The sequence below is a fragment of the Bacillus sp. FSL M7-1345 genome (genome assembly GCF_038006985.1).
GTDB lineage: Bacteria > Bacillota > Bacilli > Bacillales > Bacillaceae_G > Bacillus_A > Bacillus_A cereus_U.
The window spans coordinates 4628725-4686395 of sequence record NZ_JBBOWG010000001.1; the positions used below are offsets into that span (position 1 = coordinate 4628725).

A 57671-nucleotide genomic window follows, 5' to 3' on the forward strand; every position below is an offset into this window, starting at 1 on the left:
CCTCAGAGCCTTCGATTCCAAATGCAGCTTCTAATTCTTGTATCGTTAACGGTTTATACGCTTCTTCCCTCATAAATAATAACAACTTATCAATATGTTCTTGCATGATTTCTTCCAAGCAGAAATACCTCCTTTAAACCCTTATATTATTTAGTGTATCCGAAAGATGGGGGATGTATAAAGTGAAACTTTAATCATCTCCCAATGATTTTTTACAGCTTTCATAAAGTGTAACTTTAATCAGTGGGGTTTTGTCCCTTCCCACTGATTATTAGCCCACACCAATTGGGATAATAAATTCCCTTATGAAAAAAAGAGGCAACTAGATCTTACCAATCCAGTTGCTCCAAGAAGTTATATACATCCTCATGTAGCACATCACGTTCTTTATCAAGTGTAATGACATGCGTAGAGTCTTCATACCATTTAATGTCTTTTAACGTAGATTCTACACCGTTATAAATAATGTTAGCACTATCTGTATTAATCATCTCATCATGACGGGCTTGTACAACGAATGTTGGAGCATAAATCATATCAACATTATTGCGTACGTCACGAATCAACTCCTGTAATGCTTTTAATGTATTCATTGGTGTCTGTTTAAATTCAAACATTTCCTGCTCAATTCGTTCTGGTGATTTTTGCTCACGCTTTTTATATTCGCGGGCATATGCCAATATACCTTGGTACATAATTTCTTCACTTTTAATGTACATCGGTGCACACATTGGTACAACACCTAAAATCGGTAATGTATAAGCAAGTTTTAATGAGAATACTCCGCCTAATGATAATCCAACCGCAGCTATTTTCTCGTAACCTTGATCTTTTAAATGCTGGTAGGCATTCATTACATCTTTCCACCAGTCTTCAGGGCCTGTATGAACAAGCTCTTGTGGTGGTACGCCGTGTCCTTTATAAATTGGCGCATGACAAGTATAGCCTTTCTTCTCTAAGAAACGCCCTAGCATGCGTACGTCAGCTGAGTTCCCTGTGAATCCATGTAATAATAAAACAGCGCGGTCTCCACCTTCAAATGTAAATGGTTTCGGAGATGCTAATTTCATCATGTACTTCTCCTCTTTCTCTTCTGTAATCTAGTCGTATTCTTTCTATTCTTAGTGTACCATATTTATAATTCTATAATCTAATTAGAAACTTTTTTTGAATAACAAATCAAAAAAAGAAGAACCATTAGCATAATCCGCTAACGCTTCTTCTTTTACTTTTATAAGTTTAAGTACGTAACAGCAATTGTTAGTACAAAGAACAACACAGCTAAAACAACTGTAACACGGTTTAATACCGCTTCAATTCCACGTGCTTTTTGCTTACCAAATAATTGCTCTGCACCGCCTGAAATTGCACCTGAAAGGCCTGAGCTATTACTAGACTGCATAAGTACCATAACAATCATTAAAATCGATACAATAATAAGTAAAACAGATAATAACGTATGCACTTGGCGTACCTCCTACAAAGATTCAGTTATTTTAAATGTAGCATAAATCCTATAGAAAAGCGAGAGCTATAGAATCGCTCTCGCTTTTCTTCTATTACATAAACACCATTGCGAATAACGGTCCAAGCAAACATGTCAAAATTGCTGTTAATGTCATTGTTACCGATCCAATAACACCTTCATGCTCATTATTTTTCATCGCTCTCATAACACCCATAATATGAGATGCACATCCAAAGCCAATCCCTTTACCAACTGAGTTTGTAACACGGCTCCATTTTAATAAAATTGGTCCTGAAATCGTTCCAGTAATCCCTGCGATAACGACGAAGGCCGCTGTTAAGGACGGGACACCACCAACTTGTTCAGATACACTCATCGCAACTGGCATTGTCACTGATTTTGGTAAAGAAGATAAAATTAAGCTTTTATCTGTTCCCATAAGTGTGGCGATAGCCAAATCACTTGCAATAGCAACTGTTGTACCTACTAATACCCCACCAGCAATTGGTACAACATATTTTTGCAGAACATGACGTTGTTTATAAAGCGGGATTGCAAATGCTACAACACCTGGTCCGAGTAACTTCGCAATCCAGCCACCACCACTTTCCATATAATTTTGATATGGTATATCAAGCATTATAAATAAGAAAGCCATTAATCCTGTTGCAACAAGCATTGGAATGGTAAATGGTGTTGGAAATAATTTGTAGATTTTTTTAGATAATTGATATAATAGCACCGTAAAAAGAACCCAACCGATTCCGATTAATATTTGGCTCATTGTGTCTCTTTTTCCTTTCTATTCGCAAGATATTGTCCTGTATGTCCTGCGACAATAATAATTAAAAACGTACTCGCTACAACTGTAATGAAAAGAGAAATTCCTTTACTCATAAAAAAAGCACCGTAATTCATTAAGCCAAGCGTTGGCGGAATTAATAAAAACGGCATAATAGCAACGAGTGTTTCTGCTCCTAAATCAAACCATTTCACTGGAAGTACTTTTAGGCTAAGAAAAACAAGCAGGAGGAACATCCCAATCAAACTTCCTGGAATCGGAATATTCAACATTTCTTGCACCCAATTTCCAACCATATAAAATACATAAAGAGCAGCAATTTGGACAAGAATCTTTGTAAGTTTCATGTTCATCATCCCTCATGTTTATACGATCTTCTGTTAATATCCTTATCATAGTATAAATTGTAAAAACCTGCAATTTATCAAATCAACAACGAAAATCCACTATATTATACGCTTACACCCTTGATATGACTGCGTTTCCGCATATAATTTATGTCAAAAACCTTGACCTAATATACAAAGTTTATATATTCTGAATTTTGATGGGTATTATTTCAATAAAATAAAATCCTTCACTCCATTTTTCTTCTGCCTTCTCTCTAGCACACATATATATAGATAGGTGGTGAACATATGTCTAAAAAAATTCTTATTTTTTGTGATCCAATCGCGGCTAACATTGTATTACAATCCGCATCCAACATGTACATATACCCGTTAAATGTAACTCAGTATTCCATCGTTACACCTGACATGGCTGAATACATCGAGGCCAAAGGAAAGGCCTCTCTCGTCAAACCTCTATTCGATCATTACTACTATAGGATATTACGAAAAAATTTTACCACAATTAAAAGGCTGCCCTTTTCATGACACGATACCGATATTAGCTTTACTTGATAATTCTATGTTTACCTACTACAAATCACCAATTACCGTCATGACCGAATCTTACGCTCAAGGAGCAAGCATCGGTGATTTCCGCTCTTTAGTAGGATCAAGCCCATTCACCAATCGGCCCTCGCAGCAAATTGCTATCGATTTTGATTATAATCTCTTCTTCAAATACTTCATGTCACTTATGACGGACGAACAATTTTAGCATAAAAAAACAGACCGTGATTTCTCACGGTCTGTCGTTATTTTCTACAATTATCGTTTGATATTGTAGAAAGATTGTAAACCAGCGTAAACAGCGATTTCGCCTAGCTCGTCTTCGATACGTAATAATTGGTTGTACTTAGCAATACGGTCAGTACGGCTCATAGAACCAGTTTTGATTTGGCCAGCGTTAGTTGCAACTGCGATGTCAGCGATTGTAGCATCTTCAGTTTCACCAGAACGGTGAGATACAACTGCTGTGTAACCAGCACGTTTAGCCATTTCGATTGCTTCGAAAGTCTCAGTTAAAGTACCGATTTGGTTAACTTTAATTAAGATTGAGTTAGAGATACCTTTTTCGATACCTTCAGCAAGTTTTTGAGTGTTAGTTACGAATAAATCGTCACCAACTAATTGTACTTTATCACCGATACGCTCAGTTAATAATTTGTGACCATCCCAGTCGTTTTCGTCTAGACCATCTTCAATAGAGATGATTGGGAAGTCTTTGCAAAGCTCTTCGTAGAAATCAACCATTTCTGCAGAAGTTAAGCCAGTACGGCCTTCGCCTGCAAGGTCATATTTACCAGTTTCTTTGTTGTAGAACTCAGAAGAAGCAACGTCCATTCCTAAGAATACGTTCTCTCCAGCTTTGTAACCAGCTTTTTCGATAGCTTCGATGATTACTTCTAATGCTTCACGGTTAGAACCAAGGTTTGGAGCGAATCCACCTTCGTCACCTACTGCAGTGTTAAGACCTTTGTCATGTAATACAGCTTTAAGTGCATGGAATACTTCAGCACCCATACGGATTGATTCTTTGAATGTTGGAGCACCAACTGGTAAGATCATGAACTCTTGGAAGTCAACGTTGTTATCAGCGTGAGAACCACCGTTGATGATGTTCATCATTGGAGTTGGTAATTGTTTTGCATTGAATCCACCAAGGTAACGGTATAATGGAAGACCTACGAAGTCAGCTGCTGCGTGAGCTACTGCCATAGATACACCAAGGATAGCGTTAGCACCTAGTTTACCTTTGTTTGGAGTGCCATCTAATTCGATCATAGCACGGTCGATACCAGCTTGGTCAGTTACGTCGAAACCAACGATTTCTGGAGCGATTGCTTCGTTAACGTTGTTTACTGCGTTCATAACACCTTTACCAAGGTAACGAGATTTGTCACCGTCACGTAATTCTACTGCTTCGTGCTCACCAGTAGATGCACCACTTGGTACGATAGCGCGTCCGAATGCGCCGCTTTCTGTGTAAACTTCTACTTCTACAGTTGGGTTACCACGAGAGTCAAGGACTTCGCGAGCATAAACATCAATAATTGTTGACATAATAAATTCTCTCCTTTTTATATAAGCAAATTATTTAATAATTGTTTTACCTGTCATTTCTTTCGGTTGTTCCACATTTAAAAGTGTAAGCATTGTTGGGGCGATATCTCCTAAAATACCACCTTCACGAAGCTCTACATCATTTTTTGTAACGATGAAAGGAACCGGGTTAGTTGTATGAGCTGTCATTGGGCCACCATCAGCAGTTAACTCCTGATCAGCATTACCATGGTCAGCAGTAATAAGTGCTACACCATCTTTTGCAAGAATCGCTTCTACAACTTTTCCTAAACATTCGTCAGTTGCTTCTACTGCTTTAATTGTTGGTTCCATCATCCCAGAATGGCCAACCATATCACAGTTTGCAAAGTTAAGAATGATAACATCATGTTTATCATTTTCGATGTCATTTACTAAAGCGTCCGTTACTTCATAAATGCTCATTTCAGGTTTCAAGTCATACGTTGCAACCTTCGGTGAGTTAATTAAAATACGCTCTTCTCCTGGGAATTCAGCCTCACGACCACCGCTAAAGAAGAATGTAACGTGCGGATACTTTTCAGTTTCCGCGATGCGAAGTTGCTTTAATCCCGCTTGCGCAACAACTTCACCTAATGTGTTATCAAGGTTCATTGGCTTGAATGCCACGTAACCATCTACAGTTTCACTGAAATGTGTCATACAAACGAATTCAGGAATGTGAGGTACTTTTTCACCACGATCGAACTCACGGAAGTCTTCGTTTGTAAATACACGAGCAATTTGAATTGCACGGTCTGGACGGAAGTTATAGAAGATAACTGCATCATCATTATTGATTGTTGCAACTGGCGTGTCATCTTCGTTAACAATTACAGACGGCAATACGAATTCATCATGAATACCATTTGCATAAGAGTCTTCTACACACTCTTCTGCTGATTTATAAGTAGGGCCTTCACCATTCACCATAGCACGGTAACATTTTTCTACGCGATCCCAACGCTTGTCACGGTCCATGGAGTAATAACGACCAGAGATAGTCGCGAATTGTCCTACTCCTGTTTCTTTAATTACTTCATTTGTTGCATCGATATAACCTTTTGCTGTTTGTGGTCCAACATCGCGGCCATCTAAGAATGCATGGATATATACTTTCTCCACGCCTTCTTTTGCTGCTAAGCGAAGAAGAGCAAACATATGGTTCATGTGACTATGCACACCACCATCAGAAAGTAAACCGAATAAATGAAGAGCAGTACCTTTTTCTTTCACGCTTTTAATTGCATTTTGGAAAGTTTCGTTCTGGTCGAACTCACCCTCACGAATTGCAACGTTTACGCGTGTTAAACTTTGATATACGATGCGGCCAGCACCGATATTTAAGTGACCAACCTCTGAGTTACCCATTTGACCTGCTGGAAGACCTACTTCCTCACCACAAGCTGTAAGCGTTGTGTGAGGGAATTTGTTCCAGTAACCATCAAAATTAGGTTTCTTAGCTTGTGCTACAGCATTCCCGTAAGTTTCTTCACGTAGTCCGAAACCATCAAGAATGATTAAAGCTGTTGGCTTTCTCATTTTACCGCCCCCAGAAGACCTAAGAACGAAGCAGGCTCTAAGCTAGCACCGCCAACTAAAGCGCCGTCGATGTCAGATTGTGCCATATACTCTTTAATGTTTTCTGGTTTTACGCTACCGCCGTATTGAATACGAACAGCTTCTGCAGCTTCTGGAGAAACAGCTTCTGCAACAACTTTACGGATGTGCGCACATACTTCATTTGCATCTGCAGAAGAAGAAGATTTACCTGTACCGATAGCCCAGATTGGCTCATAAGCGATAACAGTTACTTTAACTTGCTCTTCTGTTAAACCTGCAAGTGCTTTTGTCACTTGACCTGCTACTAGATCAAATGTTTTTCCGCTTTCGCGCTCTTCTAAAGTCTCACCACAACAAACGATTGGTGTTAAACCATGTTCAAATGCTGCAAGAGTCTTTTTGTTTACTGACTCGTCTGTTTCAGCAAACATTTCACGACGCTCAGAGTGGCCAAGTACTACGTAGCCTACTTTTAAGTCGCTAAGTGCTACTGGGCTAATTTCGCCAGTGAATGCACCATTTTTTTCGAAGTGCATGTTTTGTGCACCTACTTGTAAGTCAGTTCCTTCAGCCTTTGCTACTAAGCGCTCTAAGAATAGAGCTGGCGAACAAACTACTGCATCAACAGCTGAAGCTGCTGGGATTTGACCTTTAACTTCCTCTACGAAGCTAACTGCTTCAGCTAGAGTTTTATTCATTTTCCAGTTACCTGCGATAATTGGTTTACGCATGCTTTGCACCGTCCTTTTTCTTTGGCTGCTACTTATTTGTCGTTAAGACAAACTACACCTGGAAGTTCTTTACCTTCCATGAATTCTAATGACGCACCGCCGCCAGTAGAAATGTGGCTCATTTTATCAGCCATACCGAATTTTTCAACAGCTGCTGCAGAGTCACCACCGCCGATAACAGAGTATGTACCTTCTGCATCTGCTAATGCTTGTCCTACTGCTTTTGTACCTTCTGCGAATGGAGTCATTTCGAATACACCCATTGGTCCATTCCATACAACAAGCTTAGAGTTTTTAATTACATCTGCATAAATTTCACGTGTTTTAGGACCGATGTCCACGCCTTCCCAAGTAGAAGGAATAGAGTCGATACCAACGATTTGAGTTGTTGCAGTTTCAGAGAATTCCTCAGTGATTACAACATCAACTGGCATGTAGAAGTTTACGCCTTTTTCTTTTGCAAGTTGCATAAATTCTTTAGCTAGTTCAATTTTGTCGTTTTCACATAGAGATAGACCAATTTCATGACCTAAAGCTTTAACGAATGTATAAGCAAGTCCGCCACCGATGATTAAGTTATCTACTTTGTCTAATAGATGACGAATTACACCGATTTTATCTTTTACTTTCGCACCACCAATGATAGCTGTGAATGGACGTTCTGGGTTAGAAAGTGCTTTACCTAATACATCTAACTCTTTTTCCATTAATAATCCAGATACTGCTGGTAGGTAGTCTGCGATTCCTGCTGTAGAAGCGTGAGCACGGTGAGCTGCACCGAATGCATCGTTTACGAAAATATCAGCAAGAGCTGCAAATTCTTTCGCAAGTTCTGCATCGTTCTTTTCTTCGCCCGCATAGAAACGTACGTTTTCAAGAACTACTACGTCGCCTTCGTTCATTGCTGCAACCATTTCTTGTGCAACTGGTCCGAATGCTTCGTCCGCTTTTTTAACATCTTTACCAAGAAGCTCGCCTAAACGTGCTGCCACTGGAGTAAGACGTAATTCTTCTACTGCTTGACCTTTTGGACGGCCTAAATGACTTGCTAAAATTACTTTCGCACCTTGCTCTACTAAATATTGAATTGTAGGAAGAGCTGCACGGATACGAGTTTCATCTGTAATTTTGCCTTCTTTCATAGGTACGTTGAAATCAACGCGGCAAAATACACGCTTACCTTTTAAATCTACGTCACGAATTGATTTTTTGTTCATTGGATTTCCCTCCGACTACTAGTTAGGATTGACAAAACCCATTCAAAAGCTTATCACATTTGCTTCTAAAACGAAAGAAGAGAGAGAGGGAACAAGCCCTCTCCCTCGTTTTGTCATTGATTGCTTATATACTTAAGAATTAAAGACCTTTAGAAGTCATGTATGCAGCTAGGTCTACTACGCGGTTAGAGTAACCAGTTTCGTTATCGTACCAAGAAAGTACTTTAACCATGTTACCTTCCATTACCATTGTAGATAATGCATCGATTGTAGAAGAATCTGTGCAACCGTTATAGTCGATAGATACTAATGGCTCTTCGCTGTATCCAAGGATACCTTTTAATTCGCCTTCAGAAGCTGCTTTGAATGCTGCATTTACTTCTTCAACTGTTACTTCTTTGTCAAGTTCAACAACTAAGTCAACTAGAGAAACGTTAGCAGTTGGAACACGTACAGCGCCGCCGTTTAATTTACCTTTAAGTTCTGGTAATACTAATGCTACAGCTTTAGCAGCACCAGTAGATGTTGGGATCATGTTTTCAGCTGCTGCACGAGCACGACGTAAATCTTTGTGTGGTAAGTCTAAGATTTGTTGGTCGTTAGTGTAAGAGTGAATTGTTGTCATCATTCCGCGTTTTACGCCGAATTTTTCGTTTAATACTTTAGCGAATGGAGCTAGACAGTTTGTAGTACAAGAAGCATTAGATACTACGTTGTGGTTAGCTGCATCGTATTCTTCGTGGTTAACACCCATAACTACAGTGATATCTTCGTCAGAAGCTGGAGCTGAGATGATAACTTTCTTAACTGATCCACCTAAGTGTTTCTCAGCGTCTGATTTTTTAGTGAAACGGCCAGTAGATTCTACTACTACTTCTACTCCGTAGTCGTTCCATGGTAATTGAGCTGGGTCACGCTCAGCGATAACTTTAATTTCTTTACCGTTAACAATGATGCTGTTTTCGTTAGCAGATACTTCTGCATTTAAAGTTCCGTGAACTGTATCATATTTTAAAAGGTGAGCTAATGTTTTAGCATCTGTTAAGTCGTTGATTGCTACTACTTCTACCTCAGAGTTGTTAAGAGCTGCGCGGAATACGTTACGTCCGATACGTCCAAATCCATTAATACCAATTTTAGTCATTTAAATTTCCTCCTTGGGGGATTATATTAAAGGGTAATACCCTTTGTTAATTGTTTTGCTGCACCTTCATCTGTAATTAGAATTGAAGTGTGCCCTTGCTTTATTACAGCCTGTATTGCTTTTGCTTTTGAAGAACCTCCAGCGACTGCGACAACGTGAGATACATGTTGTAAATCTTCAAGTTGCATACCAACTGTTCTTACTTTATGAACAACATTTCCTTGTTCATTAAAGTAGTAACCGAAAGCTTCACCAACTGCTTCGCTTGCCTGAATCTTTAACCAATCTGCTTCTGAAGTATTTCTGCGACGTGCCATTGTTAACGCATCACCGATTCCATGAATGACGATATTGGAAGATCGAATCAACTCAAGAACTTCTTTCACGGAGGGCTCTGTTACAATAGATGCATATGCTTCGCTACTAACGTGATCTGGAACATACAATAAGCGATAATTACTCATCGTATTTTGTGCCATTTTGGCGCAAATGGTATTGGCTTCTAACTCAACACCTTCTCCAATTCCACCACGTGCTGGGACAAATAGCATATGTAAATCCTTGCAATCAAGTTGCATCATGTCCGCAGCAGCAGCTAGCGTACTTCCTCCAGCCACAGCAACGATATTATTCACTGTCAGACGGTCTTTTATACAAGTCACACAAGCACGGCCCATCTCCAGTTTGACCCAAGGTGATTCATCACTATCACCAGGGACAACGAAAACTTCATCCAAGTCTAATGTTTCCTTAAGTTGTTTTTCTAAAACCTTTAACCCGGAAATTTCTTTCATAAAGTCTTCCAAAGCAAGAACTAAAGCTGTTCCTTCTTCTGTCAAAGTCATTCCAGAAGAAGCGACGTGAACTAAGTTTTGTTCTTTCAAAACTTGAACTTCACTTCGCAATACTCGTTCTGTCATACCGAGACTTGCAGATAAGTTTCTTCTTCCAATCGGCTGCATAAGCCTAATGTACTGAAGCACTTGCATTCTCGTTTGCATAACAGGTAGCAGATCAGGTAATAATTTTTTTGTGTTCTGAATCCATGAGCGCATATCTTTTCTCCTCACTACATCGGTTCATTTTCCTTTGTGGTCACTTTATGTCCCGTAGTGACATTTTGCGTCCCACTTAGGTAAAAAAAATAATCCCTGCTACGTGTATTATTGTAACAGGAGACAGAAACTTATTCAACTCTTAACTGCATTGTTTATATAGTTTATTATGACACCTTTGTGAATGTTACCATATTCTACCTGTCTTCCGCCTATTTCTACAACAGGAATCATTAGATGGTATTTCTCTAAAAGGTCATTATCTTCATATATATCTATTTCCTCAATTTGAAAAGAATATTCATATTGTACTTCCTTTAAAACTTGTTTCGCCTTCACGCAAAGACCACAATCTTTTTTTGTATATAGTACAACTTTCATCTTCTTCACCTATCCAATTGTTTTTCTTAGAGACGAAGCAGGAATATGCATTTGTTCTCTATATTTCGCAACCGTTCTGCGAGAAATAACGATTTCATGCTCTTCTTCTAATAATTTTGAAATCTTTTGATCCGAAAGTGGCTTTTTCTTATTTTCTGCTCCAACAAGCGTTTGAATGAATTGTTTCACACGCTTTGTAGAAACCGCCTCATCTTCCGTCGTAGAAATAGAATTACTAAAGAACGATTTCATCTCAAATAAACCATGCGGCGTTTGCACATATTTATTACGCGTTGCACGACTAATTGTAGACTCATGCACACCTAACTCTTCCGCCACCTCTTTTAAAGCAAGTGGTTTTAAATACTCTGGACCTTTCCAGAAGAAATCATGCTGTTTTTCCATAATAATATTCATCACTTGTAAGAGTGTTTGTTTTCTCTGTTTCAAACTGCGCATAATCCATTGCACATGTTGATACTTTTCAGATACATATGAAGCAACTTCACTTTCACTATTATTTAGTAACGCACTATACTCAGAGTGAATCTCAATTCTCGGCATATTCCGTTCGTTCATTTGTAAAACGAGACGATCGCCATCTTTTTTTACCGCCATATCAGGCACAATATAAAGTGGTTTATCAGAAGAAAATGCAAGACCTGGTTTCGGCTGTAATGATGTAATACAGTTCACCGCATCCTGTAATTCCTCGTTAGTACACTTCAACACTTGAACGAGCTTTCGCCAATCTTTCTTAACGAAATAATTAAAATAATCATCTATAATTTCTTCCGCTAAACCATTTCTTCTTTGTAAGCGCTTCAATTGGATTGATAGACATTCCTGAATATTACGCGCACCTACCCCTGCTGGCTCTAACGATTGAACAAGCTCCACAGAACGGTCCACTACATCAATTGGCGCAGAAAGAAGCTCTGATAACTCTTCATTTGTTTCTTGTAAATAGCCATTTCCATCCATGTTCATAATAATGAAAGAAGCTGCTTTTCGCTCTTCTTCATCTATTTTATAATACTGTAGTTGATTTAATAAATGTTGCTGAATCGTTGTAGAATCCACACTGTAGATTTCCATTTGATTCTCGACTTGTTTGCCGGTACTTTTACTTGTGTTAGAGCTCTTTTTCTTCTCCCTCTCGAAACCACCTAACTCAATAAGGGGATTCTCTAACGATTGCTCATATAAAAACTCCGATAATTCTTGTACATTATACTGGAGCATTGTAATCGCTTGCCTTAACTCTTGTGTCATTGCCAAACGTAAGCTTTGTTCTTGTAAAAGACTTGCCTTCAAACTAATCTCCCCCTTGTTTCTATTGTACAATAAGTTTGGTAAAAGGAGAATCCTATCGCAGACACCCATTCCAAAATATTATTAATTTATATGTATTAATGAGATTTACATCTTACAACCGAAAAATGAATAATATTGAAAGAAAATAATAACGCGTAAAAATTATTACCACATACTAATAGTAATTCTTATAACCAGATATAACAAGAGAGAAATAAAAAAAGTCCTAACCTACAAAACGTAAGTTAGGACTTTTTGACGCGCCCAGAGGGATTCGAACCCCCGGCAGACGTGGTACCGGAAACCACCGCTCTATCCGACTGAGCTATGGGCGCATGGTAAAGTTTTATAAACGGTTTATTATCAAGGTTTTAAGCCTTCTTCTATTCCGCTTTTCCACATTTAATTGCTTGCGAAAAACCTCTAATAGAAGTGAAATATAACAAGTAAAGACCTGCTTATTTTCTTCTCATAATAATAGCAATAAAATCCATCTAAATCAATAAAAATATCCCCTTAATCCTTTATATACCTTAGCTAGGAGCCTATAAAACATGTCCTTCCCCTAAATTTTCCAATCATAAATTCACCCCAATTCACAAATTATAATCTTTGAATTGATATTCCAAAGGGGGCTTCATTCAATGACTGTAATTACAAAACTAAAGCAAACTGTTTCTGGATTAAAAAGTGCACAAGCTAGCTTAGAGGGATTCGCTCTTGATACGGATAACCAACAAGCAAAGCAACTTTTCCAAACAGCTGCGCAGCAAACACAAACAATTATCGATTCTTTAAACCCACGTGTTGAAGAAGTCCAGCAAGAAGAACCACAATACACACAGCAATAACCAAAAGTGCCATTTCATCTAATGGTACACAATGTGAGAAAAAGGATGATATGCAGTCATCCTTTTTCTCTCAAATTACATACTGCAATAGAAATGGAATGATTATAATGCGAAAACTCGGCCTCATAACCGCGTTATTTGTTCTTCTATTCGGTTCACTTACCGGATGCGATAATAGCCCGTTAGATAAAAAAGTAAAGAAAGAAGAAGCTAAGCGAACAGATGAAAAAAAGGGCCCTAAGTTAACAAAAATGAGTACAGAATCCTTTAATCAATCTATATCGCAAGACGCTAAGAAAAAAGCCCTAGCTATAGATGGCATTATAAAAGCTACCGCAGTTAATACCAATTTAGATCTTTACATAGCCGTCAAACCTGAACATCATGAAAGATTTGGTTTAAAGCCTTTACGAAGTAAATTAAAAAAGAAATTAAGTGATGAAAATCCTACTTTCGATATTCGTGTAAGTACAGACAAAAAGATTTTTATGCTCCTAGAAGAACTTGAAAACAAAATTAAGAACAAGAAAGTAAGTAAGGATGGCATTAAAGAACAATTGAAACTCATTCAATCAGAAATGGGATCTAATATTTAAGCTTTCTAAAAGAAAAGGAAGGATTGTCATGTCTAGTAAAGATAAAAACTTAACTCCTGTACAACAGGAATATAAAAAATTCGCGCAAGAACGAGAACCGAAGCGTCCTGTCTTAAAAAATTGTATAAAAGCTTTTTTCGTTGGTGGTTTCATTTGCTTCATCGGGCAACTTATTTCTACTTTTTACATCACGTATTTTGATTTCACTGAACGCTCAGCAGGGAATCCGACAGTAGCAACTCTAATTTTCATTTCCATGTTACTAACTGGATTCGGTATATACGATCGCTTTGGACAATTTGCTGGGGCAGGCACAGCGGTACCAGTTACCGGTTTTGGTAATTCTGTTATCGCAGCATGCATTGAACACCGAACGGAAGGGTTCGTCCTAGGTGTTGGCGGTAACATGTTTAAATTGGCTGGCTCTGTTATTTTGTTTGGTGTATTTTCCGCTTTCGTCATCGCACTTATTAAAACGATTCTCGTTCAATGGGGAGGGCTATAAATGTTACAAGGACACCGAACATGGGTATTTGAAAACAAACCAGTCATTATCTCAACCGGGGTAGTCGGTGGACCATTTGAAGCGAAAGGTAATATCCCTGAAGACTTCGACACCCTCCATGAAGATTTATGGCTTGGACAAGATTCTTACGAAAAGGCTCACAAAATTTTATTTGAAGAAGCTTGTAGCCGTGCTACAGAGAAAGCAAAACTTCGAAAAGACGATATTCAATTCGTACTCGCAGGAGATTTAATTAATCAAATAACCCCAACGAGCTTTGCATGTCGTACACTCGGAACACCTTATCTTGGATTATTTGGAGCTTGCTCTACTTCTATGGAAGGATTAGCGCTCGGCGCAAGTATTGTAAATGCAAAAGGCGCAAAATATTTATTAACTGGAGCATCAAGCCATAACGCTGCCGTGGAAAAACAATTCCGTTACCCAACTGAATATGGTGGACAAAAGCCCCCTACTGCACAGTGGACAGTGACCGGTGCAGGTGCAGCAATTTTAAGTGATACAGGAAATGGTCCAAGAGTAACTTCCGCCACAATTGGGCGAGTTGTTGACATGGGTTTAACAGATCCGTTTAATATGGGCGGTGCGATGGCCCCAGCTGCTGTCGATACGATTGAAGCCCATTTACGCGAACGACAAATCGACGCCTCTTATTACGACTTAATCGTAACAGGTGACCTTGGACATGTAGGACGCGAAATCGCTTACGACCTACTACATAAACACGGTACAAAAGTAAAGAGCGAACAATTCCAAGATTGCGGAATCATCATTTATAGAGAAGGTCAACCTGTCATAGCTGGCGGAAGTGGTCCAGGATGTTCTGCAACAGTCGTGTACGGACATTTATTAAATAGAATGAAAAAGGGAGAATTCAAAAAAATGCTAGTTGTTGCAACAGGTGCTTTACTATCTCCACTTACATTCCAACAAGAAGAAACAATTCCATGTATCGCTCATGCTGTATCGATCGAATTTGGAGGTGCAACACAATGATTTTTTTCTGGGCTTTTGTTATTGGTGGACTTATATGTGTAATTGGTCAACTTATGTTTGATGTGGGTAAACTTACTCCTGCCCATACAATGGCAACACTCGTTGTTGTTGGGGCTATATTAGATGGATTCAATCTATATGAACCATTAATTGATTTTGCGGGTGCAGGAGCAACTGTACCAATTACAAGTTTCGGTAACGCCCTCGTTCACGGCGCTATGGAAGAAGCTGCAAAACATGGAATTGTCGGCGTTATTACCGGTATGTTTAAAGTAACAAGCGCTGGTATTTCTGCTGCTATCATTTTTGGATTCATTGGAGCATTGCTATTTAAACCGAAAGGATAAGAGGTGTTTTCATGACTGTTATCGCTAGTGTAAAAACATGCCTCGCTAGTTTAAGGGGGGCTCAAGCAAGCTTAAGTTCCCTTTCGCTAAATTCAGAAGACGAAGAAACAAAACGCGTCTTTCACGAATGCATGTTAGAAATGGACAGCGTCATCGCTGATTTAAAGGATAGAGTTTCATTATTAGAACGTGAAGAACCTCAATATAAAGGGTTTTAAGCAGACTGGAGGAAATTACTATGTCTCATCTACCTGAATGGTCACTTGTCATTCTCCGTTCTGTATTCATATTAATTCTTTTATTCGCTATTACAAAATGGCTTGGAAAAAGACAAATCTCCCAACTTTCCTTTTTCGAATACATAGCTGGAATGACGATTGGTGACATTGCTGCCCAAGTATCTACAGGGCTAGATCAAAAGTTTTTCCATGGTGTATTTGCTATACTTATTTTCGCTTCGGTACCTTTTTTCGTAGGAATTCTTTCCTTAAAAAATAAAGCCGCGAGAGATTTTTTTGAAGGAAAGTCTACAGTCTTAATAAAGGATGGCAAAATACTTGAGGATAATTTAAAGAAAGAAAAATATACAAGTGATGAGTTACTTGAACTTCTTAGAGGAAATGGTGCATTCAGTATAGCTGAAGTCGAATTTGCTGTCTTAGAACCGAGCGGAGAATTAAATGTATTATTAAAGAAAGATTCTCAGCCACTTACAGCAAAAGACATCGGTTTAAAAGTACCGAACGAGAAGGAACCACAAACTGTTATTATGGATGGAAATGTACTAGATGAACCTCTTTCTGCAAGCGGGCACAACCGCGCTTGGTTACATTCTGAATTAGAAAAACTCGGCGTTGTCATTGAAAATGTGTTTCTCGGTCAAGTTGATTCATACGGACAACTTACTATCGACATTTATAATGATAAACTCCAAATGCCTTCTCCTCAAAACAAACCTTTACTATTGGCATCTTTAAAAAAATGCCATGCTGATCTTGAACTATTTTCTTTAGAAACAAAATCGAAATCAGCAAGTGAAATGTATAGTAAAAACGCGAAACAAGTCGAAACAATTTTAAATAAAGTAACCTATCTTTTAAAAGAATAAATACCGAAAGAACGCTTCAGTAAAAAGGCGTTCTTTTGCCCTTTCTACACCTTTAATCACGTTTAAATTTATGTAATTCGGTTATGATGTTGAAGATACATAAGCAGGGAATTTTAAAAACATAGCGAATAAATCATGATACAACTACATATTTTTTTGATTTAAAGTGGTTTCGTTTGACCTTTATTGACCATAATTGTATTATAAACTAATAAAGCTTTCAAAGGAGGAAATAACAGATGAATTTAATTCCTACAGTAATTGAACAAACAAATCGTGGAGAACGCGCTTACGATATTTACTCTCGACTATTAAAGGACCGCATCATTATGCTTGGTAGCGCAATTGATGACAACGTAGCAAACTCAATCGTTTCCCAGCTTTTATTCTTGGAATCTCAAGATCCAGAAAAAGATATTCACATCTATATCAACAGCCCTGGTGGTTCTATCACAGCTGGTATGGCAATTTACGATACAATGCAGTTTATTAAACCACAAGTATCAACAATCTGTATCGGTATGGCTGCATCTATGGGTGCATTCTTACTTGCAGCAGGTGAAAAAGGAAAACGTTTCGCTCTTCCTAACAGTGAAGTAATGATTCACCAACCACTTGGCGGTGCACAAGGTCAAGCGACTGAAATCGAAATCGCTGCAAAACGCATCCTATTCTTACGCGAAAAATTAAACCAAATTCTTGCTGACCGCACAGGTCAACCACTTGAAGTTCTACAACGCGACACAGACCGCGACAACTTCATGACAGCAGAAAGAGCTCTAGAATACGGCTTAATCGATAAGATCTTTACAAATCGTTAATAACTACTAAAAGCGGAAGCGGCTCGTTTAGAATCGCAGGGCGTTGGAGCCCCTGATTCCGAGGCGCTTTTTGCCTCGAATGAAGGGGCGAAACGACCGGAGATTCTAGCCGCTGGAGCTGGATATAACTAAAAGCAGAGGCGGCTCGTTTAGAATCGCAGGGCGTTGGAGCCCCTGATTCCGAGGCGCTTTTTGCCTTGAATGAAGGGGCGAAACGACCGGAGATTCTAGCCGCTGGAGCTGGATATAACTAAAAGCAGAGGCGGCTCGTTCAGAATCGCAGGGCGTTGGAGCCCCTGATTCCGAGGCGCTTTTTGCCTCGAATGAAGGGGCGAAACGACCGGAGATTCTAGCCGCTGGAGCTGGATATAACTAAAAGCAGAGGCGGCTCGTTTAGAATCGCAGGGCGTTGGAGCCCCTGATTCCGAGGCGCTTTTTGCCTTGAATGAAGGGGCGAAACGACCGGAGATTCTAGCCGCTGGAGCTGGATATAACTAAAAGCAGAGGCGGCTCGTTCAGAATCGCAGGGCGTTGGAGCCCCTGATTCCGAGGCGCTTTTTGCCTCGAATGAAGGGGCGAAACGACCGGAGATTCTAGCCACTGGAACTGGATACAACTAAAAGCGGAAGCGCCCTGTCAACAGGGCGCTTTTTTTATTATGTACAAGGGCAGCGCATAACCCACTCAGTATCCAATCAAATATATCGGCGATTTTTTAATTTTATCGGCGTTTCGACACAACTTGTCGACTTACCGACAATTTCCGACAAGCGCGAACTAGCTACATACCCCACCGATCATTCGTTACCCCACACCAGCCAAGCTGCTCACAAATAGCAGAATAAAAAAAGCTATCGCACATTCGCGATAGCCTTTTATTGTACATATGCAGCTAATGCTTCCAAAGCCTCTTCTGCATCTGAACCTTCTGTTGTGATTGTAATCATGCTACCAGTTCCGATTGCTAAGCTCATAATCCCCATTATGCTCTTTGCATTAACTGTCTTTCCATCTTTCTCAATGAAAATATCAGAATGAAAGCGATTTGCCTCTTGTACAAACAACGCAGCCGGACGTGCTTGTAAGCCGTTTTTTAATGCAACTTTAACCACTTTTTGAACCACAGCTCCATTTCCCCTTTAACCTCTTATTTTTTTGCTACCGTTTCCCCCGCGCGTAATTTCTCTGCAATTCCATCGATTTTACGCAAACGATGATTAATACCCGATTTACTAATTTTCCCCCCGGATACCATCTCACCTAACTCTTTCAATGTTACATCTTGATAATCTCTTCGTAACTGTGCAATTTCTCTTAATTTATCTGGCAAAATATCAAGCCCAACGGTCTCATCAATATAGCGGATATTCTCAATTTGCCTTAGCGCTGCACCAATTGTTTTATTTAAATTAGCTGTTTCGCAGTTAACTAAACGATTTACCGAATTACGCATATCGCGAACAATTCGAATATCTTCAAATCTTAAAAGTGCATTATGAGCACCTATAATATTTAAAAATTCTGTAATTTTCTCAGCTTCTTTCAAATACGTAATGTACCCTTTTCTTCTTTCCAACGTCTTACTATTTAAATCAAATCCGTTCATCAGTTCACATATAGAATCATTATGTTCCTTATATAACGAAAAGATCTCTAAATGATAAGATGATGTTTCTGGGTTATTTACCGAACCACCTGCTAAAAATGCACCGCGTAAATACGATCGTTTACAACATTTCTTCTCGATTAATTCCTGCGATATATTTCGAATAAACGAAAAGTCATCTCGAACAATGTGAAGATCTGCTAATATTTCGCGAGACTTCTCAACAAGCCGCACGATATATACATTATTTTTCTTCAATCGCATTTTTTTACGAACAAGTAATTCTACCGTCACATCATATCCTTTTTTCAAGAGCGTATAAATCCTTCTTGCAATTGCTGCATTTTCCGTTTGAATATCGATAGATAGGCGACGGTTTGAAAAAGAAAGCGATCCGTTCATTCGAAGCAACGCCGATAATTCTGATTTCTCACAGCATTCCTTCATTTCAAGGTTGGTCAACTCTTTCTTTGTTTCTGATGCAAATGACACAGTCAACACCTCCTTATACTATTACTTGGGAACAAAAATCTTGTCCTATATGAATGAGGAGCGTTACCTCAAACGAGGCAACGCACATTTATAACAATGAATATAAAATAGAAGCTAACTTTAATGTATCATGTCTTACAACACGCTCATCATATTTCGCTAATCGCTCTTGAATGATTTCGATATTATGTTCAGCAAAACGATCTGTATCCAGTGCAACTGGTTCCGACATTTCTTCCTCATATAACTTACGTAATTCACGAGGAATATCACGATTATTTACAATCGCAGTGTCGATAAATGGTTTACCTAAATGATCATGTAACGCCTGCACATGATCAAACGCAGTATAACCCTTCGTTTCGCCCGCTTGCGTCATAACATTACATACATATACCTTCTTCGCTTTTGCAGCAAGAACAGCATCTCCAATTTTGTTAACAACTAAATTCGGTAATATACTTGTGTACAGACTTCCTGGACCGAAAACAAGCAAATCAGCTCGTTTAATTTCCGTCAACGTTTCACATAACGGTTCTACATCTTCTGGAGTTAAAAAGACACGATTAATCTTCTTCCCGAAATAAGGAATCTTTGATTCACCTGTTACAATTTCTCCATCTTCTAATTCTGCATGAAGTACCGCACTTTGATTCGCTGCTGGTAATACACGTCCTCTGACATTTAATACTTTACTCGTTTCCGTAATCGCGTGGTAAAAGTCTCCTGTAATCGAAGTCATACCTGCCAATAGTAAATTTCCTAAAGCATGCCCTTTCAGTCCGTCTCCAGTTGTAAAACGGTGCTGAAATAAAGCTTCCACTAATGGTTCTACATCCGATAACGCAACAAGTACGTTACGAATATCACCTGGAGGTGGAATTGCTAGCTCATCACGTAGTCTACCTGAACTGCCTCCATCGTCGGCTACTGTTACAACCGCTGTAATATCAACAGGGTATTGTTTTAAACCTCTTAATAAAACAGAAAGTCCAGTTCCACCTCCCATGATAACAATTTTAGGTTTTCTCTCTTTTTTCATCCCTTAATGGCCCTTTCTCTTCTCCACATCACGATGAAATACATGAACGCTATACTCTGGTTTCAAATATTTCCCAAGGTACTCTGTAAGCGTAACAGAACGATGTTGCCCACCTGTACATCCAATCGCAATTACAAGTTGACTCTTACCTTCTCTTTTATAATGAGGCAGCATGAAAGTGATAAGATCCGTCAATTTCTCTAAAAACTTATGTGTTTCATTAAATTTCAACACATACGACGAAACTTCTTCATCCAGTCCTGTTAATGGCTTCATATGTGGAATATAATATGGATTTGGTAAAAAACGAACATCAAATACTAAATCAGCATCAATTGGAATTCCGTACTTAAATCCAAATGACATAACATTTACACGAAATGCTTGCTCAGTTTCTGTTGAGAATAAGTGAACAATTTTCTCTCGTAATTCTTTCGGTTTCAAATCAGATGTATCAAGCACAATATTCGCTCGCGCCTTCATATCAGTTAATAGACCACGCTCAGCTTCAATTCCCTTTAACGGCAAGCCAGTTGGCGCAAGTGGATGTGAACGTCTCGTTTCTTTATAACGAGTTACAAGTGTGCTATCTTTCGCATCTAAAAATAAAATATGAGGAATAATCCATGTACGTTCTGATAAATCATCAAGTGCTCCCCATAAATATTCAAAAAACTCTCGGCCACGTAAATCAATACCGAGTGCTACTTTATTCATTTTACCTTTTGAATCTGCCATAAGTTCAATAAACTTCGGCAATAACATCGGTGGTAAATTATCTACACAAAAATATCCTAAATCTTCAAAACTTTGTAACGCTACCGTTTTTCCAGCTCCAGACATCCCTGTAATAATTACCATTTTTATATCATTATTTTCTGTCATCGTATCCTCTCCTTGCAGGTTTAACTCGGATCTAATCGATATGAAAGCAACTCAAAATCTGGGGTATATACAAATGTACCGTAGATTATACCATTCCCTTTAATTAAATAATCAATAATGTGATAATCTCCTGGTGCCATTGCTAAATCATCAATTTTATCAAATGTATGCCAACCAATGATGCCTTCTTCGCTCTCTAATTTGTTTTCTCCTGCAAAATCTGTTGCTAAAAAGGAGAACATCATCCATTCAGAAACAACTTTATCACCTTCTTGGATGACAAAAGTGAAGACCCCTTTTAATGCTGGATTCTTTAAATAAATACCTGTTTCTTCACGATACTCGCGAACAACGGTATCTCTTACTGTCTCACCACGCTCCATTTTCCCGCCCGGTGCAACCCACCAATTTCGGCGAGGTTTTTGGAGTAAGAGTACTTCATTATCTCTAATTAACACACAGTTTGTCACTCTTTGCATGTTTCTTCACCTCAGCTACTTGCAGCAAAATTTTTCACTGCATACTCATTTCATTATACTATCAAAAACAGTTTGCTACAACGAAGGTGCCAGTCCCCTTTTGCTAAGCAATTGTAAAAAATCTTTCTATAACAAGCAATCAAAATACCTTACTTCCCATGAACAGTACATAAAAATCCCCTTAACGATTTTTATCGTTAAGGGGATTAAAACACTTATTTCTTACCGAAATAAGTAACAACCGCAAATCCTAAAATAAAAGTAATAATTGAACTTACAATTGAAATGCCACCAGTCGGAATGCCAGGGAACACAATGACAATCGACCCGATAACGAGCCCAATAATTGCCGCAAATGTCATACTTTTATAACGATTTAACAAATAACTAATTCCTTTACTACTTACAACAAATCCGGCCATCACACCGGCACCGATAACCACGATTAACGGTAAATTGAGTGTAGTTAAAGCGTTAATTGCTGTTGGATACACACCAATAATTAATAAAATAAACGATCCACTAATTCCAGGAAGAAGCATAGCCATACTAGCCATCCATCCTGCGAAAAATAAACCAATTGCATTTAAAATTGTTAACGTCGTAATCGGATCAGCTGCCTTATCTGGTTTAAAGAATGCTGTTATTGCAACAAGAATTGCTGCAATTATTAACAAGACAATATGACTACCTTTAAACGTTGCCTTTGCATCAGCTTCTCTCATTAACATCGGTAATATACTAATAATTAAACCGAGGAAGAAAAATTGAGTCGGTTCATAATGATTTGCTAATAAATATTTAATAACGTGACTTAACGTTAGAAAAGCTGCCGCTACACCAGCTGCAAGTGGGATTAAAAACGCTAAATGTTTTTTCCATTCACGGCTAAAGAATCCGCTAATTGCTGCGAGCAATTGTTCATAAATCCCTAACACAACAGCGATTGTTCCGCCGCTCACACCAGGAATTAAATCACTAACGCCCATACAAAATCCACGATATATATTACGCCATTCCATACTGAATAAATTCCTCATTTCTTATAGTGATTTTTTCCGTAAAGTCCAGTATATCAATAAGAAATCTTATAATCCTAATTGTTTTTGACAAAACTTTGACATTTCCACAAAAAAAGAAAGCTCCTATCGGTAGCTTTCTTCTCAAAAGGTATATTACCCCTTATTTTTCTGTTACAGTTTTTAATTCTTCTACTAACTCTTCTATATAATGCTGTGCACTCTGCGCTGCAATACTACCATCGCCTGTTGCAGTTACAATTTGACGAAGCATTTTTTCACGAACATCACCAGCTGCGAAAATACCAGGAACTTTCGTTTCCATACGCTCGTTCGTTTCAACATAACCATTTTCATTTGTAATACCTAGCTCAACAAACGGTTTTGATAGTGGTAGCATACCGATGTATATGAAAACGCCGTCAGTTTTAACTTCTTGTTCTTCTCCGCTGTTTACATCTACAAGTGTTACGCTTCCTACTTTACCATTTGCATCGTTAATTTCTTTTATAGTGTGATTCCAAATGAAATCTACTTTCTCATTTTGGAAAGCACGATCTTGTAAAATTTTCTGTGCACGAAGGGTGTCACGACGGTGAACGATCGTTACTTTTGATGCGAAGCGTGTTAAGAACACACCCTCTTCAACAGCAGAATCTCCGCCGCCAATAACAACAAGTTCTTTCCCTTTAAAGAATGCACCATCACATACTGCACAATACGATACACCGCGGCCGCCAAGTTCTGTTTCACCTGGCACACCAATTTTTTTATACTCTGCACCGCTTGCAACGATAATTGCACGTGCTTTATATTCTTTTTTACCAGCAATAATTGTTTTGTACTCTTTACCATCGATGATTGCTTTCACATCACCGTATGCATATTCAGCACCAAATTTCTTCGCATGCTCAAACATTTTATTTGATAAGTCTGGTCCTAAAATAGACTCATAACCTGGATAGTTCTCTACATCTTCTGTATTTGCCATTTGTCCACCTGGAATACCACGTTCAAGCATCAGTGTGCTTAAATTCGCACGAGATGTATATACCGCAGCTGTCATACCAGCTGGTCCTGCACCAATAATAATGACATCATAAATTTTTTCTTCTGACACACTATTCACTCCCATTCATTCATACACATTAAGTTACCCTCATTATACTGTTAGCATCATTTTTTTCCCAATGATTTGCCTACCCTACGTGTGCGTGCGCTTAACAGCCTGCACATACTTTCGTACAGTCGCTACAGATACATTATATACATCACCAAGCTCTGCCTGTGTCATCTTATTTCTTTGTTCGCCGCGCACAATATATTCAATTGCCGCTGACCAACCGTACACATTTGTAAAAGTCGCTCCAGATGTATATAAACGTATGAACGTACAAAACCAAAAATTTAAACACTCTTCGATTAATTCATCGTCTTTTTTCGTATAATTGTATAATGCATCCGCGATTCGTACGCACTGTTCAAATTGCTGTAAATCAGCTGGGATGCTTTTATGACTATTAAGTAAAAAGAAATATTTTGCAAGTTGCGATACGATTGGAACACCATTTTTCGCTTGCGTTACATCAAAGAAGAACCCAACCTTCTCTGGTGTTGACAATTCATTCATTAAATATAAAGCTAGCATTTTCTCTTCTAGCGTCGTACTTTTCTGAAATGATTTTCGTAACTCTTCAAATAAAAGATTTTGTCCTTCATCTGCTAAATTCAGTGCATTCCACGGTTCTTTTCCTTTTTTATCAGGATGCAATTCTACAACATGTTGCCACATTTTTTCAGCTACTTGCTGTTCCTTCACCATATACGCAGAGTATGCAAACCAGTAATAAAAACTAACGTCTCCTTCGTATCCTTGACGCTTTAATACTTTGAACCATTTATATGCAGGTTCAAAATGACCAATTGTTGCAAGCGTTGTTCCAAGTTTCAAACGATGCTCAAATGAAATTGGATATACCGAAACTAACTGCCCTGCTAATGACTCTACTTGCTTATGCTCTCCAATTGAATATAGAAAAATAAGCGTATTACAAAGCGCATGCATATTACCAGGACTTTTCTCTAAAATCATTTCTGTTAACTTAAGCGCTTGATCTACATTACCTGATTGAAAATGTGCAATCGCTAAATTATTATGGCCCGACCAAAATTCTGGATATTCTTTCGTAACAACTTCTAGTGTAGCAATCGCCTCTTCTAATTGTCCGTTACGAATGTAGCGGTTCGCTTCTTCTTGCATAACAATTAGCTCATCTTCATCCTCAATCTCTTCCGCACCCATTGCTTCTTCTTCCATAATCTCAAGCAATTCTAATGTATCTTCTACGAATTCCTTCTCTTCCGTAACTTCTAAATATCGCTCTGCATACTTCTTCGCCTGTTGAAACAAGCCCATATATGCATAATTATTTGAAATAAAATAATAGCATTGCTCAAGTTCAGGATTGGATCTAACAAGCTTTAGAAATATCTGATTCGACTCTTGATATTCACCAGATTCAGATAATGCTATTGCTAGTTGGCATAAAATAAATGGCTCCTTCTCGCTTTGTGACGCTCTTCGAAAATATTTAATTGCATCTTGCAATTTTTGCCCTTTATAAGCCCTCATCCCTTTTTTATAAAAGAAGTCCGCTAATTGATTAAAAGAGATAACTTGTCCGCTCTCCTTATATATTCTTTGATTTTTCCCCATATATCCTCCAGTTTTTTGTTTTCTTCGCTCACACATTCTTCTATCTATAAGTATAAACGATTCCGTAAAAAACAAAACAGTATATTATAATCAAATATTTCCTTTTTATTCATAAAAAGAGAAGAGAAATGTTACATTTTTAACATCAACCTTCTCTAGTAGGCATTTCCTCTTTCGTATAAATAATACGCATCGGATTTCCGCCTACGAAAGCGCCGCCTGGTACATCTTTATGGACAAGTGTGCCTGCAGAAACGATAGCACCATCTCCAATCGTCACACCTGGTAAAACTGTCGTATTCGCTCCGATCATAACTTCATTCCCTATGACGATTTCTCCGAGTCGATACTCACGAATTAAATATTCATGCGCTAAAAGCGTTGTATTATAGCCGATAATTGAATTGTCTCCCACAGTAATCTTTTCTGGAAACATAATATCTGGCATTACCATAAGTGCAAACGACGTTTTCTTTCCTACTTCCATCCGTAAAAACGTGCGATATAACCAATTCTTCACGGATAAAAATGGCGTGTAACGTGCGATTTGGATGATAATAAAGTTTTTCATTACCTTCCAAAAAGAAACTGTTTTATACACATTCCACAATGAATTTTCTCCTGAAACAGGATAGCGCGTTGTCCGTCGCACTGAACTCTCTCCTCTACTTATATAAAGTGACACTTTAACCGGTAGGAACCCTTTTCCCCACTGATTACTAACTCTCATCAATCAAGCATTTACAGGCAGGAATCTTACTACCCATTAATACGGGACAAAATCGGTAGTAAATCACTCATTTTATCTAGCACATAATCTGGTTTATACGCTTCTAAATATGCTCTACCTTTCAATGTCCATGAAACCGCTACTGTTTTCGTACCTGCATTTTGTCCACCGACGATATCATGATGATTATCACCAACCATCAATGTTTCTTCTGGCTTTGCATCTAATAATTTCAATGCTTTTTGAAGTGGTTCTGGATGTGGTTTCACATGTTCCACATCATCAATCGTCACGACAACATCAAAAAACTGATCAAGTTTCGAAAGCTTTAATCCCATTTCAACCGTCTGTCTCGCTTTCGTTGTAACGATGCCGATCTTATAACCTTGCTTCTTCAATTCTTGAACCGTTTCATATACAGTTTCATATTCTTCCACTAATTCATCATGATGCTCATGATTAAATTGACGATAACATGTAATCATCTCTTCAACCTTGCTTGCATCAATCTTACTAAAAGTGTCGTGCAAAGATGGACCGATAAATCCTAATACATCTTCACGCTTATACTGATTAGAATAATAGTGATTTAACGTATGTAAAAAAGAAGAGATAATAAGTTCATTTGTATTAATTAACGTTCCATCTAAATCAAATAACACTGTATTTATTTTCATCGTCCTTAATCCTTTCATTACCTGAATATGAAAGAAGCAGCATCTTATATAAGATGCTACTTTTCTCTAATTTTCTAAATATCTTTTATCAGCTTGCCCCATTTTTCGTCTCACAATAATGAAAATGATAGAAATAACAACAATTCCAATAGACATTACTTGTGCAATACGAAGTGGTCCTAACATTAAACTATCTGTACGCAAACCTTCTACGAAGAAGCGTCCCACTGAATACCAAATTAAATATGTGAAGAATAATTCACCACGGCGTAAATTCACTTTTCGTAACGCGAGTAGTAAAATAACACCTGCAAAATTCCATAATGATTCATATAAAAACGTTGGGTGATAATACACACCATCAATGTACATTTGATTAATAATGAAATCTGGTAAATGAAGACCTTCTAAAAACTGTCTCGTTACTTCATCACCATGCGCCTCTTGGTTCATAAAGTTTCCCCATCGGCCGATTGCTTGTCCTAGTAAAATACTCGGCGCAGCAATATCCGCTAACTTCCAGAATGAAAGCCCGCGTCTTTTCGCAAAAAGGATTCCTGTAATAACAGCCCCGATTAAACCACCATGAATCGCCAAACCACCTTGACGAATATTAATAATTTGACTCGGATTTTGCGAATAATATTCCCATTCAAAAATGACATAATACATTCTCGCAAAAAGAATCGCAATTGGTACTGCAATTAATACAAGATCGATAAATGTATCTTTATGAATACCAAGCCTTTCTCCCTCGCGAGTTGCTAGCCAAAGACCTAATAGCACACCTGTACCGATAATAACCCCATACCAATAAACAGGGAACGGTCCAAGTTGGACTGCTATACGGTCAAGCTGTGGTACAGAACCTAACAGCATATATATGACCTCCCTCTCCAGAGTCTACTCTTGATTTCCTAACTCAATCGCACTCATTAATCGCTCAGAGAACTGCTGTGCCGCATTGACTCCCATACGTTTTAATCTGAAGTTCATCGCTGCTACTTCAATAATAACAGCCAAGTTTCGACCAGGACGAACTGGAAGTGTAATCTTCGTAAGTTCTGTATCAATAATCTTCATCTTCTCTTCATCAAGACCTAAGCGATCATAATTTTTCTTTTGATCCCAAATTTCAAGATTAATAACAAGCGTAATACGTTTATAATTTCTTACTGCCCCTGCACCGAATAACGTCATTACGTTAATGATACCTAGACCACGAATTTCTAATAAATGCTCAATTAAATCTGGTGAGCTTCCTACTAATGTGTCTTCATCTTCTTGACGAATTTCTACGCTATCATCCGCAACAAGGCGGTGACCACGCTTTACAAGTTCAAGCGCTGTCTCACTTTTCCCGACACCACTTTGACCTGTAATTAAAACACCCACGCCATAAATATCTACTAACACACCATGAACAGCTGTTGTTGGCGCTAACTTACCTTCTAAATAGTTTGTTAAACGACTTGATAATCTCGTCGTCGTTTGAGCAGAACGTAATAAAGGCACGCCTGATTCACGTGATGCTTGTAATAACTCATCCGGTACATCTTGATTACGAGTTACAATAATACAAGGCGTCTCTTCAGTACAAAGCGCTTTCATTCTCTCTTGCTTTTGCTCTGTCGTTAACGTATCAAAGAACGTAAGCTCCGTTTTTCCAAGAAGCTGCACACGATCAGCTGGATAATATGTAAAAAATCCTGCCATTTCAATTCCAGGTCGTGATAAATCACTCGTATCAATCGGACGATGAATCCCTTCTTCACCACTTACTAACTCCAATTGAAATTGTTCAATTAAATCTTTTGTCCTTACTTTCGGCATATGTATAAACCTCCACTCCGCTGCGGGTTCAGTCTCATTTGATGTAAAATTCCATTCTATCGGATATTGTACCATTTTTTTCTGGAAACAAGAAACATGGTTTCTAATAAATAGAAAAAAACATTTCATATGAATCATGAAATGTTTTTCTTTTTGTCATTTTCTCTTTTTTTCATGTAATGGTTCAACAATTACTTTTTCAATTATCATATTAAAAATCGAAATACAAATCGCCGCAACAATCGCTACACCAAATCCAGATATATTAAAGGCGTCCCCTAATAATGAATCCGTCATCTTTAACGTAATCGCATTAATGACAATTAAGAAGAAACCGAAAGTTACAAGAGTAATCGGTAGCGTAATTAAAATTAAAAGCGGCTTTACAAATACGTTTAAAATCGCCAATATAATACTCGCAATAATTGCAGTTTGTATATTTGCTATGTAAAATGCGTCTGGTGCAACCCCTTTTAAAAGTCCGGATACAGCGATTAACACAACGCTATTTACAAGAAGTGATACAATCCATCTCATTTCCTTACACATCCTTTTAACATATATATTTAATCATACGCTAATAGATAATAAACGCAAGCAACATGCAAACTCTTATACCAATTTATTCTATTCTTTATACTTGTATACCTACTAACAATCTTACCAGTTTTCCTTAGTGAAATAAAAACCGAGTGTCATTTCCACTCGGTTTTTATTAATAAGCTTATTGTGATAACTCTACTTCTTTTATTTTCTCTTTCATTCTTGCTTTATCACGATCTAAAATCTCTTTTAAATACTTAGCTGTATACGAGCGTTCTTCTTTCACTACTTGTTCTGGCGTTCCAGAAGCAACGATTTGTCCGCCTTTGTCTCCGCCTTCCGGTCCAAGGTCAACGATATAGTCAGCTGTTTTAATAACATCTAAATTATGTTCAATAACAAGAACTGTCTCGCCGCTTTCAACAAGACGCTGCAACACTTCTAGAAGACGTGCAATATCATGTGCATGTAAGCCAGTCGTTGGCTCATCTAAAATGTATAACGTACGCCCTGTAGAACGACGGTGCAATTCAGAAGCTAATTTCACACGTTGCGCTTCACCACCTGATAACGTCGTAGCTGGTTGCCCTAATTTCATATAGCCAAGCCCTACATCTACAAGCGTTTGAAGTTTACGCTTAATTTTCGGGATATTAGCAAAGAACTCTACCCCATCTTCAATTGTCATCCCTAACACTTCAGAAATATTCTTATCTTTATATTTCACTTCTAACGTTTCACGGTTGTAACGTTTACCGTGACAAACTTCACACGGAACATACACGTCTGGTAAGAAATGCATTTCGATTTTAATAATTCCATCACCACGACACGCTTCACAACGGCCACCCTTTACGTTAAAGCTGAAGCGCCCTTTTTGATACCCACGTACTTTCGCTTCATTCGTTTGTGCAAATACATCACGAATATCATCGAATACACCTGTATATGTTGCTGGGTTGGAACGTGGTGTACGCCCGATTGGTGATTGATCAATATCAATAACTTTATCTAACTGCTCAAGACCTTTAATTTCTTTATGAGCCCCTGGCTTCGCTTTCGCCTTATATAACTTTTGAGCTAACGATTTGTATAGCACTTCATTAATCATCGTACTTTTTCCAGAGCCAGATACGCCTGTTACTGCTACAAATGTTCCTAGAGGGAATGACATCTTCGCATTCTTTAAGTTATTTTCTTTCGCACCGATAATCTCCACTTTACGTCCGTCACCTTTACGTCTTTCAAGTGGTACCGGAATAAACTCTTTACCGCTTAAATATTTCCCTGTTAATGAATTCTCGTCTTGCATAACTTCAGCTGGTGTACCTGCTGATACAACTTGACCACCATGAATACCTGCACCAGGTCCGATATCAAGTAAATAATCAGCAGCCATCATCGTATCTTCATCATGCTCAACAACGATTAGCGTATTTCCTAAATCACGCATTTCTTGCAAAGTACGAATAAGACGATCATTATCACGCTGATGCAAACCGATAGAAGGCTCATCGAGAATGTAAAGTACGCCAGTAAGGCGAGAACCAATTTGTGTCGCTAAACGAATACGCTGCGCCTCACCACCTGATAGAGTTCCTGCGGCACGACTTAACGTTAAATAATCTAAACCGACATTCACTAAGAACCCAACGCGCTCCTGAATTTCTCTTAAAATTAAATGAGCAATTTTCTGTTGTTTCTCAGTTAGCTCAACAGTTGAGAAGAATTCCTGTACTTCTTGAACAGAATATTTCGTTACATCGGCAATCGTTTTATCACCAACGAAAACAGCTAAACTCTCAGGCTTTAAACGTCCACCTTTACACTTCGGACAAGCTTGCTCTGCCATATACTTCTCCATTTGCTCACGAACATAATCCGAACTCGTCTCACGATAACGACGCTCGATATTCGGAATAACACCTTCAAATAAAATCTCATTTTCTTTCACTTGACCAAATTCATTCACATAGCGGAAATAAACCTTCTCTTCCCCGCTTCCGTACAACACTTTATCAAATAAATCCTTCGGTATATCTTTCACTGGCATATCCATATCGATGCCGTAATGATTACACACAGATTTTAATAATTGCGGGTAATATTGTGAACTTGTCGGTTCCCAAGGAGCAATCGCATGTTCATTTAATGATACATCCCAGTTCGGAATAACAAGTTCTAAATCTACCTCGAGCTTTGAGCCAAGTCCATCACAAGAAGGACACGCGCCGAACGGACTATTAAACGAGAACATACGCGGCTCTAATTCTCCGATTGAAAAACCACAATGTGGACAAGCATGATGTTCACTAAATAGAAGTTCTTCCTCTCCCATTACATCGATTAAAACTCGGCCCACGCCAAGCTTTAAAGCACTTTCTAGTGAATCTGCAAGTCGGCTTGCAATTCCTTCTTTCACAACAATACGGTCAATAACAACTTCAATTGAATGCTTCTTATTTTTATCTAACGTAATCTCTTCAGATACATCCAGCATCTCTCCATCAACGCGCACACGAACATAACCTTGCTTCTTAATATCTTCTAATACTTTCGCATGCGCACCTTTACGCCCTGACACGATAGGCGCTAGCACTTGCAACTTCGTACGTTCAGGATATTCAAGAACACGGTCTACCATCTGTTCCACTGTTTGTGATGTAATTTCAATTCCATGATTCGGACAAATCGGCGTACCAATTCGTGCGAATAATAAACGTAAATAATCATAAATCTCTGTTACCGTTCCAACTGTTGAACGTGGATTACGACTCGTCGTTTTTTGATCAATTGAAATCGCTGGAGATAAACCTTCAATCGTATCAACATCCGGCTTATCCATTTGTCCTAAAAACTGGCGCGCATACGCGGATAAAGATTCCACGTATCTGCGCTGTCCTTCTGCATAAATCGTATCGAATGCTAACGATGATTTTCCTGAACCAGACAATCCCGTCACAACAACAAGCTGATTTCTCGGAATGGTTACGTCAATATTTTTTAAATTATGCGCTCTAGCACCTTTTACAACAATAAAATCTTTACTCACTCTTTTCACCCTTCCGCTTTTAATTCTAATAGTAAATCTCTTAATTCAGCTGCACGCTCGAAATCTAACGCCTTTGCTGCTTCTTTCATCTCTGCTTCCATCTTCGCAATTGTATTTTCACGTTCTTTTTTCGTCATCTTCTTAGCTGGTGTTACTTCATATGTTTCCGTATCCTCAGCTGCTGTTGTCGCACGAATAACGTCACGTACTCCTTTTTGAATCGTCTTCGGCGTAATACCATGCTCCTTATTGTAAGCTTCTTGTATACTACGACGACGCTGCGTTTCTTCAATCGCAATTCCCATTGATCTCGTTATGCGATCTGCGTACATAATAACGCGGCCGTGTTCATTACGTGCCGCACGACCAATTGTTTGTATTAATGAACGCTCTGAACGTAGGAATCCTTCCTTATCAGCATCTAAAATAGCTACAAGTGATACTTCCGGAATATCTAATCCTTCTCGTAATAAGTTAATACCGACAAGTACATCAAACTTACCAAGGCGAAGGTCACGAATAATTTCAATACGTTCTAACGTTTTAATTTCAGAGTGAAGATAGTTCACTTTAATTCCTACATCTTTTAAGTAATCTGTTAAATCCTCTGACATTTTTTTCGTTAAAGTCGTAATTAATACACGTTCATTTTTCGCAATCTGGTCATGGATTTCTCCTAATAAATCATCTATTTGTCCTTCAATTGGTCGTATATCAATTGGTGGATCTAAAAGCCCTGTTGGACGAATAATTTGTTCTATTGCTTTCGGTGACTGCTCTAACTCGTACGGTCCTGGCGTTGCCGAAACGTAAATAACTTGATTCGTTTTCTCTTCAAACTCATCAAACGTGAGCGGTCTATTATCTAAAGCTGATGGCAGACGGAATCCATGATCAACAAGCACTTGCTTACGTGCTTGGTCCCCGTTATACATCGCTCTTACTTGCGGAACCGACACATGCGACTCATCCATAACAATTAAGAAATCCTCTGGAAAATAATCTAAAAGCGTATACGGTGTTGAACCTGCTGGACGAAGTGTTAAATGACGGGAATAGTTTTCGATTCCTGAACAAAAGCCCATCTCGCGCATCATTTCTAAATCATAACGCGTTCGCTGTTCTATGCGCTGCGCCTCTAACAACTTACCGTTATCATTTAATTCTTTTAAACGCTCTTCTAATTCCTTTTCGATATTTTCAATAGCAACCTTCAGCTTTTCTTCACGTGTAACGAAGTGAGATGCCGGGAAGATTGCCACATGATCACGTTCTGCTAATACTTCACCTGTTAATGCATTTACTTCTCGAATACGATCGATTTCATCACCGAAAAATTCAATTCGAATACAGTGTTCGTCAAGTGATGCCGGAAAGATCTCAACTACATCTCCGCGCACACGGAATGTACCACGCTTGAAATCAATATCATTACGTCCATACTGTACATCAACAAGTTCACGAAGTAATTGATTACGGTCCTTTTCCATACCAACTCGAAGTGAAACAACTAACTCGCGGTATTCTTCCGGAGAACCTAAACCGTATATGCATGACACACTCGCAACGATAATAACATCATCTCGTTCAAATAAGGAAGACGTTGCCGAGTGGCGTAATTTATCAATTTCATCGTTAATTTGCGCATCTTTTTCAATAAACGTATCCGTATGTGGCACGTACGCTTCCGGCTGATAATAATCGTAATAACTAACAAAATACTCAACAGAATTGTTAGGAAAGAAATCTTTCAGCTCACTATATAACTGCCCTGCTAACGTTTTATTATGAGCCATCACAAGTGTTGGCTTCTGCACTTCTTTAATGACATTTGAAATCGTAAATGTCTTACCCGTCCCTGTCGCTCCAAGCAACACTTGCTTTTTCTTTCCACTATTAATTCCCTCTACAAGCTTCTCTATCGCTCCCGGCTGATCACCTTGCGGGGAATATTCTGAGATAATTTCAAATGGATGTTCCAACTAAAAACCGACCTCCTCATAAAAATCTGTATTATTATTTTACCACGAATGCCCATAAAAAACCTAAAAAAACGAACAGATATTCGGTAAAACTTTCGACAAGTTATACATAGAAAAAGGAAGGAGAACACATTTCTTTCCTCATCAAACTTTCTCCAACATTAACGAGCAGTCGACCCCACACTAATTAAAGTTTTACTTCATTTTAAAGAGACATATAAAACTAGCTCTTTTTCCTACTGTCATCCTCTCCTATACAAACTATTGGTATACTAGAAAAAGCTACTTTCCTCTATGAAAGTAGCTTCTTATTTCCTTTCTCCTTCTTCGGAAAAATAACATATGAAAATGAAATCGCAGTATCCGCTAAAAGAATAATAGCCCATACTTGGCTTACACGGCTTGCTGTTTTATTTAAAACGATTCCTGACTCTAACCAATTTCCCCACTGTTCTACTGGAATAAGCCCATACATGAAGAAAAGGAATATATGAACCGCAACAAACAAAATAAGATGTAAAACCCAATTTTTTATTTCCTGCTTCGCATGCGCCATCCCTGTTACTTCAAGTGGTTCTTCGATAATAGGCGCCGGTTCATTCCGCCACTTCGCAACTAATTTTTGTACATATATATCTAATTTCTTCAAATCCTTTTTCCCATAAAAAACTGCATATAATAAAATGATTACCGTAATGATTTGAAAATTAGAGAACTTCCCTGTTTGATAGTAGTCCACTACTCCTAAAGTTAAAATAAACACTTCATTTACGAGTAGCACAATCCCCATAATAAAACTTGCCTTTTTCAAGCGAAATCCATACCTTAGTAAAAAGAATCCGATAGCTGATAACCAAAATACAATCTCTGCCCCAATTAAAAAATACCAACGATATTCTGCGAGTATACTCATTTATCCCTCTCCCTTTCGTCATATATACGAAAAGCCTCATCCATATATAATAGAAGCCCTTCTTCAATTGGATACATACTCATTTTCTGTGAATCTTCTTTTGATTTTCTTACTTCCCACAATTTATCTAAAAATGCTTCATCACCATTAGCCATCTCTAAACACTTCTGCATTAATTTCTTCGTTGCCTCTTGTACTTCATCACACGATGCTTCCTTACCGTCTTTCATAAAATTACGTAATTGCTTTAATAAATCTACCCACTCTAACACATTCGGATCTTCCTCACTCATATTTGGCAAATTATGAAGTAAATCTTGCTCTTCCTTTGAAAACAATTCATTTTGGAATATTTCACGTATACGAGGAGACTGTTTCGAAAGCTGAATGAGTTCAAACATAACTTTCCAATCCAGTTCTCCCTCCACATCTACCGAATACACAACGGCTTGTAAAACACGTTCCATTCGATTGAATTTCTTTTGTTCTTCCTGTACAAATCTAAGTTGTTTTTCAAGCGAACCTTTTAAATTGAGCTCACCTGTTACTAACATATTCGCAACCTCTTTTAATGAAAAACCCATTTCTTTTAAAAATAAAATTTGCTGCAAACGAACAACATCTCTCTCGCTATATAACCGATGTCCCCCATCAGTTTTTCCACTCGGCTTTAATAAATCGATTTGATCATAATAACGTAACGTCCTTACTGTAATTCCTGTTTCCCTCGTTAGTTCTTGAATTGAAATCAACTCCATCACCTCTTCTCCTTCATTATAAAAGGTGACGTAACGTAACTTTCAAGTAGTTTGTAAAAAAAATACAAAAAGCTGTTTATACCTTTTGTATAAACAGCTTTTATGGAAGAAAACCCTTTTGTATAGCGCGTCCACAAGATAAAATAATTGCCCCAACAACAACACTTGTTGCTGTTTTATGATAATGCGCTAAAATTAATAAATAGTATGATAAACCTACAGCACCAATCATAATACATACACTTGGCACTGGATTGCGAGAGAAGTTTTGCATCCCCCACAAAAGTGCAAATATAGCCGTCGCAACACATAATACCGCTAATCCCATCCTGTTTCCCCTTTATATATTTATTTAATTCCCCTTGCTGCTAATACACTCGTCGATGCCATGCTAATTAACAGTCCGAAAATAACTATATATAATAATTCATTCACATCCACGATTTGTCTATCTAAATACTTATTTACAGAAAGCTACGCGATAAAAAACAAAAAGAAACCTACCATACAAGCCGTAAAATATTGCTGCATTTTTTTCATGATTCTCTCATCTAATGCAGGTACACCTTCTTCTTTCCATCGCTTTCGCTCCTTATACTCAGACACAGCGTATAAACTAATAAGGGCTACATTTGAAATCAATATCGCTCCCCATGAAATATTTAAAATGACTAAACTTGTATTTAAAATAAGCCCCGCTAAAGATAAGCTTCCTATAAACCTCATAACTTCTTGCTTATTCATGTATTATCAGCCTCTTTCTTATTTCTAAACTTCCACTTCGGCCAATAATTCACAACGAAATAAACAAACTGCCCTAGTACAAATAAAACGAATGGCATACCAGCATTTCCATAAACAATTAAATTGTACAAACTCCATATTGCTAAACTTATCACGAAAAATAACCCTAAATATTTAAACGCTTTATCCGATTGAAATCTCTCAAACTCATCTTGCATTTTCATTCCTCCTATCGCTATGCTCGTTTTCCCGCCATAACTCCTACGATGAGACTACCAGCAAATAAGAAACTACATACAATGAATATTTCTGGCGTAGGTATGGCATCTCTACCTATGATTTTGCTAGCGCCAATGTAAACAATGAGAAGGACAAATGCGAATATAAGGGAGACATTTACATGCCTTTTTATATTTTCATTTACTCGCTCATCTATATCTGGAAATCCCTCTTTTTTGTACTTACGTTTTTTATAATACGTATACACTGTTAAAAATAGAATTGCTAAAATGTTACTAACTATTAGCGATAACATCGGTATGGATGGATCCATAATACGAACTAAAACGTCCCCTCCACATAATCCTAAGACAGTAGCGATATACAACTTTTTAGTATCGTTCATTTTCTCTCCCCTTACTCCAGCGTAAATATTTCCTCTACCTTCATTCCAAAATATTTGGCGATTTTTAGGGATAACTCTAGACTCGGGTTATAGTGGTAGTTCTCAATCGCCACGATTGTCTGCCGCGTCACTTGCATCGCCTTTGCCATTTCAATTTGCGTTATGTGATTTTGCTTTCGTAATTCTTTAATTTTATTTTTCACACCCATAGGCTCCACCTTCGAAAGTAAAGATATCTTTACTTTAATTATAAATATTTTCCAATTCTAAGTGAAGATATCTTTACAAATTTTAGAAAAACATTTCACTGAACATCTTCTCTAACACAGTAAGACAGGAATTAAATTTATATCAGCGATTTTTTAAATATATCAGCGCAACTTAAATTATATCGGCGATTTTCCAAATATATCAGCGCAACTCCATTTATATCGGCGATTTTTTAAATATATCGACTTACCGACAAATATCGACATCCGTAGCACTATAGGCATAAGAAAGAAGCTGTCCCAAAATATCTTTTGGGACAGCTTCTTCGTCTTACTACATAAATCCTAACGCATATACAAGAACGTACCCAAGTACCGAAAGGCAAACCGAGCCAATTAGCCCTGCCACAAATGCCCTACTTCCTAATTTGCGGAACGTTTTAAACTCTACATTTAAACCTAGCCCTGCCATCGCCATTGCAATAAGCATGTACGCAATTACTACAATATATCCGGCAACAACTTCTGGGATAATCCCAAGCGAATGCACCGCACTCATTGCTAAAAATCCGAAGATGAACCAAGGAATCGGAAGGTCGCGCCACGATCTTTTTTCTTCGCTTCCCTCGCTCTTGCCAAACCATAATCCAATTAAAATCGCTACTGGCACAAGCATCGCTACGCGCGTTAATTTCACAATAACCGCGATGTCTACAGCCGTGCTACCGCCTGGCGCCGCAGCAGCGATAACATGAGCAATTTCGTGCAATGTCGCACCTGAGAACACACCGTAACCGTACGGAGACAAGCCAAGCACTGGGTATAATAGCGTATAAATAAGTGTAAATATTGTACCTAAAATTGCAATAATCGCTGCCCCAACTGCCGTTTCTTCATCTTTCGCTTTCACTTGCGGTGCAATTGCCACGACCGCTGCTGCACCACAAATCGCCGTTCCGCACGCCGTTAAAATTCCAAGTTTCTTTTCTACTTTAAATACTTTCGTTAGTCCATATACAACGAAAATTGTAAATGTAATAACAACCGCTGCGATGACCAATACTTTCGGACCCGCCTTCGCAATATCTACAAGATTTAACCGCATTCCAAGTAAGATGATCCCAAAGCGTAGCAACTTCTTACTCGCAAAGTTCGTTCCCGCTATCGCTTCTTGAGGAATCCCGATTGCCGCACGCCAAACCATCCCGATTAGAATAGCGATTACTAATTGTCCCATAATATTTAAAAATGGAAGCTCTGCTAAATATTTCGCGGCGATTGCGATTAATAACGTAATCCCAATACCTTGCGAAAATCCAAAGCCCTTCTTCTTTTGTATAACAAGTGTTTGTTCCACCTTGTACCACCCCAATAATCGTATTGGAACATGCATGTTCTTTCTAGTTACATTATAAGAGAGTTTTTATAATAAGTTTAATATCAATATTCAATCTCTATCATCAGAAATACTTATGATAAAATAAAAGCAAAAATAAAGGGGCCTAACAAATGAACGTCGACATTTTAAAAATCTTTGTGACTGTCGTTGAACAAAAACATTTCTCTCGTGCAGCAGAACTTTTAAACCTTTCACAACCCGGTGTAAGCATGCACATTCGCAACCTGGAAAATGAATTTGGAACTACACTCATTCAGCGCTCCCCAAAGCACGTCCAAGTTACAGAAGCAGGAAACATATTATACATACACGCAAAGCAAATGCTCTCTCTTTACGAAGATGCCAAACAAGAAATTAATGACCTACATAACGTTGTAACAGGGACGCTCCGCATTGGCGCTAGCTTTACAATTGGCGAATACTTACTTCCGAAAATACTTGCGCGCTTTGCCAATGAAAATACACACGTCGAAGTTCATACATTTATATCAAATACAGAAGAAGTTTTGCAAAGCCTCCGCTCTAATCAAATTGATATCGGCTTAGTGGAAGGCCAAGTCGTATACGCTGACGTAGATGTTGAAACGTTTATGCAAGATGAAATGAAACTCGTCGTCCCGCCAAACCACCCATTACTCCATATCGAGGGAATTAATGAAAATACATTGCAAGATCAAGTCTGGGTATTAAGGGAAAGCGGTTCTGGCACACGTGCTTATAGTGACCGCTTTATTCATCAACACCATTTAAAAATGAAACGATTCTTTACATTCAGTAGTATCCAAAGCGTGAAGGAAGCAGTTAGTGCCGGTCTTGGCATCGCTATACTTTCTGATTGGACTGTACGGAAAGAGCTACTGGCAAAAGAGCTATTCCACGTCGAAGTTCCAAATGAACAACTAATCCGTCCATTCTCCATCGTGCGCGGCAAATATTTTATCCCTTCTAAGGCTATTCAGGTCTTTTTAAATCATGTAGATTCTTTTGCGAAAAAACAGAGTTGACCTTCACATTAGTGTGAAGGTTTACAATACCTTTAAAAGGAGTGAAACACATTGCGAATTGGGGAGTTATCTAAAAAAACAGGGGTCAGTGAGCGCTCACTGAGACATTACGAAGAAAAGGGATTACTCCCTTCAAACCGCCTCACAAACGGCTATCGTGATTTCGATAAAAGTGCCATTGAAAAAGTAGAGCTTATTCAAATGTACTTACAAATTGGCTTAAATTTAGAAGAGACAGCACGAATGTTGCGCTGCCTCGAAATAGAACCACACCTATACGAAAATCCGTGCAGCAGTATCCTTGCACTTTACGAAGACAAACTCAGTGAGGTAACGAAACAAATCACATTACTTTCCAACATTCAAACGAATTTACAAAAACACGTTTCACTCCTAAAACAAGCAAAAGAAAAGGGATGATTACATGTTCGTCATACACGGCAGTTCAAGACAAAACGGGAACACTGAAACTCTAACACATATGATGATTGATAGAATTAAAACAGAACAAATTTACTTGCGTGATTATACAGTCCACCCCATTACAGACCAGCGCCATGATACGGAAGGATTTCAACCTGTAAATGACGATTACCAAACTTTAATAGAGCAAATGCTAGAACACGATACAATCATTTTTGCGACACCCCTCTATTGGTACGGTATGAGTGGTCATATGAAAAACTTCGTCGATCGCTGGTCACAAAGTTTACGCGATACATCTCTTCATTTTAAAGAGAAAATGAAAGGGAAAAAGATGTACGTTGTCATCGTTGGTGGGGATAATCCGAAAATGAAAGCATTGCCGCTTATTGCTCAGTTCCAATATATCTTTGATTTTGTTGGTTCATCATTTGAAGGGTATGTTATTGGGGATGCGAATGGATTAGATGAAATCAAAAATGATGCTGAAGCACTCGCAAAGGCACAACTGTATAATAGCGAATTCAAAAATCACAAACAGAAATAAGTTTGACAAACTCTTTTGTATGCGCATACAATAAAAATAATATTATGAAAGGAAGGTACTTTGACCAATGAAGTTCTAATTCTCTTATTTATTTCATCCATCACAAATAGTGAACAAAAATGATGAAAACTAGCAGAGGATTAGTCTGTCCATTTGTCGATACTTTCTTTCGAGACGGTTATGTAAAAAATCGTTTATTTATGTACGATTTTTACATTCAAGGGCGACGTTTATCCTCTCTAGTGAAACTAGGGAGGTTTTTTTATGACTATTTTATTCGCGCGTAATATTGAAAAGAGCTTTGGTGATCGCACCCTATTTACGTTACCATCACTGGAAATTCAAACAAACGATCGCATAGGAATTGTTGGAGTCAACGGAGCTGGAAAATCTACGTTATTACAAATATTAAGTAAAGAAATAGAGGCTGACCAAGGTATAGTAACTCACCATAGTTCTATCGCTATCATTCCTCAGCTTAGCGAGGAACTGCCGGAAACCGCTTCTTCTCTTACAAAAGGAAAATGGAATATTTCAAACGTTGCAGATTCAATGAGCGGCGGCGAACGAATGCGCCTAAAGATTGCTCATGCTCTCGAACAAGATGCAGGCATTCTATTTGCTGATGAGCCAACAAGTCACTTAGATATGTTCGGTACAGAGCAATTAGAAAAGGCACTTTTATCTTATAACGGTGCACTTGTTTTAATATCGCATGATCGTGATTTTCTAGATACCATATGTACCAAAATCATCGAAATTGAAGACGGTACTATTCAAGAATATAAAGGGAATTATTCAAACTATCGAAAACAAAAAGAACGTGAGCGAATACAAAAGCAAGCGGAATATGAGCAATATGTACAAGAAAAAAATCGTTTAGAGCAATCAATTTTACAAAGAAAGCAACGTGCTTCTAGCATGACAAAAGTCCCAACGCGGTTCAGTTCATCTGAATCTAAACTTTATAAGTTAAGTGGGGCACATGGCCAAGAAAATGTTAGCAAAGCAGCGAAAGTATTAGAGACACGTCTCGAAAAATTAGAAAAGAAAGAAAAGCCAAAGGATCTTTCTCAAGCTCATTTTGACGTGCAATACCATACACCCATTCATAGTAAAGTGGTGGTACAGCTTAATAAAGCAACAAAGAAAATAGGTGACCGCACACTATTTAAAAATATGAATGGAACTATTGCCCCTGGTGCAAAGCTTGCTATTTTAGGCGCAAACGGAAGTGGAAAAACAACTTTGTTCAATATGCTTCTCACAAACGAGCGCGGCATTCAGCTTTCGAAAAGCTGTAAAATTGGATACTTTGAACAAACGCTATCAATTTTAAAAACAGATAAAACAATTTTAGAAAATGTTCTAGAAGAAACAAACTATACGGAGTCGTTCGTGCGAACAATACTTGCAAGGCTCCTATTCCGCCGTGAAGATGTTCATAAACCTGTGCACATCTTAAGTGGTGGTGAACGAATGAAGGTTGCACTTGCAAAAGTATTTTTAGGAAACTATAATATGCTTCTGCTCGATGAACCGACAAACTATTTAGACTTAGCAACGCAAGAAGAATTAGAAAGCATGTTACAAGAGTATCCTGGCACCATACTTTTCATTAGCCATGACCGCGCCTTTATTCGTTCTGTTGCAGACCATATTCTAAAAGTAGATGAGAGAGAGCCTAGAATATTCCACGGCAATTACGAGCAATACACAAAAAGAACAACTCAAGCTTCTGTAAATATTACTGAACAAGAATTATTACGGTTACAAACAAAATTAACAGAAATCATCAGCCGGATTTCTATACCAAATCCTCACGATGACATCACATTTCTCGAACAAGAATACGAAAAATTATTAGTTCAAATTCAAAAATGTAAAGAAGCGCTCTAATGTCTTCCCTATATATCGACGGGATCTTCCGCATTTCCCAAGAAATATCGAGGCTTCGACATAAAATATCGCCCTACCTATAATATTAAACACAATAACAACAAAAAAGCCGTGCATCAGCACGGCTTTTCCCTTTATCCCGCTATTTGTGGGCAGTAAACGCCCGATTGGTGAAGGCTAATAATCAGTGAGGGATGAACAAAACCCCCACTAATTAAAGTTTCACTTTATATACGGACAGCAGTCCCACTTACCGCAACCATTAGCATCCCTTCGCGAACTACTTCGTAGTCCACATCGATACCGACAATGGCATTCGCATTTTTTTGTCTTGCGAGAGTTTTCATCTCTTCCATTGCAATGTCGCGTGCTTCTTTCAATTTACTTTCGTAAGCGCCTGCACGGCCACCGACCACGTCGCGGACAGAAGCGAAAAGGTCACGCACGATATTCGCCCCCATAATTGCTTCGCCATTGACGATATCAATATAGTCAGTAATCTCTTTTCCTTGAATTGTAGAAGTTGTTGTTACAATCATGCTTTATAGCCTCCCATATAAGATTTCCACTTACTTATGGTGCACTAATTCAGCAGAAATTATATTTACGAACTAAACTGTGCTTCGTATAACCTGCTATACCCTCCGCCACGCTCAATTAATTCAGCATGTGAACCTTGTTCTGCAATACCATCTTTATTTACAACGACGATGCGATCCGCATTTTTAATAGTTGCTAGCCTGTGAGCGATAACTAACGTTGTACGACCGACAGATAGTTCAGCAAGTGATTTTTGGATAGCAAGTTCCGTCTCTGTGTCTAGCGCAGAAGTTGCTTCATCTAAAATTAAAATTGGTGGGTTTTTCAAGAACATACGGGCAATTGCTAAGCGCTGCTTTTGTCCTCCTGAAAGTTTCACACCACGCTCACCAATAACTGTATCTAAACCGTCTGGTTGCGAGTAAATTAAGTCCTCCAACTGGGCACGTTTTACCGCCTGCCAAATTTCAGATTCTGAAGCTTTTAAGTTTCCGTAAGCGATATTTTCACGAATTGTTCCTGAGAATAAGAAAACATCTTGCTGCACAATTCCGATTTGCTTACGAAGTGACGATAACGTCATCTCTTTCGTGTCAATGCCATCAATTTGAATTGATCCAGATGAGTGTTCATAAAAACGCGGTAATAAACTACATAATGTTGTTTTCCCTGCCCCTGATGGTCCAACGAAAGCAACTGTTTCACCTGCATGTATTTTCAAACTAATATCGTTTAAAATCGGCTCTTTATTTTCATATCCGAACGTGATGTTATCGTATTGAATATCGCCGTGTACATGTTTAACTTCGATTGCATCTTTAGAATCTACAATATCCGGCTCTGTTTCCAGAAGTTCTACATATCTTTTAAAACCAGCGATTCCTTTCGGATAGCTTTCAATAACCGCATTAATTTTTTCAATTGGGCGGAAGAAAATATTCGTTAATAAAACGAATCCAATAAATCCACCGTACGTTAATTCACCTTGCAGAACAAACCATGTACCACATATTAATACAAAGAGTGTTACAAGACGCATCAGCATATAACTAATAGATGAATTTAACGCCATAATTTTATACGCCATTAATTTTGTTGTACGGAAACGAGCATTGTTTACAGCAAATTGCTCTTTCTCAAACTTTTCATTTCCGAATGCTTGTACAACGCGGATACCACCAACATTGTTCTCGATACATGCATTGAAATCAGCAACGTCTGAGAATAAACGTCTAAACGTACCTGTCATTTTTTTATTGAAGTAAAGTGCCAACCATAATAAGAATGGAATTACGAAGAATGTTAGAAGTGCTAACTTCCAGTTAATCATCATCATAAATGAAAATGCTCCGACTAAAGTCATAATGGCAATAAATAAATCTTCTGGTCCGTGGTGAGCAATTTCCCCAATTTCCATTAAATCGTTTGTAAGACGTGAAATTAAATGACCTGTTTTATTATTATCAAAAAATCTGAATGATAGCTTTTGAATGTGATCAAATAATTTCTGTCTCATATCAGTTTCAATGTTAATACCAAGCATATGTCCCCAATATGTAACAACGTATTGCAAACCTGTATTTAACACGTAAACTGCGAATAAACCGAAGCAAGCCCATAAAATAAGCGTCCAGTTTTGTCCTGGTAATAACTTATCAATAAATTGATTTACGATAAGCGGGAAACCAAGTTCGAGTAAGCCTGCGATAACTGCACAGGAAAAATCAAGTATAAATAAACCTTTATACGGTTTATAGTAAGAAAAAAATTTACGTAACATATCTTTCCTCCCTTTTCCAAATTAAAAGACTCCCTAAATGATAACCATTATCAAATAATTATTCAAGTTATCCGTCTACGAAACTAAAAAAACCTTCATCTGTGTTTGATGAAGGTTTCCATTTTATTTTACATCGCTTCCGAATCCCACTCATGCTCTTGCTGAACAAATACAACACCTAATTCATGATGTCCCCCGGCGTATAATGCTGTTTGAGCAAGACGAAGCTCACCATTTGTATCTACTACTTCTAATTTACAAAACGCCCCTGTCGTCTTCGTTTGAAGCGCGTCATAAAACTCTTCGGTACTTCTTGGAATGACTCCATTTACTTTCGTAATAACTTCTCCAGGCTTTAAATTCATCTCTGCCCCAATTGTATTAGGAATTGTATCTAACACAACAAGTCCATCATTACGTGCGGCAAAGTATGCTGGTCTTTTCTCGTCTGCAATTTTCTCTTGCATCGAGATTGTAAAGCGTCCAAGCATTGCGACTCCCATCGCGATAATTGCGAGTACGTGCCACCAGTAACTTGCGATACCCAAAACGAGTACGAGCCCCGCTAATCCATAGACACGTCTTCCTGTAAATAATAAAGCTTCCGTCGGCTCATAACTTCTAACTTTTCTCATAAATCCAATTAGAAATGGTACGAGGAATAAAGAGTATGTAGTCGAACCTATTGAAACGACAGGCCACCAAGAAATAAATCCTGTCACCGCATCTCCTGGTATAAGAATAAATACTGGTACAAGCCATAGACGATTTGATTCATGTAGTCCAATTCGTAGCCCACGCTTACCTTTGTTAATTTTTGGCGTAGAATAGCGAACCGCATTTTTAGAGATTAATAACCCCTCTACAACGAGCATAACGCCTAGTAAAATAGCAAGGGATACAATCGTACCCTCTTCACCTTCTCCAAGCTGTAAGAAAGAAACTGGCATCTTAGACGATAACAACACGAGTGCAATAGCGATTCCGAAAGTATAAGCTACAGATAAATATCGATACATAGCAGTTAATCCAAATAATAACGTCCAAAGTAAAATTGCCCATAAACTCGCTTTTGAAACAACTAGCCCGAGTCCAATCGTAATAATAGATACGATTAATCCGTATCCAATACCTGCAAATAGATTTGTTCGTAGTTCAAACCAAATATCATATACTTTAAAAGAAAAATCTTTTCGTTCTCGTAATATACGTAAGTATCCAACGAAGATACTACTAATTAAAAATACATAGACAGCAGGGTGTAAGAAAAAACGTCCAACTGCTCGTAGTATTTCAAAAAGCCATGCCTCCACGAATTCATTCACCACCATTTATATCATTTTTTCTTTTTATCTTATCATAACTAAAGAAATGTTTGTTTAACACATAAAAAATACAGGCATCAAAGTGCCTGTATTCTTTCTTATTTCGCTATTAATTTCAATGCCGTCTGTAATTGTAAATCATTTTCTCCAGAACGGATTTTTTCAATAATTTTAGTTTGAAGCGCTTCAGCTGTCTTTTTATCGAGTTGTCCTGTTGCTTCCATCTCATTCGCATTTTGGAATGCTTTTAGTGCTGATTCTGTCTCTTTGCTAAAGTACCCATCTTCACGTCCTGGTACATAGCCTAAGCTCTTAAGCATTTCTTGCGCATGTTTTACTTGTACATCATTTGAATTGTATGAAAGTGTCTTTTCAATTTGAATTGGTGTCGCATGATAATAATCAGGTTGCTTCACTTCTACAGTTGGCGCGATTCCTTTTTTATGAATCCAATTGCCATCTGGTGTTAACCATTTAAACATTGTTAATTTAATATTGCTACCATCTTTAAATGGAACAGCTTGTTGGACAGTACCTTTACCAAACGTTTTTTCACCAATTAAATCGTATCCTTCTCCCTCTTTCAGCGCACCCGCTAAAATCTCTGAAGCAGAAGCACTTCCATTATCAATTAATACTGAAATTGGATATGGCTTTCTTTCTTTCAGTTCCGTAGAGAATTTCTTCTTCTCACCATTTCGCTGTTCTACTTGTAGCATTGGCTTTTTATCTGTCATGATGTCTCCTAGTATGTCTTCTACACTATTTAAATAGCCACCAGGATTGCCACGTACGTCAATAACTAAGCCTGTTATATGTTTCTTCTCTAACTCTTTTAACTGATCCTTAAATTCTTTCGCAGTATTTTCAGCAAAAGAAGTAATTTGCATATAACCGATGTCTTTTCCGCTCTCTTGCTTTACGGAACTAAATACAGTGAAAATCGGAATCTTTTCTCGCTTAATTTTAAATTCTATCGGATCAGCCACTCCTGCGCGCTTAATTTCAATTGCAACAGTCGTTCCTTTTTTACCACGAATTTTTAATACTGCTTCTTCACGTGATAAATCTTTCACACTATTTCCATCTACAGATAAAATTTGGTCATTCGGTTTAATTCCTATCTTTTCTGCTGGTGAACCTTTAATTGGCGATACGATAATAAGCTTACCGTCCGTCTTGTTTACTTCAGCTCCAATCCCTTCAAGTTCAGGATCTAGTGACTGACTAAACTGTTTTGCCGTTTCTTTATCCATATACGTGGAATAAGGGTCCTTCAGCGTAGACAACATTCCCTGTATCGCACCTTCGACTAATTTGTCGTCTTTCACGTCTTCCACATAACGTGAATCAATTAGTGCATACGCCTCATTAATCTTTGCCAAATTCCCTTGCGCTGTGCCAGCATTACCATTCGATACTGTTTGCGTTACATATGCTGGGTTTATCCCAAGCCAGTACATACCACCAAACATCCCGCCAGCACCAATTAAAAATGCAACAACCATTCCAATAATTGCAACTCTACGTTTCAATGCGGAATTCCCCTTTCCAGAACACACAGGTGGTGTAGCAAAAGGCATCACACGATGTGTGATGCCTTTACCTATTTCTACTATATGATAAGCTTGTACGAATTATGTTTGCAACTTTTTATACTTTTAAGAAGCGACGAATTGACATTACACTTCCCCACATACCGATTAATGCACCGATTAACACTAATAAACCAGCTAATTGGAATACGAATGGGTTGTATGGTAGAAGCTCGAAAATTGTTCCGCCAAGTTTTTCATTAAACACACCTTGCAATGAATTATATATAACTAAAATTAGGCCAATTGGAATAATTGATCCTAATACTCCTAGGAATAATCCCTCTAACAAGAACGGCCAACGAATAAACCAGTTTGTTGCACCAACAAGTTTCATAATTTCAATCTCAGTACTACGAGCATAAATTGTAATTTTAATTGTGTTAGAGATTAAGAACATCGCTGTGAATAGAAGACCAGCAATTAACGCAATCCCGATGTTACGACCAGTTTTTACAGTATCAAATAATTTTTCAACTTGACCTTTACCGTATTGAACATTACTTACAAACTGCATTTTCTCAATCTTTTTTGCAATCGCCGCTGTATCTGTTGGTTCTTTCGCCTTTATAACAAATACATCTTTCAGTGGGTTATCTTGCTCAAATAACTCGAACGTTTTTCCGCTATCGCCTAAGCTTTTAATTAAACGTTTCAACTCTTCTTCTTTAGAAGAATATTTAATAGAATCTACTTTCGCAATTTTACTCATATCTTCTTCTAATTTCTTTTGATCAGCTTCTTTTGCTGCTGGATCAATATGCACACGAATTTCTACATCTTGCTCTACTTTCGTCGCAAAATGGTTCATATTCATAATAGCTGCCAAAAAGACACCTACAAGTAATAACGTAACTGTTACTGCACTTACAGAAGCAAATGTCATCCATCCGTTACGGGATAGATTTTTCACACCTTCTCGCAAATGTCGACTAAGGGTTTTAGCCTTCATATCCGTATCCTCCCTCAATCTCGTCTCGAACAATTTTTCCGCCTTCAATTGCAATTACACGATGACGAATTGTATTTACGATATCTGCGTTATGTGTCGCCATAACAATCGTTGTACCACGCTCATTAATACGTTTAAAAATACTCATAATATCAAGCGCTGTTTCAATATCTAAGTTACCTGTTGGCTCATCAGCAATTACAACCTTTGGTCTATTTACAATCGCTCTTGCAATCGCCACACGTTGTTGCTCTCCGCCTGAAAGTTCGCCTGGAAGTGCATCTGCACGATCATCTAGACCTACAAGACCTAACACTTCTGTAACACGTTCACGAATCGCATCTCGTTCTTCTTCAATTACTTCTAAAGCAAACGCAACATTCTCATATACCGTTAATTTAGGTAGCAATTTAAAATCTTGGAAAATTACGCCTAATTGACGACGGAAATATGGAACATCTCTTTCTGCTAATGTTTCAATTACAAGTCCATTTACATTAATTGATCCTGTAGATGGCTTCTCTTCACGATACATCATTTTAATAAATGTAGATTTTCCGGCTCCACTCGGTCCAACTACGTATACAAATTCACCTTGTTTAATGTTAACTGTGAGACCAGCAATGGCTTTCATACCATTTGGGTACTCCTTATAAACATTCGTCATTTTTATCATTATTTATCACCCAATACTTAATGATTTTTTTCGAAATACTTTTCTGTACATTTGAAAATAAAAGAAAAACCTTTATTTTCGCTCGACCATTCTTGTTGAAGGTAGCTTCCATACATGCTTTTTATTAGCAATGCTACTCTATGTAATATATTTCATCAAAATTCTACAAACCCCATTGTAACATCAATCGGTTTCCAGTTCGGATACAATTTTGTTACAGTTATGTTACATCCCAACAAAAGGTAAACGAGCTCATGTAATTACTTAACTCGAAGCACTTTTCGGTCAAGTTATACAATCAGCTCGTTTATTAGTTACGTTTCTTATTTATGCTCCGCTAACCATTCAGCTACTTTTTTCGCATCTTCACCTTGAATAATTCCTGGTGACATTGAACCGCGACCTTTTTCAATAACCTTTTCAATCTCTGCTGCGTCGTATTTCTGTCCTACTTTTCGTAAATCTGGTCCAGTTGCTCCTGATAAATCTTTAGCATGACAACCTATACAACTTTTTTGGTAAATTTGTTCTGCGCTATCTGTGCTTGCAGATTGTTTTGATGGTTTACTCTCTTCTTTATTTCCACATGCTCCTAAAGCAAAAACGACTGATGTCCCTAACGCAATAGCCAACAATTTCTTTTTCACTTCCATCGCTCCCCATTGTTGATATTCTTTTCATTCATAACTAGGCAATAGTTTTCATAACACATTCAATATTCATTATAAGCATTATCTTTATATAGAAAAACTAAGGTATATTTCATATTTTTCACAAATATAGTGAGAAGCCTAATAAAATAAGCTTTCATAAATTGTTTCAATTCTGTGAACACCTTAAAAAGTTCTATAAAGAGCCTTTTTCTCCAAACCAAAAATGAGAATCCCTATATAAAGCCCTACCCTATTATCGCTCTGTTTTACTATTCTCTACTTTTTACAAAACAATATACGGCATTGTATTCTACATGTAATCTCATCAAAAAGAGAAGTTGTCGCCTCCAACTTCTCTTCCTCTTTATTTCATCAATATAAATAAGATAAGCCTCTTTATATCCTCTTGGACCTCAACATGTGCCAACAATTCTGTTGGCTTTTTCTCTTATTAAATACGAGAACGTAAATACGCATCAATAAACGGATTAATTTCCCCATCCATAACTGCTTGTACGTTACCAACTTCTGTATTTGTACGATGGTCTTTCACAAGAGAATACGGATGGAATACGTAAGAACGGATTTGGCTGCCCCATCCAATTTCTTTTTGCTCTCCGCGAATCTCATCTAATTGTGCTTGTTGTTCTTCTAATTTCTTTTGATATAATTTCGCTTTCAGCATTTTCATCGCATGTTCACGGTTTTTAATTTGAGAACGCTCTGACTGACATGTCACAACCGTATTTGTTGGTAGATGCGTTATACGAACTGCTGAATCTGTCGTATTAACATGCTGTCCGCCTGCCCCACTTGCACGATACGTATCTATTTTCAAATCTTCTGTACGCACTTCAATTTCAACTTCATCATTGAATTCAGGTACAACTTCACAAGATACGAACGATGTATGACGACGACCTGAAGAATCGAACGGTGAAATACGTACAAGACGATGTACACCTTTCTCCGCTTTCAAGTAACCGTAAGCGTTATGACCTTTAATTAATAATGTAACACTCTTAATACCAGCTTCATCGCCCGGTAAGTAGTCAACCGTTTCTACTTTAAACCCACGTTTCTCAGCCCAGCGTGTGTACATACGTAATAACATAGAACCCCAGTCTTGTGACTCTGTTCCACCTGCACCTGGGTGTAATTCTAAAATAGCGTTATTTTTATCATAAGGATCGCTTAATAGTAACTGAAGCTCGTACTCATTCATTTCTTGAATTAAAGTTTTCACTTCAGATTCTAATTCCTCATGTAAATCTTCATCATACTCTTCTTTAAGTAGGTCATGCGTCATTTCTAAGTTTTCGAACGTCTCATCTAACTGACGGAACCTTCCAACCATATCTTTCAGCGCATTCGCTTCATTAATTACAGCTTGTGCGCCTTGTTGGTCATCCCAAAATCCAGCGCCCATCATCGTTTCTTCTAATTCTGCAATTTGTTTTTCCTTAGTAGGGAGGTCAAAGAGACCCCCTAAAAGCCGCTAATCTCTTAGCCATTTTCTCTAATTCTTGCCTAATTTCTACTAATTCCATTTCCTTCACCTCTATGTAATTGCTGTTACTTTCATATGAAAACAAGGGAAACTCTCTCCGCTTATTACGGAGAGAGTTTAAACCTTTTCATTATACATTTTTGATGCAAAAGTTTGCAAAGCAGACTGAACTACAGTTCCCTATTACTGCCCAATGCCACAACAGTTTTTATATTTCTTGCCACTACCGCATTTACATAAATCGTTGCGTCCCATTTGGTCACCTTTTACAACCGGTTTTTTCTTCGCGTCTTCACCATCGCTTGATGGATGAACAGCTTCACCTTGAACAACTTCTTGACGCTCTAAGTTTTGCTCAATTTCAGCTTTCATAATGTAACGAGAGATTTCCTCTTCAATAGAAGCGATCATCGACTCGAACATTGCGAATCCTTCCATTTGGTATTCACGAAGTGGATCAATTTGTCCGTAAGCACGTAAATGAATACCTTCACGAAGGTGATCCATTGCATCGATATGATCTGTCCATTTCGTATCTACAACACGGAATACAACAACCTTTTCGAATTCACGCGTCTGCTCTTCAGGTAGAAGCTTCTCTCTTTCATTATAACGCTCTAACAATTTCGCGATAATTGATTCGCTCATTTCTTCTGGAGCAAGGCGACGTAACTCTTCTTCTTTTACATCTCCTTCTTCAAGAAGGTTTGTATTTAAGTAATCGACAAGACCTTTAATGCTCCAATCTTCTTCGATTTCTTCTTGCGTATGAAGTGCAACAGCACGTTCTATCGTAGATTTCATCATACCTTCAATAATGCTGCGTAAGTTCTCTGAATCCATTACTTCTTGACGCTGTTTATAAATTACTTCACGTTGTTGACGGAGTACATCGTCGTATTGCAATAGCTGTTTACGTGCATCATAGTTATTTCCTTCTACACGTTTTTGTGCAGATTCTACCGCACGAGAAACCATTTTACTTTCGATTGGCTGTGAATCATCCATACCAAGGCGATCCATCATCGCTTTCATATTGTCAGAACCGAAGCGGCGCATTAGTTCATCTTCCATTGATAAGTAGAACTGTGTTACACCAGGGTCTCCTTGACGACCAGAACGACCACGTAACTGATTATCAATACGACGACTTTCGTGACGCTCTGTACCGATAACTGCTAGGCCAACATTTCTAATATCGTCGCCTAACTTAATATCCGTACCACGACCAGCCATATTCGTTGCAATTGTTACAGCGCCTTTCATACCAGCTTCTGCAATGATATCTGCTTCACGCGCATGGTTTTTTGCGTTTAAGATATTATGACGTACACCTTTACGTGTTAACATTTTTGAAATAAGCTCTGATGTTTCAATTGCAACTGTACCAACAAGAATAGGTTGCCCTTGCTTATGACGATTTACAATATCCTCAACAACTGCATTGAATTTACCTTCCATTGATTTGAAGATTAAATCAGCACGGTCATCACGAATAATATCTTTATTCGTTGGAATTACGATAACATTCATATTGTAAATACTACGGAATTCTTCTTCTTCCGTTTTCGCTGTACCAGTCATACCCGATAATTTTTCGTACATACGGAAGTAGTTCTGGAACGTAATTGTTGCAAGCGTCATACTTTCATTTTGAATTTCTACGCCTTCTTTTGCTTCAATAGCTTGGTGTAAACCTTCGCTATAACGACGACCTTTCATAAGACGACCAGTGAATTGGTCTACGATTACGATTTCGCCTTCTTGTACAACATAATCTGTATCAAGGTGCATAACAACATGTGCACGAAGCCCCTGATTAATATGGTGAAGAAGTGCTACATGTTTTAAATCAAATAAGTTTTCAATATGGAAAGCTTTCTCTGCTTTCGTAATACCATCTTCAGTTAACATTACATTTTTCGTTTTCACATCAAATGAATATTCTTTTTCATTTTCTAATGTACGAACGAATGCATTTGCAAACATGTATAGCTCTGTTGATTTTTGAGCTTGCCCAGAAATAATAAGCGGCGTACGTGCTTCATCGACTAAAATCGAATCGACTTCATCGATGATAGCAAAATTAAGTGGACGCTGAACGCACTGCTCTCTATATAACACCATGTTGTCACGTAAGTAATCGAATCCAAGCTCGTTATTTGTGCTATACGTAATATCAGCAGCATAAGCAGCTTTTTTCTCTTCACGTGACATACTATTTAAGTTAATCCCTACAGTTAGGCCAAGGAACTCATGAAGTTGTCCCATTTCATTTGCATCACGTTGTGCTAAGTATTCATTGACTGTAACAACGTGAACACCTTTTCCTGTTAATGCGTTTAAATATACAGGTAAAGTAGATGTTAACGTTTTACCTTCACCTGTTTTCATCTCAGAGATATTTCCTTCATGTAAGGCGATACCACCCATTAGCTGTACGCCATATGGACGCATTCCAAGAACACGATTTGCTGCTTCACGAACAACCGCAAAAGCTTCAGGAAGTAGATCATCTACTGTCTCACCTTTTGTTAGACGTTCTTTAAATTCAATCGTCTTTCCTTTTAATTGTTCATCAGTTAGCGGCTTAATAGATGATTCTAATGCATCAATTTGCTCCACTGTCTTCTGCATACGTTTAATTTGGCGTTGGTTGACATCAAATACCTTTTTTAAAATACCGATCATAGGAAATACGCTCCTCTTTTATTAAAATAAAACTTCCGATTGCTTTCTTTTTCTCTTTACAATCAGTCGTTATAAAAATCAAATTTATGTTATGCCAATTTTTCTCCTAATTAAAAAACCTAAAATGTATAAACCTAATGATAATTGTAACACTTGTCTTGTAACTATGACAACAATCGTCCAAATGTCGAGCCTTAGATTCAGAAAAATTTTTCATTTAATTTGTTCCAACAAACTAATATTTCAAATTCATATTACAAATTTTGTATTAAATCTAAGTAGTATTCTTTCAAGTTCTCTTTTAAAGAAGATGGCTCAATTATTTTTATAGTTTTACCAAAACTAGCTAGATACGAGATGATAAAGTTGATTTCAGCAGGCTCATAAGTTCCTATTAAGTATGTATCTTCGTGTTCTTCCCATAATTTCATCGAAGGATATTGTTGTTGCTTGAATATCTCTATCCCCCTCGCAGTAATTGAGCATTTAAATTGAATAGCTTGTTCAGTTGCCTTCCAAAGACTATGTGCGTTATGTATATTTATGTTTTCCAAATCCAGACTATCCTGAGCACCTACCATTTCTAACGACCGAATACGATCACAGCGAAACACTCGATAAGCCGATTTATCTAAATCGTAAGCCTGGCAATACCAATAACCTTTCATTGCATAAATCGAAATCGGCTGAATACGGCGCATTGTCGTTTGTTTCGGCGTTACATAGTTTATAGTTAAAGCCCTATTTTGAACAGCAGCTAACAAAATCTCTTCTAGATAACCACATTCATGTGCTTGTTCCAAATGAAAAAAGGACACTCTTTTTTGCAAGTTTTCAATTTGCTCACGCTGTTTTGACGAAACACTATCTAAAAATTTCTTATTAATGGAACGAAACGAGATTTGAAAAGGAATACTTACAAAACTACTTAGTGCTTGCATTGCAAAATAAAGTGCAAAAACTTCATGATTTGTAAATGAAATCGGTGGTAATGTCATCGTTTTTATTAAACGATACCCTCCATACCGACCATACTCTGCAAAAAGAGGGACACCCATTTCCTCTAATGATGCAATATCACGTAAAGCTGTCCTTTTTGAAATTTGAAATTCATCCATTAAATCTTTCAGTGTGAATATTTGTTTTTGATTAATAAAACGTAGCATCTGATTTAAACGTTCAACTTTTTTCATAAATTCTCCCTATAGGTGTCGTATGTTGGCACCTTATATTTGTATAGTAATAAGTGTAAACATATATGAAGGAGGCAATACAATGAACTTTGAAGTAATCCCTTTTTTATCATTAAATGGGCAAGGTGCTAAAGCAATTGCATTTTACGAACAGTATTTAGACGCAAAAGTTTTATTTAAAAAGAATTATAAAGAAATGAAAGAAATAGATCCGAATTTCACGTATAAAGAAAGCCAAGAACATTATATTACCCATTCTGTTTTACAAATTGGCACTAATAAAATTATGATTGCAGAACAGGCAGTGGATTCCACACGCCCTTGGCAATTAAGTAATAGCTCATCATTATGCATTCAATCTAAAGATTTCCAAACCATTGAAGCACTCTATCACAATCTAATTCAACATGATGAGGTTTATATTTTAACACCTTTTGAAAAAAACTCCTTCAGCCCGAGTTATGCCATTGTGCGAGATCCTTTTGGAATAGTAATACAATTGACCGTTACAAAACATGACTTCTAAATTTCATTACGAATAAGCCATTTAAATTTATATCAATATTACAAGATAGGAAGGCAAAAACATATAAAGTGAAACTTTAATCAGTGGGGGTTTTGTTCATCCCCCACTGATTATTAGCCCTCACCAATCGGGCGTTTACGGGCAGCAGGGCCCCCACCTAACTTCTTTGCTCCGGCCGAATTTTGAGGTGGGAGTTTTACTGCCCACAAATAGCGGGATAAAAAAAGCGCAGCCTCATTCGGCTACGCTTTCGAATTATTATTTAGTTTCGATTAAACCATATTTCCCGTCTTTACGGCCATATACAACATTAGTTTCATTTGTATCAGCATTTGTGAAGACGAAGAAACTATGTCCTAGCATATCCATTTGTAAGATCGCTTCTTCAACGTCCATCGGTTTTAAATCAAATCGTTTTGTACGTACAAGTTCTAATTCATCCTCTTCTACCGCATCCAGAACAGCTACTGCTTCTGGAAGGATAAAGTTAGTTTTCACAGAACCCTTTTCACGTAATTTACGGTTTACTTTTGTTTTATGTTTACGAATTTGTCGCTCAATTTTATCAACTACTAAATCAATCGCAGCGTACATATCGCTATTTGTTTCTTCTGCACGAAGTAATAAATCTGTAAATGGAATTGTCACCTCGATACGTTGCTTGTCAGAGTATACCTTTAAATTAACTTTAATCTCTGGGAATGTATCAAAATAACGCTCTAATTTACTTAGTTTTTTTTCTACATATTCCCCTAATGCTGGAGTTACTTCAATATTTTCACCACGAATGTTGAATTTCATAGATGAATTCCTCCTTTCAAGCCTATGTACTATAATTTCGACATTGGCTTAAAAACTCCTTCTAACTTTTTTAAAAAAATTAGTGGAATTGCGATTTTTTTATCGTTTTTTGTTGAAATGAAAAGATGCATCGTTTCTATCTTTATTTTATCCTATTAACATCGTGAATAACGAATGTAACTGTGGACAATTGGTTACAGAAAAGAAACAACTTTTTGACAACTTCCTCACAACAAAAAAGCCCTTGGTACGAGCAAGAGCTTTCACCATCTATATAATGCTGCTAAAAATACAGCTCTATCTTTTCCAAAAACTTAATTTTTACAGTTTCACAACATTAGCCGCTTGTGGTCCACGTGCTCCATCAACAATATCAAACTCCACTTGTTGACCTTCTTCTAACGACTTATACCCCTCTTGTTGAATAGCAGAAAAATGAACAAACACATCATCACCAT

General features: G+C 37.9%; 60 protein-coding genes, 1 tRNA gene and 2 pseudogenes (2 of these 63 only partly in view). 14 read left to right on the forward strand and 49 right to left on the reverse strand.

Annotated elements, in window-relative coordinates; all coding sequences use genetic code 11:
- From rnr to MHB76_RS24340, 5 genes are all read right to left on the reverse strand, one after another.
- On the reverse strand, window positions 1-106 hold the 5' portion of the coding sequence (rnr, locus tag MHB76_RS24320) for a ribonuclease R (protein ID WP_439823122.1). Its footprint begins 2327 nt before the window's first position; 106 of the gene's 2433 nt are visible here — the first part of the coding sequence; the start codon lies at window positions 104-106; its stop codon lies off the left edge, out of view.
- Window positions 107-329: 223 nt separating this feature from the next.
- A complete protein-coding gene (locus MHB76_RS24325; RefSeq protein WP_165497462.1) occupies window positions 330-1070 on the reverse strand; it encodes an alpha/beta hydrolase in 741 nt (246 codons plus the stop codon).
- Window positions 1071-1231: 161 nt separating this feature from the next.
- Window positions 1232-1465 carry a preprotein translocase subunit SecG gene (gene secG, locus MHB76_RS24330; RefSeq protein WP_002112793.1) on the reverse strand — a complete coding sequence of 78 codons (234 nt, stop codon included), beginning with the start codon at window positions 1463-1465 and terminating at the stop codon, window positions 1232-1234.
- Between the two features lie 94 nt (window positions 1466-1559).
- On the reverse strand, window positions 1560-2252 hold the full coding sequence (locus MHB76_RS24335; protein WP_002159917.1) for an LrgB family protein: 693 nt from the start codon (window positions 2250-2252) through the stop codon (window positions 1560-1562).
- A complete protein-coding gene (locus MHB76_RS24340; protein ID WP_176107953.1) occupies window positions 2249-2626 on the reverse strand; it encodes a CidA/LrgA family holin-like protein in 378 nt (125 codons plus the stop codon). The genes MHB76_RS24335 and MHB76_RS24340 overlap by 4 nt, the downstream gene beginning before the upstream one ends.
- 309 nt (window positions 2627-2935) lie before the next feature.
- On the opposite strand from MHB76_RS24340, the pseudogene MHB76_RS24345 reads away from it, so the two are divergent.
- A pseudogene (locus tag MHB76_RS24345) lies at window positions 2936-3377 on the forward strand (nucleoside hydrolase); the annotation flags it as partial.
- Between the two features lie 50 nt (window positions 3378-3427).
- On the opposite strand, the gene eno reads toward MHB76_RS24345, so the two are convergent.
- From eno to MHB76_RS24390, 9 genes are all read right to left on the reverse strand, one after another.
- Window positions 3428-4723 (reverse strand): phosphopyruvate hydratase, encoded by a 1296-nt coding sequence (gene eno, locus MHB76_RS24350; RefSeq protein WP_002112796.1) that lies wholly within the window; start codon window positions 4721-4723, stop codon window positions 3428-3430.
- A gap of 30 nt (window positions 4724-4753) precedes the next feature.
- A complete protein-coding gene (gpmI, locus tag MHB76_RS24355; protein ID WP_078173401.1) occupies window positions 4754-6283 on the reverse strand; it encodes a 2,3-bisphosphoglycerate-independent phosphoglycerate mutase in 1530 nt (509 codons plus the stop codon).
- Window positions 6280-7035 carry a triose-phosphate isomerase gene (gene tpiA / locus MHB76_RS24360; protein WP_002159914.1) on the reverse strand — a complete coding sequence of 252 codons (756 nt, stop codon included), beginning with the start codon at window positions 7033-7035 and terminating at the stop codon, window positions 6280-6282. Before tpiA ends, gpmI begins: the two co-directional genes overlap by 4 nt.
- Before the next feature lie 32 nt (window positions 7036-7067).
- Window positions 7068-8252 carry a phosphoglycerate kinase gene (locus tag MHB76_RS24365; RefSeq protein ID WP_002159913.1) on the reverse strand — a complete coding sequence of 395 codons (1185 nt, stop codon included), beginning with the start codon at window positions 8250-8252 and terminating at the stop codon, window positions 7068-7070.
- A 139-nt stretch (window positions 8253-8391) separates the two neighbouring features.
- Entirely contained in the window at window positions 8392-9396 is a 1005-nt protein-coding gene (gene gap, locus MHB76_RS24370) for a type I glyceraldehyde-3-phosphate dehydrogenase (protein ID WP_002112805.1), read from the reverse strand.
- 26 nt (window positions 9397-9422) lie between these two features.
- Window positions 9423-10451: a gapA transcriptional regulator CggR gene (gene cggR, locus MHB76_RS24375; RefSeq protein ID WP_061673724.1), complete on the reverse strand. Its 1029-nt coding sequence runs from the start codon at window positions 10449-10451 to the stop codon at window positions 9423-9425.
- A 135-nt stretch (window positions 10452-10586) separates the two neighbouring features.
- Window positions 10587-10832, reverse strand: coding sequence for a glutaredoxin family protein (locus tag MHB76_RS24380; protein ID WP_002089547.1), 246 nt, complete (start codon window positions 10830-10832; stop codon window positions 10587-10589).
- 9 nt (window positions 10833-10841) lie between these two features.
- On the reverse strand, window positions 10842-12149 hold the full coding sequence (rpoN, locus tag MHB76_RS24385) for an RNA polymerase factor sigma-54 (protein WP_078173400.1): 1308 nt from the start codon (window positions 12147-12149) through the stop codon (window positions 10842-10844).
- A gap of 259 nt (window positions 12150-12408) precedes the next feature.
- A tRNA-Arg gene (locus MHB76_RS24390) sits at window positions 12409-12484 on the reverse strand.
- Window positions 12485-12793: 309 nt separating this feature from the next.
- On the opposite strand from MHB76_RS24390, the gene MHB76_RS24395 reads away from it, so the two are divergent.
- The 8 genes from MHB76_RS24395 to clpP all read left to right on the forward strand — a co-directional run bounded on the left by MHB76_RS24395 (window position 12794) and on the right by clpP (window position 17394).
- On the forward strand, window positions 12794-13000 hold the full coding sequence (locus tag MHB76_RS24395) for a DUF1657 domain-containing protein (RefSeq protein ID WP_000216167.1): 207 nt from the start codon (window positions 12794-12796) through the stop codon (window positions 12998-13000).
- 107 nt (window positions 13001-13107) lie between these two features.
- Window positions 13108-13596, forward strand: coding sequence for a YhcN/YlaJ family sporulation lipoprotein (locus MHB76_RS24400; RefSeq protein WP_002159909.1), 489 nt, complete (start codon window positions 13108-13110; stop codon window positions 13594-13596).
- A gap of 28 nt (window positions 13597-13624) precedes the next feature.
- On the forward strand, window positions 13625-14101 hold the full coding sequence (spoVAC, locus tag MHB76_RS24405) for a stage V sporulation protein AC (RefSeq protein ID WP_002112810.1): 477 nt from the start codon (window positions 13625-13627) through the stop codon (window positions 14099-14101).
- On the forward strand, window positions 14102-15118 hold the full coding sequence (gene spoVAD, locus MHB76_RS24410; RefSeq protein ID WP_002159908.1) for a stage V sporulation protein AD: 1017 nt from the start codon (window positions 14102-14104) through the stop codon (window positions 15116-15118).
- A complete protein-coding gene (spoVAE, locus tag MHB76_RS24415; protein ID WP_002112813.1) occupies window positions 15115-15465 on the forward strand; it encodes a stage V sporulation protein AE in 351 nt (116 codons plus the stop codon). The genes spoVAD and spoVAE overlap by 4 nt, the downstream gene beginning before the upstream one ends.
- Window positions 15466-15476: 11 nt before the next feature.
- A complete protein-coding gene (locus tag MHB76_RS24420; RefSeq protein WP_016106600.1) occupies window positions 15477-15683 on the forward strand; it encodes a DUF1657 domain-containing protein in 207 nt (68 codons plus the stop codon).
- A gap of 20 nt (window positions 15684-15703) precedes the next feature.
- Window positions 15704-16573 (forward strand): DUF421 domain-containing protein, encoded by an 870-nt coding sequence (locus MHB76_RS24425; RefSeq protein WP_340987904.1) that lies wholly within the window; start codon window positions 15704-15706, stop codon window positions 16571-16573.
- Between the two features lie 239 nt (window positions 16574-16812).
- Window positions 16813-17394: an ATP-dependent Clp endopeptidase proteolytic subunit ClpP gene (gene clpP / locus MHB76_RS24430; protein ID WP_001049156.1), complete on the forward strand. Its 582-nt coding sequence runs from the start codon at window positions 16813-16815 to the stop codon at window positions 17392-17394.
- An 875-nt stretch (window positions 17395-18269) separates the two neighbouring features.
- On the opposite strand, the gene MHB76_RS24435 is transcribed toward clpP, so the two are convergent.
- From MHB76_RS24435 to MHB76_RS24545, 23 genes and pseudogenes are all read right to left on the reverse strand, one after another.
- On the reverse strand, window positions 18270-18518 hold the full coding sequence (locus MHB76_RS24435; RefSeq protein WP_002144903.1) for an HPr family phosphocarrier protein: 249 nt from the start codon (window positions 18516-18518) through the stop codon (window positions 18270-18272).
- 23 nt (window positions 18519-18541) lie between these two features.
- Window positions 18542-19492, reverse strand: coding sequence for a DNA-binding protein WhiA (whiA, locus tag MHB76_RS24440; protein WP_002159905.1), 951 nt, complete (start codon window positions 19490-19492; stop codon window positions 18542-18544).
- A gap of 88 nt (window positions 19493-19580) precedes the next feature.
- The gene (locus tag MHB76_RS24445; RefSeq protein WP_002159904.1) at window positions 19581-20534 is read right to left on the reverse strand and encodes a gluconeogenesis factor YvcK family protein; all 954 of its coding nucleotides are present in this window, start codon (window positions 20532-20534) and stop codon (window positions 19581-19583) included.
- A gap of 3 nt (window positions 20535-20537) precedes the next feature.
- On the reverse strand, window positions 20538-21419 hold the full coding sequence (gene rapZ, locus MHB76_RS24450; RefSeq protein WP_340987906.1) for an RNase adapter RapZ: 882 nt from the start codon (window positions 21417-21419) through the stop codon (window positions 20538-20540).
- Window positions 21420-21439: 20 nt separating this feature from the next.
- Complete coding sequence (locus MHB76_RS24455; protein ID WP_002124062.1) at window positions 21440-21898, reverse strand: NUDIX hydrolase; 459 nt, start codon at window positions 21896-21898, stop codon at window positions 21440-21442.
- Between the two features lie 215 nt (window positions 21899-22113).
- Window positions 22114-22920 carry an undecaprenyl phosphate translocase family protein gene (locus MHB76_RS24460; protein WP_199709909.1) on the reverse strand — a complete coding sequence of 269 codons (807 nt, stop codon included), beginning with the start codon at window positions 22918-22920 and terminating at the stop codon, window positions 22114-22116.
- A 160-nt stretch (window positions 22921-23080) separates the two neighbouring features.
- Window positions 23081-24037, reverse strand: a complete 957-nt coding sequence (trxB, locus tag MHB76_RS24465) for a thioredoxin-disulfide reductase (RefSeq protein WP_002089563.1) — start codon at window positions 24035-24037, stop codon at window positions 23081-23083.
- An 84-nt stretch (window positions 24038-24121) separates the two neighbouring features.
- Window positions 24122-25633 (reverse strand): tetratricopeptide repeat protein, encoded by a 1512-nt coding sequence (locus MHB76_RS24470; RefSeq protein WP_078173398.1) that lies wholly within the window; start codon window positions 25631-25633, stop codon window positions 24122-24124.
- 145 nt (window positions 25634-25778) lie between these two features.
- On the reverse strand, window positions 25779-26285 hold the full coding sequence (locus MHB76_RS24475) for an acyltransferase (RefSeq protein WP_002159900.1): 507 nt from the start codon (window positions 26283-26285) through the stop codon (window positions 25779-25781).
- A 107-nt stretch (window positions 26286-26392) separates the two neighbouring features.
- On the reverse strand, window positions 26393-27040 hold the full coding sequence (ppaX, locus tag MHB76_RS24480; protein WP_016106605.1) for a pyrophosphatase PpaX: 648 nt from the start codon (window positions 27038-27040) through the stop codon (window positions 26393-26395).
- 66 nt (window positions 27041-27106) lie between these two features.
- Entirely contained in the window at window positions 27107-27919 is an 813-nt protein-coding gene (gene lgt / locus MHB76_RS24485) for a prolipoprotein diacylglyceryl transferase (protein ID WP_002034719.1), read from the reverse strand.
- A 24-nt stretch (window positions 27920-27943) separates the two neighbouring features.
- Window positions 27944-28873 (reverse strand): HPr(Ser) kinase/phosphatase, encoded by a 930-nt coding sequence (hprK, locus tag MHB76_RS24490; protein WP_002016091.1) that lies wholly within the window; start codon window positions 28871-28873, stop codon window positions 27944-27946.
- A gap of 156 nt (window positions 28874-29029) precedes the next feature.
- Window positions 29030-29410 (reverse strand): phage holin family protein, encoded by a 381-nt coding sequence (locus MHB76_RS24495; RefSeq protein WP_002089574.1) that lies wholly within the window; start codon window positions 29408-29410, stop codon window positions 29030-29032.
- A 187-nt stretch (window positions 29411-29597) separates the two neighbouring features.
- A complete protein-coding gene (uvrA, locus tag MHB76_RS24500; protein WP_078173396.1) occupies window positions 29598-32468 on the reverse strand; it encodes an excinuclease ABC subunit UvrA in 2871 nt (956 codons plus the stop codon).
- A gap of 5 nt (window positions 32469-32473) precedes the next feature.
- Window positions 32474-34450 (reverse strand): excinuclease ABC subunit B, encoded by a 1977-nt coding sequence (gene uvrB, locus MHB76_RS24505; protein ID WP_078173395.1) that lies wholly within the window; start codon window positions 34448-34450, stop codon window positions 32474-32476.
- Window positions 34451-34742: 292 nt separating this feature from the next.
- A complete protein-coding gene (locus tag MHB76_RS24510; protein ID WP_078173394.1) occupies window positions 34743-35363 on the reverse strand; it encodes a hypothetical protein in 621 nt (206 codons plus the stop codon).
- The gene (locus MHB76_RS24515) at window positions 35360-36121 is read right to left on the reverse strand and encodes a MerR family transcriptional regulator (protein WP_078173393.1); all 762 of its coding nucleotides are present in this window, start codon (window positions 36119-36121) and stop codon (window positions 35360-35362) included. The genes MHB76_RS24510 and MHB76_RS24515 overlap by 4 nt, the downstream gene beginning before the upstream one ends.
- A 100-nt stretch (window positions 36122-36221) precedes the next feature.
- Window positions 36222-36449, reverse strand: coding sequence for a hypothetical protein (locus MHB76_RS24520; protein ID WP_002159893.1), 228 nt, complete (start codon window positions 36447-36449; stop codon window positions 36222-36224).
- A 20-nt stretch (window positions 36450-36469) separates the two neighbouring features.
- Window positions 36470-36865: pseudogene (locus MHB76_RS24525) on the reverse strand (ATPase).
- Window positions 36862-37083, reverse strand: coding sequence for a hypothetical protein (locus tag MHB76_RS24530; protein WP_002159891.1), 222 nt, complete (start codon window positions 37081-37083; stop codon window positions 36862-36864). The pseudogene MHB76_RS24525 and the gene MHB76_RS24530 overlap by 4 nt, the downstream one beginning before the upstream one ends.
- Window positions 37084-37100: 17 nt before the next feature.
- Complete coding sequence (locus tag MHB76_RS24535) at window positions 37101-37490, reverse strand: hypothetical protein (protein WP_016106612.1); 390 nt, start codon at window positions 37488-37490, stop codon at window positions 37101-37103.
- An 11-nt stretch (window positions 37491-37501) separates the two neighbouring features.
- Window positions 37502-37699, reverse strand: a complete 198-nt coding sequence (locus MHB76_RS24540; RefSeq protein WP_016106613.1) for a helix-turn-helix transcriptional regulator — start codon at window positions 37697-37699, stop codon at window positions 37502-37504.
- 334 nt (window positions 37700-38033) lie between these two features.
- The gene (locus MHB76_RS24545; protein ID WP_078173392.1) at window positions 38034-39056 is read right to left on the reverse strand and encodes a YeiH family protein; all 1023 of its coding nucleotides are present in this window, start codon (window positions 39054-39056) and stop codon (window positions 38034-38036) included.
- A gap of 152 nt (window positions 39057-39208) precedes the next feature.
- Here MHB76_RS24545 and MHB76_RS24550 point away from each other — a divergent pair, with 152 nt between their 5' ends.
- The 4 genes from MHB76_RS24550 (at window position 39209) to abc-f (ending at window position 42971) form a co-directional block, all read left to right on the forward strand.
- Complete coding sequence (locus MHB76_RS24550; RefSeq protein ID WP_078173391.1) at window positions 39209-40102, forward strand: LysR family transcriptional regulator; 894 nt, start codon at window positions 39209-39211, stop codon at window positions 40100-40102.
- A gap of 51 nt (window positions 40103-40153) precedes the next feature.
- A complete protein-coding gene (locus MHB76_RS24555) occupies window positions 40154-40522 on the forward strand; it encodes a MerR family transcriptional regulator (protein WP_016106616.1) in 369 nt (122 codons plus the stop codon).
- Window positions 40523-40526: 4 nt separating this feature from the next.
- On the forward strand, window positions 40527-41072 hold the full coding sequence (locus tag MHB76_RS24560; protein WP_078173390.1) for a flavodoxin family protein: 546 nt from the start codon (window positions 40527-40529) through the stop codon (window positions 41070-41072).
- 264 nt (window positions 41073-41336) lie between these two features.
- Window positions 41337-42971, forward strand: coding sequence for a ribosomal protection-like ABC-F family protein (abc-f, locus tag MHB76_RS24565; RefSeq protein WP_078173389.1), 1635 nt, complete (start codon window positions 41337-41339; stop codon window positions 42969-42971).
- Window positions 42972-43198: 227 nt separating this feature from the next.
- Here the strand turns inward: abc-f and MHB76_RS24570 are convergent, their stop codons facing one another.
- The 10 genes from MHB76_RS24570 to MHB76_RS24615 all read right to left on the reverse strand — a co-directional run bounded on the left by MHB76_RS24570 (window position 43199) and on the right by MHB76_RS24615 (window position 55886).
- Window positions 43199-43510, reverse strand: a complete 312-nt coding sequence (locus MHB76_RS24570; protein ID WP_002159883.1) for a YbjQ family protein — start codon at window positions 43508-43510, stop codon at window positions 43199-43201.
- A gap of 65 nt (window positions 43511-43575) precedes the next feature.
- Window positions 43576-45291, reverse strand: coding sequence for an ABC transporter transmembrane domain-containing protein (locus tag MHB76_RS24575; RefSeq protein WP_199709906.1), 1716 nt, complete (start codon window positions 45289-45291; stop codon window positions 43576-43578).
- Between the two features lie 128 nt (window positions 45292-45419).
- On the reverse strand, window positions 45420-46604 hold the full coding sequence (locus MHB76_RS24580; protein ID WP_176107951.1) for a PDZ domain-containing protein: 1185 nt from the start codon (window positions 46602-46604) through the stop codon (window positions 45420-45422).
- 110 nt (window positions 46605-46714) lie between these two features.
- Window positions 46715-48151, reverse strand: a complete 1437-nt coding sequence (locus tag MHB76_RS24585; protein ID WP_087947307.1) for a S41 family peptidase — start codon at window positions 48149-48151, stop codon at window positions 46715-46717.
- A gap of 118 nt (window positions 48152-48269) precedes the next feature.
- Window positions 48270-49163, reverse strand: coding sequence for a permease-like cell division protein FtsX (gene ftsX, locus MHB76_RS24590; RefSeq protein WP_002159879.1), 894 nt, complete (start codon window positions 49161-49163; stop codon window positions 48270-48272).
- Window positions 49153-49839: a cell division ATP-binding protein FtsE gene (gene ftsE / locus MHB76_RS24595; protein WP_078173386.1), complete on the reverse strand. Its 687-nt coding sequence runs from the start codon at window positions 49837-49839 to the stop codon at window positions 49153-49155. Before ftsE ends, ftsX begins: the two co-directional genes overlap by 11 nt.
- A gap of 323 nt (window positions 49840-50162) precedes the next feature.
- Entirely contained in the window at window positions 50163-50486 is a 324-nt protein-coding gene (gene cccB, locus MHB76_RS24600; protein ID WP_002159877.1) for a cytochrome c551, read from the reverse strand.
- 457 nt (window positions 50487-50943) lie between these two features.
- Window positions 50944-52042 (reverse strand): peptide chain release factor 2 gene (gene prfB, locus MHB76_RS24605; protein WP_098988193.1). Its coding sequence is split into 2 segments (ribosomal slippage): window positions 50944-51969 and window positions 51971-52042, totalling 1098 coding nucleotides; the frame shifts between segments, so codons are not numbered across the junction.
- Window positions 52043-52185: 143 nt separating this feature from the next.
- The gene (gene secA, locus MHB76_RS24610; RefSeq protein WP_078173384.1) at window positions 52186-54693 is read right to left on the reverse strand and encodes a preprotein translocase subunit SecA; all 2508 of its coding nucleotides are present in this window, start codon (window positions 54691-54693) and stop codon (window positions 52186-52188) included.
- Between the two features lie 254 nt (window positions 54694-54947).
- Window positions 54948-55886 (reverse strand): helix-turn-helix transcriptional regulator, encoded by a 939-nt coding sequence (locus tag MHB76_RS24615; RefSeq protein ID WP_078173383.1) that lies wholly within the window; start codon window positions 55884-55886, stop codon window positions 54948-54950.
- 82 nt (window positions 55887-55968) lie between these two features.
- Between MHB76_RS24615 and MHB76_RS24620 the strand changes: the two genes are divergently transcribed.
- Window positions 55969-56412, forward strand: a complete 444-nt coding sequence (locus MHB76_RS24620; protein WP_078173382.1) for a VOC family protein — start codon at window positions 55969-55971, stop codon at window positions 56410-56412.
- Between the two features lie 258 nt (window positions 56413-56670).
- Here MHB76_RS24620 and hpf read toward each other — a convergent pair whose 3' ends face one another.
- Together hpf and cspC are read right to left on the reverse strand one after the other, a co-directional pair.
- Window positions 56671-57213 (reverse strand): ribosome hibernation-promoting factor, HPF/YfiA family, encoded by a 543-nt coding sequence (gene hpf / locus MHB76_RS24625; RefSeq protein WP_002159874.1) that lies wholly within the window; start codon window positions 57211-57213, stop codon window positions 56671-56673.
- Between the two features lie 321 nt (window positions 57214-57534).
- On the reverse strand, window positions 57535-57671 hold the 3' portion of the coding sequence (gene cspC / locus MHB76_RS24630) for a cold shock protein CspC (protein ID WP_033710669.1). Its footprint extends 61 nt past the window's final position; only the last 137 of its 198 coding nucleotides appear in the window; its start codon lies beyond the right edge, outside the window; it ends in the stop codon at window positions 57535-57537.

Excerpts from the sequence above, each read along its gene's own strand:
- spoVAE (WP_002112813.1), top strand. The coding sequence starts at position 15,115 with ATGATTTTTTTCTGGGCTTTTGTTATTGGTGGACTTATATGTGTAATT.
- rapZ (WP_340987906.1), bottom strand. The coding sequence starts at position 21,419 with ATGACAGAAAATAATGATATAAAAATGGTAATTATTACAGGGATGTCT.
- ppaX (WP_016106605.1), bottom strand. The coding sequence starts at position 27,040 with ATGAAAATAAATACAGTGTTATTTGATTTAGATGGAACGTTAATTAAT.
- MHB76_RS24460 (WP_199709909.1), bottom strand. The coding sequence starts at position 22,920 with ATGGAATGGCGTAATATATATCGTGGATTTTGTATGGGCGTTAGTGAT.
- MHB76_RS24575 (WP_199709906.1), bottom strand. The coding sequence starts at position 45,291 with ATGTTACGTAAATTTTTTTCTTACTATAAACCGTATAAAGGTTTATTT.
- gpmI (WP_078173401.1), bottom strand. The coding sequence starts at position 6,283 with ATGAGAAAGCCAACAGCTTTAATCATTCTTGATGGTTTCGGACTACGT.
- MHB76_RS24510 (WP_078173394.1), bottom strand. The coding sequence starts at position 35,363 with ATGAGTATACTCGCAGAATATCGTTGGTATTTTTTAATTGGGGCAGAG.
- cggR (WP_061673724.1), bottom strand. The coding sequence starts at position 10,451 with ATGCGCTCATGGATTCAGAACACAAAAAAATTATTACCTGATCTGCTA.
- MHB76_RS24470 (WP_078173398.1), bottom strand. The coding sequence starts at position 25,633 with ATGGGGAAAAATCAAAGAATATATAAGGAGAGCGGACAAGTTATCTCT.
- MHB76_RS24530 (WP_002159891.1), bottom strand. The coding sequence starts at position 37,083 with ATGCAAGATGAGTTTGAGAGATTTCAATCGGATAAAGCGTTTAAATAT.
- MHB76_RS24380 (WP_002089547.1), bottom strand. The coding sequence starts at position 10,832 with ATGAAAGTTGTACTATATACAAAAAAAGATTGTGGTCTTTGCGTGAAG.
- hprK (WP_002016091.1), bottom strand. The coding sequence starts at position 28,873 with ATGCCGAAAGTAAGGACAAAAGATTTAATTGAACAATTTCAATTGGAG.
- tpiA (WP_002159914.1), bottom strand. The coding sequence starts at position 7,035 with ATGCGTAAACCAATTATCGCAGGTAACTGGAAAATGAATAAAACTCTA.
- ftsE (WP_078173386.1), bottom strand. The coding sequence starts at position 49,839 with ATGATAAAAATGACGAATGTTTATAAGGAGTACCCAAATGGTATGAAA.
- abc-f (WP_078173389.1), top strand. The coding sequence starts at position 41,337 with ATGACTATTTTATTCGCGCGTAATATTGAAAAGAGCTTTGGTGATCGC.
- MHB76_RS24540 (WP_016106613.1), bottom strand. The coding sequence starts at position 37,699 with ATGGGTGTGAAAAATAAAATTAAAGAATTACGAAAGCAAAATCACATA.
- MHB76_RS24395 (WP_000216167.1), top strand. The coding sequence starts at position 12,794 with ATGACTGTAATTACAAAACTAAAGCAAACTGTTTCTGGATTAAAAAGT.
- eno (WP_002112796.1), bottom strand. The coding sequence starts at position 4,723 with ATGTCAACAATTATTGATGTTTATGCTCGCGAAGTCCTTGACTCTCGT.
- MHB76_RS24615 (WP_078173383.1), bottom strand. The coding sequence starts at position 55,886 with ATGAAAAAAGTTGAACGTTTAAATCAGATGCTACGTTTTATTAATCAA.
- MHB76_RS24445 (WP_002159904.1), bottom strand. The coding sequence starts at position 20,534 with ATGAAAAAAGAGAGAAAACCTAAAATTGTTATCATGGGAGGTGGAACT.
- MHB76_RS24515 (WP_078173393.1), bottom strand. The coding sequence starts at position 36,121 with ATGGAGTTGATTTCAATTCAAGAACTAACGAGGGAAACAGGAATTACA.
- MHB76_RS24520 (WP_002159893.1), bottom strand. The coding sequence starts at position 36,449 with ATGGGATTAGCGGTATTATGTGTTGCGACGGCTATATTTGCACTTTTG.
- MHB76_RS24325 (WP_165497462.1), bottom strand. The coding sequence starts at position 1,070 with ATGAAATTAGCATCTCCGAAACCATTTACATTTGAAGGTGGAGACCGC.
- clpP (WP_001049156.1), top strand. The coding sequence starts at position 16,813 with ATGAATTTAATTCCTACAGTAATTGAACAAACAAATCGTGGAGAACGC.
- MHB76_RS24365 (WP_002159913.1), bottom strand. The coding sequence starts at position 8,252 with ATGAACAAAAAATCAATTCGTGACGTAGATTTAAAAGGTAAGCGTGTA.
- MHB76_RS24550 (WP_078173391.1), top strand. The coding sequence starts at position 39,209 with ATGAACGTCGACATTTTAAAAATCTTTGTGACTGTCGTTGAACAAAAA.
- MHB76_RS24335 (WP_002159917.1), bottom strand. The coding sequence starts at position 2,252 with ATGAGCCAAATATTAATCGGAATCGGTTGGGTTCTTTTTACGGTGCTA.
- MHB76_RS24455 (WP_002124062.1), bottom strand. The coding sequence starts at position 21,898 with ATGCAAAGAGTGACAAACTGTGTGTTAATTAGAGATAATGAAGTACTC.
- ftsX (WP_002159879.1), bottom strand. The coding sequence starts at position 49,163 with ATGAAGGCTAAAACCCTTAGTCGACATTTGCGAGAAGGTGTGAAAAAT.
- MHB76_RS24495 (WP_002089574.1), bottom strand. The coding sequence starts at position 29,410 with ATGAGATGGATTGTATCACTTCTTGTAAATAGCGTTGTGTTAATCGCT.
- gap (WP_002112805.1), bottom strand. The coding sequence starts at position 9,396 with ATGACTAAAATTGGTATTAATGGATTTGGACGTATCGGACGTAACGTA.
- MHB76_RS24340 (WP_176107953.1), bottom strand. The coding sequence starts at position 2,626 with ATGATGAACATGAAACTTACAAAGATTCTTGTCCAAATTGCTGCTCTT.
- MHB76_RS24400 (WP_002159909.1), top strand. The coding sequence starts at position 13,108 with ATGCGAAAACTCGGCCTCATAACCGCGTTATTTGTTCTTCTATTCGGT.
- MHB76_RS24420 (WP_016106600.1), top strand. The coding sequence starts at position 15,477 with ATGACTGTTATCGCTAGTGTAAAAACATGCCTCGCTAGTTTAAGGGGG.
- lgt (WP_002034719.1), bottom strand. The coding sequence starts at position 27,919 with ATGCTGTTAGGTTCTGTACCACAGCTTGACCGTATAGCAGTCCAACTT.
- spoVAC (WP_002112810.1), top strand. The coding sequence starts at position 13,625 with ATGTCTAGTAAAGATAAAAACTTAACTCCTGTACAACAGGAATATAAA.
- MHB76_RS24425 (WP_340987904.1), top strand. The coding sequence starts at position 15,704 with ATGTCTCATCTACCTGAATGGTCACTTGTCATTCTCCGTTCTGTATTC.
- MHB76_RS24570 (WP_002159883.1), bottom strand. The coding sequence starts at position 43,510 with ATGATTGTAACAACAACTTCTACAATTCAAGGAAAAGAGATTACTGAC.
- secA (WP_078173384.1), bottom strand. The coding sequence starts at position 54,693 with ATGATCGGTATTTTAAAAAAGGTATTTGATGTCAACCAACGCCAAATT.
- hpf (WP_002159874.1), bottom strand. The coding sequence starts at position 57,213 with ATGAAATTCAACATTCGTGGTGAAAATATTGAAGTAACTCCAGCATTA.
- MHB76_RS24620 (WP_078173382.1), top strand. The coding sequence starts at position 55,969 with ATGAACTTTGAAGTAATCCCTTTTTTATCATTAAATGGGCAAGGTGCT.
- spoVAD (WP_002159908.1), top strand. The coding sequence starts at position 14,102 with ATGTTACAAGGACACCGAACATGGGTATTTGAAAACAAACCAGTCATT.
- MHB76_RS24560 (WP_078173390.1), top strand. The coding sequence starts at position 40,527 with ATGTTCGTCATACACGGCAGTTCAAGACAAAACGGGAACACTGAAACT.
- MHB76_RS24535 (WP_016106612.1), bottom strand. The coding sequence starts at position 37,490 with ATGAACGATACTAAAAAGTTGTATATCGCTACTGTCTTAGGATTATGT.